Here is a 55184-nt window from a genome sequence, read left to right as displayed (position 1 = left end):
CCGATGTCCGCTGGACGCGCCGTGACGAGGTCCCAGAGCTTCCGGTCACGGATGGACTGGTCGACATCGTCGCCGCGGCCTTCCGCCTCGCCGGCGACTGACGTCAACCACCCCGGAAGCTTTCCATTGCAGCCGCCGGCGCGCTCGCTCATATCTCGGCGATGATCAGGCCTGTCCTCGGCATTGCGCTGCTGGCGACGCTCGTGTCCGCCTCCCCCCTGGCGGCGCAGACGGCGCGCGCCCCTGCCCCCCCGGTCGCCGCGCCGCCCTCCCTGCAGGCCCCCTATGAGCCGCAACTGCTCCGGCTCTCGGAAATCATGGGCGCCCTGCACTATCTGAGGACTCTGTGCCAGGGCCCGGAGAACGGTGCATGGCGGCGCGAGATGCAGGCGCTTCTCGACGCCGAGGCGACCGGCGGCGAGCGCCGGGAGAGGCTGGTGCAGAGCTTCAACCGCGGCTATGGCGGCTTCGAGCAGGCCCACCGCGGCTGCACGCCTGCGGCGCGCCTCGCCACGCAGCGTTATGTGGCGGAGGCCCGCAAGCTCGTCGCCGACATTGCCAGCCGCTACGGCAATTGAGCGGCGTGTCTTTCCGGGAACGCAGCAGATTTATTCACCGGCGTTAACCGTCCGGTCAGAATCGGGTGCCCTCGGGAAACGGGCATGCTAGGCTTCACCAATGGGAAAGGGTCGACCAACCGGCCCGCAGTGGACGCGAAGATGCATTTTTCACCAGCGACGGCTGCCCGCGCGGCCGAGGCCGACGACCAGCGCCACGCCGCCATGAGCTATGTCTCGGAGGCGTTCGCGGAAGCGCGCCTCGACGGGCTCGACGTGGACTGCATCGCGCAGGCCGCCATCTTTGCGTCCTTCGTGGAGATGGTCGCCACCTATGGTGAAGAGGCGACGGCCGTTTTCGCCGAGCGGCTGGCCGAACGCGTCCGCGGCGGCGAATTCACGGTGGACCGTTCGTCCCACTGACCGACCCGCGCTTTCGAGGGCGAAGATTGGACCCCCGCAGGATCGCCATCATCGCCGGCATCGTCTCCACCGTGGTGCTCGGCGTCGCGGTGGCCCAGATCATGCCCGGCGAGCCGCGTCGCAGAACCGAAGCGCCAACGGCCGCGACACCGCTGCGCACCGCCATCCGCGACGTGACACCGCTCGCCGTCGAGACGCCTGCGCCGTCCACCACCCGGACCATCCAGACCTCGCAGGCGCAGCCGCCGCCCGCGCCTCCCCCGGCAACGGAGCGACCGGTTCCCGCGCGCCGGGCGACGCCGCCGGTCTCCGTCGAACTCCTGCCCGACAACGAGGAACTGCGCGAGCGCGTCGGCTCCATGCGCGAGAGGCTGATTCTCGCCGCACGGTCCGGCGACATCGCCCGGCTCGGGATCGCCTTCCAGGTGAACGAGACCATGCCGGTCTTCACCCGCGGCGGCGAGCGTGATCCGGTCGCCTTCTGGAAGAAGGCTTCGGGCGACGGCGAGGGACGCGAGATCCTCGCCATCCTCCTCAACATCCTCGAGCTGCCGGCCGCCCTCATCAACAAGGGCACGCCGCAGGAGATGTATGTCTGGCCCTATCTCGCCCATGTGCCGCTGAACGACCTCAGCCCGCGACAGAGCGTCGACCTCTACCGACTGATGACGGCGCAGGACGTGCGCGACATGCGCACGCTCGGGTCCTGGGTGTTCTGGCGGCTCGGCATCGGCCCGGACGGAACCGTGCACTTCTTCCTGGCGGGCGAGTGAGGCGCTACTTGCGCGTCAGGCTCTGCAGGATGCCGCGCAATTCCGCCGCGTAGGTCCGCTCGCCCTCCTTCGAGCCCCAGTAGGTGAGCACGATGGCGGCCGTGGGATTGACGATGAAGACGCTCACCGAGATCTCGACATCCTCGTCGTCCTCGTCCTTGCCCGAATAGGCGAGGCTGATGGCGTCCATGCCGTTGATCTGGGCGGCACTGTCGCGCTGGGTCGCGACGTTGATCTTCACGCCCTGCCCGATGAGATAGGCAAGCGCCTGCTTCACCGCGTCTTCGGTCCTCTCGATCGCGGCGAGTTGCACAGCGACATAGATCTCGTCGTCGTCGGTCGTGGCCTCGGCGCCGCGCTCCGTGATCTTCGGCGACCAGGCATCGGGCAGGGTGACCTGCGCAATCGCCGGCGAGCCGAGATCATAGGTGGCGGCCGAGGCCGGCGCCTGGAAGAGGGCCGCAGCCAAGGCGGCGAGGAGGGCGATGGAAACCTTGCGCATGGGGCGAACCTGGGTGAGAGAGCAACACACTACCATCGCAGTGTGGGGCTGTTCTGTCATCTCATCCAGCGCAACGGCACGTTGCAATCCTCCAGGACAAGACGCATACCGGAGGATGCGTGAGACCATTAACACAACCGAAATTTCTTCCAGCTTACCTTTGGGAATGCGGGCGAGAGCCTGATCAGTTCATCCCCCGATGAGGAGCTGTGATGGAAACCGGCAACGTCGCCAACGTCATCGACGAACTGGTCACCCACCATGCGCAGGCGGGCCTGGTCGACAAGGTCACCCGGCTGATCGGTGAGTTCGTGCAGAACGCCGACGTTTATAACGAAGAACAGGCCGGAACGGTCGACCAGATCATTGCGCGCCTCGTCGCGGATGTCGGGCCGAAGGACCGCATCGGCATCGCGGAGACCATCGCCGACGAGCCGAAGGCTCCGCGACGCGTGATCGAAGCCCTCGCCAACGACGACTGGATCGACGTCGCGGCGCCTGTCCTGACGCGTTCGCCCTGCCTCGATCAGGATGCGCTGCTGCACATCGTCGCGAACCGCGGCCCGTCGCACATGCTGGCCATCAGCCGGCGCCGGACGATCGAACCGGCGGTGGCGGACTCACTTGCAGCCAATGGCAACAAGGCCGTGATGCGGGCTCTGGCGCGCAATGAGGGCGCGCAACTCTCGCCGAACGGCCGCGCCGTTCTGGCGCAGCGCGAAAGGATGCGGAACCAGGAACTGCGGAAGGCGCCGCGCAAGCCCATCAGCTATCCGGCCCGTCTGACCAGCGAGGACGGTGGCGCGGAGATGTCCTGCAAACTGGTCGACATTTCGCGGACGGGCGCCCAGTTGACGCTGGACGCGCCCGCGCGCCTGTCCGGCCGCCTGCACCTGAACATCGCCGGGACGGCAGTGAGCCGCGCCTGCGAGCCGGTCTGGCAGGACGGCCGCACCGTGGGCGTGCGCTTCCTGACCGGCGGCGGTCAGCCGGGCGCCTGAAGCGCCAGTCCGGTCCAGGTCACGCCCGGCCGGGCAAACATGTCGGTGCGGATGGACTGCTGCAGCAGGGACAGGCCGTGGCGCGCTGCGAGCGCAACGGTCTCGTCGCCGGACACGTCGAACATGCGTCGCCCCTCCGGCACCGGCCCGTGGCGAAGGGTCATGAAGACCCGCCCACCCGGCGCGGTGACAGCCGCTAGCGTCGCCATGGCCCGCGACTGTTCACCGGCATCGAGATGCATCCAGGCGGCGGTCAGAAACACAGCGTCGAATGTCTCGCCGCGTGCCCGGATGCGGAGGAGGTCCGGCAACCCGTCGTCCACCCAGACGATGGCCCGTTCCACATGCAGCCTCTCGCCATGGGCGCGCAGCTCGGCTGTCGGCTCCACCGCTACCACCGAGAAGCCGCGGCGGCTGAGCGCGGCCGCGTCGCGGCCTGAGCCGGCGCCGATGTCGAGCGCGCGGCCGCCATGCGGCAGCAGGTGCAGGATCGCGTCATGCACCGCCTCGAACGTCACGCTCTCGTACTAGATCGCGAGCCTGTCCGCCTCGCCGGCGTAGCCGCGGTTCGTATCGCTCACGCCTTCTGGTCCTGGAACCTGACCGGACACCCGCCGGCCGGACCAACGAGATCCCCCTCCCACATCACCCGCCGCCCGCGGATGACGGTGCCGACCGGCCAGCCGGTCACCTCCTTGCCATCATAGGGCGTCCACTGGCTCTTCGAGGCGATCCAGCCGTTGGTGATGGTCACTGTCCGCTTCAGGTCGACGACGGTGAAGTCGGCGTCGTATCCGGCGGCGATGCGACCCTTGCCGGCGATGGCGAAGATACGCGCCGGTCCGGCGCTGGTGAGGTCGACGAAACGCTCGAGCGTCAGCTTGCCGGCGTTCACATGGTCGAGCATGGTCGGCACCAGCGTCTGCACGCCGGTCATGCCCGACGGCGAGGCCGGATAGACCTTGGCCTTCTCCTCCAGCGTGTGGGGGGCGTGGTCGGAGCCGAGCACGTCGACGATGCCCTGTTCGATGCCCTTCCAGATGCCGGCCTGCGCGCGGGCATCCCGCACCGGCGGGTTCATCTGGGCGAGCGTGCCGAGCCGCTCGTAACAGTCGGGTGCGACGAGGGTCAGGTGATGCGGCGTCGCCTCGCAGGTGGCGAGGTCCTTGTGGTGCTGGAGATAGTCGATCTCTTCGGCGGTCGAGATGTGCAGCACGTGGATCTTGGCGTTGAAGCGCCTGGCGATCCCGACGAGCCGCTCGGTGCAGGTGAGCGCGGCGATTTCGTCGCGCCAGACGGGGTGGGAGCGGGGATCGCCCTCGATCCGCTCGCCCTTGCGCTCGCGCAGGCGGAACTCGTCCTCGGAATGGAAGGCGGACCGACGGCGGGTGTTCTGCAGGATCGCGGCAACGCCCTCGTCGTCCTCGACCAGCAGCGAGCCGGTGGACGAGCCCATGAAGACCTTGATGCCGGCGGCGCCCGGCAGGCGCTCCAACTCGGCCACGTCTCGCGCGTTCTCATGCGTGCCACCGACCCAGAAGGCGAAGTCGCAATGCATGCGGTCCGTGCCGCGCTTCACCTTGTCGGCCAGCGCCGCCTCGGATGTCGTCAGCGGATCGGTGTTCGGCATCTCGAAGACGGCGGTGACGCCGCCCATCACCGCCGCGCGGGATCCGGTTTCGAGATCTTCCTTCTGCGTTGGACCCGGCTCGCGGAAATGAACCTGGCTGTCGATCACGCCGGGGAGGATGTGGAGGCCGGTGCAGTCGACCAGCTCGCCGGCGGAGGCCTGGCCGAGGTCGCCGATGAAAGCGACGCGGCCTGAGGTGACGCCGATGTCGCGGACGGCGCGGCCGTCCTGATTGACCACCGTGCCGTTCCTGTAGATGACGTCATAGTTCGGCATGGCGTGGCTCCCGGCGCGATGCCGGGCCTTGTCCCCGGCGCGGCCCCGCTTATGTCGGAGAACGACAACCGTGCCAAGCGAGCGAGAGACCGTTTCATGCAGAGCGCATTCCTGCCCGACCGGGGCGTCGTCCGGGTGACCGGCGAGGAAGCCCCGAAGTTCCTGCAGGGGCTCTTCACCTGCGATGTGCTCGCCATGCCCGAGGGCGAGGCGCGTTTCGGTGCGCTGTTGACGCCGCAGGGCAAGATCGTCGTCGACTTCCTCGTGCTCGCCGCGCCGGACACCGTCGGCGGCGGCTTCCTCATCGACGCGCCGCGGGCGCTGGCCGCGGACCTCGCGAAAAAGCTCGCCTTCTACCGGCTGCGGGCAAAGGTCGCGGTCGAGGACCAGTCGGATCAGCTCGGCGTCACGGCCTTCTGGGGCGAGGGTGACCTGCCCGCCCTCGGCGGTGTCGTCGCACGCGATCCGCGCCACCCCGCACTCGGCTGGCGCATGGTCGCGCCGCTGCCGCTGGAAATCGTCTCGGACGCCAGCGCCTACGACGCCCACCGTATCCGCCTCGGAATTCCCGAGGGCGGTCGCGACTTCATCTATGGCGACACCTTTCCGCACGAGGCGAACATGGACCAGCTCGCCGGGGTCGACTTCCACAAGGGCTGCTATGTCGGGCAGGAGGTGGTCAGCCGGATGCAGCATCGCGGCACGGCCCGCACCCGCGTCATCCCCGTTGCTTTTCCAGACTTCCCGCCGATGGAAGGGCTGGACGTGACGGCCGGCGACAGGACGATCGGCGTCATGGGTTCGGCGGCCGAGGGCGATGGGCTCGCCAAGCTTCGCCTCGACCGGATCGCCGAGGCCCTGGCGGCCGGCGAGCCGATCATCGCGGGGGGGATTGCCATCAGCCCCCGCAAGCCCGACTGGGCGCGGTTCGACTGGCCGGGGGACGCTCCCGCCGCCTAGAGAAAGCTCTGCGGATCGACGTCGATCTCCAGCCGTACATTGCCGCGCGGCGCCTCGACAGATGACAGCCAACGCCGCATCCAGCCCGACAGGTCGAAGGCGCGGGCTGAGCGGGCGAGGAGGCGCACGCGGTGGCGACCGCGCACCAGCGCCAGCGGCGCCTCGGCCGGGCCCAGCACCTTCACCTCCGGCGTCGGCGGCACGGCGCGCACCAGCGTGCGCGCATAGGCTTGAGCATCGCCCAATGCCTCGGCCGAGACGACCAGCGCGGCGAGCCGGCCGAAGGGCGGCAGCATCGCGGCTTCCCGCATGGCGATCTCGGCCTCGTAGAACCCCTCCCGGTCCCCCTTCACGATGGCCTGGATGATCGGATGTTCCGGCTGGTGGGTCTGGATCAGGGCGCGCGACCCGTCCTTCGCCCGCCCGGCCCGTCCGACCACCTGCTGCAGCAGCTGGAAGGTGCGCTCGCCGGCCCTGGGGTCGGCATTGGACAGACCGAGGTCCGCATCGATCACCCCGACCAGCGCCAGATTGGGGAAGTTGTGGCCTTTGGCGACCAGCTGCGTGCCGATGACGATGTCGGCCTCGCCGCGCGCCACCGCCTCGATCTCCTGGCGGATGCGCTCGATGCCGCCTGCCATGTCGGAGGACAGCACCAGCAGGCGCGCCTCGGGGAACAGCGTGGCGCATTCCTCGGCGAGGCGCTCGACCCCGGGTCCGCAGGCGACGAAACTGTCGACCGCCTCGCATTTCGGACAGTGTTCCAGCGGCGGCATGTTGAAGCCGCAGTGGTGGCAGACCAGCCGGCGGCGGAAGCGGTGGTCGACCAGCCAGGCCGAGCAGTTGGGGCACTGGAGACGCTCGCCGCAGGTGCGGCAGAGAGTGAGCGGGGCATAGCCGCGCCGGTTGAGGAAGAGCAGCGCCTGTTCGCCCGCCTCGACGGTGCGCCGCACCTCCGCCTCCAGGGCCGGGGCGATCCAGCGGGTGCGCGGCGGGCCGGCGCTGCGCAGGTCGACGGTGGCGATCTTCGGCATGTCGCGGCCACCGAAACGCTCGGGCAGGACGAGGCGGCGGTAGCGGCCGCGGTCGGCATTGACCCGGCTCTCGACCGAGGGCGTGGCCGAGGCGAGGACGACGGGAATGTCCTGCAGGCGGGCGCGCACCACCGCCATGTCGCGGGCATGGTAGTGGACGCCGTCGTCCTGCTTGTAGGCGCCCTCATGCTCCTCATCGACAACGATGAGGCCGAGGTCGGCGAAAGGCAGGAACAGCGCGGAGCGGGCGCCGATCACCACCTGCACCTCGCCCGCCGCGACGCCGGTCCAGACGCGCCCGCGCTTCGTCGCGCCGACGCCGGAATGCCAGGCGGCGGGTCGGTGGCCGAAGCGCGCCGCGAAGCGGTCGAGGAACTGCGTCGTCAGCGCGATCTCGGGGACGAGGATAAGCACCTGCCGGCCCTGCCGGAGCGCCTCGGCGACACCCTCGAGATAGACCTCGGTCTTGCCGGAACCTGTGACGCCGTCGAGCAGTTGCACCGCGAAGGCGCGTGCGGCCACAGCGTCGCAGACGGCGAGGGCCGCGGCGTGCTGGGCATCGTTGAGCGCAGCCATCCCGTGCTCCGGATCGAGCCGCGCCAGGGCCTCGGCGGGCATCAGAACGGCCTCCAGCGCCCCCTCGTCGACGAGACCGTCCACCACCGAGGCGGAGACGCCGGCCTCGCGCGCCGTCTCACCCTTGGCGCGGGCGAGACCGTCGGCGAGCAGCTTCAGCACCCTGACGCGCGCCGGCGTCATACGGCCGGGTTGGTCGCCCGTGACCCGCACGCCGACACGCGGCTTCGCGGGTGCGAGATCGTCGGGGTCGCGCAGCGCCATGCGCAGCACCATGCCGCGGGGCGCAAGCGTGTAGTCGGCGAGCCAGTCGCAGAGCTGCCGCACCGCATGCGGCACGGCCGGCACCTCGTAGCGGGCGGCGACATCCTTCAGCCGGTTGTGCGAGACGCCGCCGGGCTCGTCGCGAAGGGTCCAGACCGCGCCGAGCGTCGTGCGGTTGCCGAGCGGCACGGCGACGACATCGCCGGGGCTCAGCGCCATCCCTTCCGGGATGCGGTAGCTGTAGGGCCGGTCGACGGCGACCGGAATCAGCACGTCGGCGTAGCGGGGCGGGCTCATGGCGCTGGCCTAGCGCGACGGCGGCGCGAAGGGAATGGGTGCGCCTCGTCCGGCTGTCATGGGATGCCGGCGTCGCAGCCCCGAGGCGGACTCCTTTACGGAAGGACCGTCCGGTCGCGAACGCCGCCACGCCCGTTCACGGGGCGTGAACCGGCGCCGTGGCAGGCTGTCGCCATGGCGCCTCCCGCAACCGCGACGAACCTCCTCATCCCCGGCGCCGCCGACGACACGATGGCGGCGATCGGGCAATGGCTGCAGCATCTCTCGGCCGAACGCGGGCTGTCGCCGAAGACATTGGAGGCCTATGGGCGCGACGCCAGGGTCTTCCTCACCTTCCTCGCCGGGCATCTGGGCGGGCCCGCATCGCTCGGCGCGCTCGACGAACTGCAGCCCCGCGACGTGCGCGGCTTCATGGCGCGACGGCGCGGCGACGGCCTTGACGGCCGCTCCATCGCCCGCGCGCTGGCGGCGGTGCGATCCTTCGCGCGCTTCCTCGAACGCGAGGGCCGCGGCCGGATGGCCGCCTTTGCCGCCGTGCGCACGCCGAAGGCCGGCCGCCGCCTGCCACGCCCGCTCGCCGTTGCGGCGGCGCGCAGCGTCTCTTCCGTCGAGGCCCGCGCCCATGACGATGCGGCCGAGTGGGTCATCGCCCGCGATGCGGCAGTGCTGGCGCTGCTCTACGGCTCCGGACTGCGCATTTCCGAAGCGCTCGGCCTGACACAGAAGGACGCGCCGCCTGCCGGAGGCGACGGACAGATCACGGTGCTCGGCAAGGGCGGCAAGGTGCGGCAGGTGCCGGTCATCGCGCGTGTCGCGGAGGCCATCGACCATTACCGGCGGCTGTGTCCCTGGGCGCCCGGGCCTGACGGTCCCCTCTTCATCGGCGTCAGGGGCGGCCCCCTGTCGCCGCGCATCATCCAGCTCGCCATGGAGCGCCGCCGCGGCGCTCTCGGCCTGCCGGAGACGGCGACGCCGCATGCGCTGCGCCATTCCTTCGCCACCCATCTGCTGGGGCGCGGCGGCGATCTCAGGTCGATCCAGGAACTGCTCGGCCACGCCTCGCTATCGACGACGCAGATCTATACCGAGGTCGACACCGCGGCGCTGCTCCGGGTCTATGAGAGCACCCACCCGCGGGCGTGAGCAGGTCCACGCGCCTCGCGAAGCGGGCATGGCTCAGGCCGTTGCCGCACCTGCGCGCTGGGCCGTGCGCTCGCGCCTCAGCCGGCGAAACCGCATGAGCAGACGGAAGGCCCGGCCCGACCGGCCGCCGCGCAGGAGCCGCGTGTAGCCGCGGATGCGCGCCTTCACGGGGTCGATGTAGCGGTGCGCCCAGACGACCCAGCCATTCCACAGCGTGTAGAGCGTGACGAAGAGCGGGATCTGCATCAGCTTCGGCTTGCAGGCTTCGAACAGGAAGGCGGCGACACCGACGCCGACCACCTTGGCAAGACCGAAGATGAGAAAGCCCAGGACGAGGTGGCCGCCGGCGATCAGAGCCAGCGCCGCCAGCTTGAACGGAAACAGCACCGCCACCGGCACCGCGAAGACGGCGAGCGTGGCATAGGGAGGCAGGCGCTGGATGCCGTCGAGAATCGCCTGCTTCAGCGCCTTGAACGGCAGGATCTCGACGAAGCGGCGGATCCAGGGGCCGACATGCTCCCATATCCAGGTCTCGACGAGGACGAAGATCGCCGCGAGAACGATGATCGGGCGGAGCAGGTAGCGGCGCATCGGCAGTCCATGGCCAGACAACGAGGCCCATCAGGCCCGATCAATATGTCTGGACGACGGCGCAGAATGCGGCGGCTGCGTTTCAGCGGGGCTGCGTCGGGCTCGCCACCCGCTCGCGGGACCCACCCGGAGAGGTTGCCTCAGCCGAGGGACCAGACCGCCTGCTGCGACAGGAGGTGATCCACCCGCCCCTCCTTCAGCGCCCGCAGGGCCTCCTCCGGCCTGTTGATGATCGGCTCCTCGTGGACGTTGAACGAGGTGTTGATCAGGGCGGGAATGCCGGTCTTCTGCTCGTAGGCGGCGAGGACGTCGTAATAGACCGGGTTCTGCGCGCGATGGATGAGCTGCGGCCGGGCCGTGCCGTCGACATGGACGCAGGCCGGGATGCGGTCGCGCCATTCGGGCTTCACGTCGCAGGTCACCGTCATGAAATTGGCGGTGTAGTGCAATTCCGGCGGCAGCTTGAACAGGTCGTTCGCCCGCTCGGCCCTGACCACCGGCGCGAAGGGCATGAAGTCGGTGCGGTCGAGCCGCTTGTTGAGCCAGTCGTTGATCGACCGGTCGGTGGCCGCCGCCATGATGGAGCGGGCGCCGAGCGCGCGCGGGCCATATTCCATGCGGCCGAGATAGGTGCCGACGATGCCGCCGCCGGCGATGAGGGATGCCGCCTCCTCCACCGCATCGGCCGCCGGGCGCTTCACAGCGCCGCCGGAGGCGAAGACCCGCTCGACCTCACCCGAGTAGTCGCGGCCGCGATAGACGGTGGACAGGCGGTGCCGGTGCGTCAGCCATGTCTCGAGGCCGTCGCGCTTGAGCAGGTATTCGAGTACGCCGCCGTCCGCCTCGCCCTGGTCGGACATGGCGGGATAGACGAAAATCTCGTCGAGGTCGAAACGCTCGGCGATGCGCTGGGTCAGCTTCACATTGGCAAAGACGCCGCCGGACAGGCCGAGATGGCGCACCGGCGCGCGGCGCAGCATCCTGTCGAGCGCCGCCAGCGTGACGGTTTCGAGCGTCTGCTGGACGCTCGCGGCCATGTCCTCGCGCGCGCAGCTCTTCGCCAGGCTGTTGACCAGCATGCGCACCCGCCAGCGCGGCAGGGAACAGTGGATCTGTCCGTCGTCGGAAACCGCGTAGAGCGCCGTCAGCCGCTCCGCATGGACCGGCTTGCCGAAGGCGGCGAGGCCGAGGACCTTGCCCTCGTGGCGCAGCGAGCGGAAGCCGAGCGCTTCGGTCACGTAGGCGTAGAGCTTGCCGAGGCTGTCGCCCGGCCGCTGCGGCACGGGGCGGGCGAGCGTGTCGGCCTCGCCGCCGAACAGGTCGGTCAGCCGGCCGTCCCTGAGCAGGCGGGCAGAATAGAAGACGTCGTCACCACCACCGTCGGAGGTGTAAAGCAGCACGTCGTCGGCAGGCATGTGGGCGAGCACGCTCAGCGCATGGGCCTTATGGTGGTTGTAGAAGAAGGTCTCGACCCCGGCCGGCCAGCCATGGCGGGCGGCGAGGCCTTGTGTATCGACGACCTCGGCGAGATCGCGGACCCGGCCGGAGCGCAGCGGCGCGATGGGATCGATCCTGCCGGTGGCGAACAGGCCGCCGAACGGCTTCGCGCTCTTGCGCACATCTTGCGCGGGATAGCGCATGCGCGGGAAACAGACGGCTCCAATATCGGAGGGCTTCAGTCCAGCCTCGGCCAGGCATTCGGCCACTGCCTCGGCCGGAAAGCGATAGCCGTCGGTCTTGATGCGCGTCACGCGCTCCAGCGCGACGGAGGCGATGCAGCGGTAGTCGTCATAGAGCGCCGCGCAGGCATCGTGGGACTGGTAGAAACCGAGGATGATCACGGGGCGGCGCTTTTCCAGTTGGCAAGGCCGTCAGTGATTACCCGCTCGCCCTTCGCGCCGCAACGAACCGTTACAGAACGGGGGGCAGAAACACTGATCGCGGCCGCTGTTTGCCTTCCAGTCCGGCAGGGCGCGGATCAGCGCGATGGAGGGCGGAAGCGGTCCGACGGCTGCCGCCAGTCGGACGGCAGGCGCGACCAGCCCCTGCGGAAGCCCTCGGGATCACGGCGCCATCGACGCCACCAGACCAGCGCGACCCCGACAAGCAAAAGGAGGGCGGTGATGAGCCAGCCCTCCAGTGCATTCCAGTCGATCAAAGCGATGCCCGCCTCAGTACACACGCGCCTTGGGCTCGATGTACTGGATCTCGTTGGTCATCGTGTAGGTGTGGACCGGACGGTCGTCGAGCGTCACCGTCTTCGCCGCCGTATCGGCGAAGGCAAGCGTGTGCTTCATCCAGTCCTTGTCGTTGCGGTCGGGGAAGTCCTCGCGCGCGTGAGCGCCGCGGCTTTCCTGCCGGCTCGCCGCCGACTCCATCGTCACAACGGCCTGGGCGATGAGATTGTCGAACTCCAGCGTCTCGATGAGATCGGAATTCCACACCAGCGAGCGGTCGGTGGTCTTGACGTCGGACGCGCTGCGCCAGACGTCGGAGATGAGCTTGCGGCCCTCCTCCAGCACCTCGCCGGTGCGGAACACCGCGCAGTTCGACTGCATGACGCGCTGCATGCCGTTGCGCAGTTCGGCGGTGGCGGTCGAGCCGGAGGCATGGCGGAAGGCGTCGAGACGGGACAGGGCGAGGTCGGAGGCGTTCGTCGGCAGATCCTCGTGCTTCTCGCCCGGAGTGACCGTCTCGGCGGCGCGCAGGCCGGCGGCGCGGCCGAAGACCACGAGGTCGATGAGCGAGTTGGAGCCGAGGCGATTGGCGCCATGGACGGAGACGCAGGCCGCCTCGCCGATGGCCATGAGGCCCGGGACCACCGAATCGGCGTTGCCGCTCTTCTTGGTCAGCACCTCTCCGTGATAGTTCGTCGGGATGCCGCCCATGTTGTAGTGGACCGTCGGAATGACCGGGATCGGCTCCTTGGTCACGTCGACGCCGGCGAAGATCTTGGCGCTCTCGGAGATGCCCGGCAGGCGCTCGGCGAGGATCTTCGGGTCGAGATGGTCGAGGTGCAGGAAGATGTGGTCCTTGTTCTTGCCGACGCCCCTGCCCTCGCGGATCTCGATGGTCATCGAGCGCGAGACGACGTCGCGGGAGGCGAGGTCCTTGGCGGAGGGGGCATAGCGCTCCATGAAGCGCTCGCCCTCGGAATTGGTGAGGTAGCCGCCCTCGCCGCGCGACCCTTCCGTGATCAGGCAGCCCGAGCCGTAGATGCCGGTCGGGTGGAACTGCACGAACTCCATGTCCTGCAGCGGCAGGCCGGCGCGCAGCACCATGGCGTTGCCGTCGCCGGTGCAAGTGTGGGCCGAGGTCGCCGAGAAATAGGCGCGGCCGTATCCGCCGGTGGCGAGGATCGTCTGGCGGCCGCGGAAGCGGTGGATCGTGCCGTCGTCCATCTTCAGGGCGACGACGCCAAGGCAGCGGCCGTCCTCCGACATCATCAGGTCGATGGCGAAATACTCGATGAAGAACTCGGCATTGTTCTTCAGCGCCTGGCCATAGAGCGTGTGCAGCATGGCGTGGCCGGTGCGGTCGGCGGCGGCGCAGGTGCGCTGGGCCGTGCCCTTGCCGAAATGGGTGGTCATGCCGCCGAACGGGCGCTGGTAGATCTTGCCGCTCTCGGTGCGCGAGAAGGGCACGCCCCAGTGCTCGAGCTCATAGACGGCGGCAGGCGCGTTGCGCACCAGATATTCGATCGCATCCTGGTCGCCGAGCCAGTCGGAGCCCTTGACGGTGTCGTACATGTGCCACTGCCACTGGTCCTCGCCCATATTGCCGAGGGAGGCGGCGACGCCGCCCTGGGCGGCGACCGTGTGGGAGCGCGTGGGGAAGACCTTGGAGATGCAGGCGGTCTTGAGGCCCGCCTGGGCGCAGCCGACGACGGCGCGCAGGCCGGCGCCGCCGGCCCCCACGATCACGACGTCATAGGTGTGGTCGGTCACGTCATAGGCACGGCCGTTGGCGGCAGGTGCGGCGGCTTCAGCCATGGGGCGAGCTCCCGGAATGTCAGGTTGCGACGCTTATACGCCGAAGGAGAGTTTCAGGATCGCAAAGACCGAGCCGAGCCCGACCGCGACGGAGAAGAAGGTGTTGGCGAGCAGCAGGACGACCTTGGCGCCCTCGGCCGGCACGTAGTCCTCGATGATGATCTGCATGCCGAGCCGCATGTGGTAGGTCGCCGAGATCACGAAGAGGATCAGGGGGATGGCGACGAGCGGCGAGCCGAGGGTCGCCTTGACGGCGGCATAGTTCGCGCCAGCCGTGGTAATGATCAGCCCGATGACGAAGAGCGACAGCGGCACGTTGGCGACGGCGGTCAGGCGCTGCATCCAGAAGTGCTCGGTGCCGGACTTGGCCGAACCGAGACCGCGGACGCGGCCGAGCGGGGTGCGCATGGACGAATTGGAATGCGACATGATTCCGGCCCTTCCTCAGAACCCGCCGCGGACGGCGTAGGCGACGATCCAGGTCAGGATGGTCAGGACGATGGAGCCGATGAGCCCGGCGCGCACCAGCCATTCGCGCTCGGCCGGGCCGAAGCCGCGTCCGGTGTCCCAGATGAAGTGGCGGATGCCGCCGAGCATGTGGTGGTAGAGAGCCCAGGTGTATCCGAACAGGATCAGGCGGCCGATAATCGAGCCGGCGAACCACTGGAAATTGGCGTAGGCGGTCGGGCCGGATGCCGCGGCGATCAGCCACCACAGCATCAGCAGCGTGCCGAAGAACAGCGCCCCGCCGGTGATGCGATGGACGATGGACATCATCATCGTCAGCATCGGCCGGTAGATCTGCAGGTGCGGCGAGAGCGGTCGTTCGATGACGGGCTTTGAATCGGCCATCCGGGGCATTCCTCAAGACCGGCGAGGCGCATGCTGTCAGGCCCGCCGGAAATCACCGGTCTGTTTAAGGGACGGGGCGCGCCGACGCAACGAGTCTGGAATGAGACAAAGGAGGGACGCGCGCCGCGAATTCGCATGGCGGCCGGTTTCGCGCCCGCGCTTGCCCCTGCGAGGCCCGCCCGCTAATGGCTGGTCTTCATGCCCAACACCCTCTCCCGCTATCAGGCGCTGGTCGATTCCGGCGAGATTTCCTTCGACGCCGCCCAGGCGGCCGTGGCCCGTCGCCTGTCGGCGTTGAACGACCGTCTCGCCGACTACCGCCTGGCGCGACGCAAGTCCTCGGCGCTCGCGTGGCTGTTCTCGCGCGGGCAGAAGCAGGAGCCGGTGCGCGGCCTCTACATCTGGGGAGATGTGGGTCGCGGCAAGACCATGCTGATGGACCTGTTCATGGAGGCGAGCCCGGTGCGCCGCAAGCGCCGGGCGCATTTCCACGAGTTCATGGCCGACGTCCACGAGCGCATCCACGCCTGGCGACAGAAGCTGAAGGCCGGCGAAGTGAAGGGCGACGACCCGATCGGCCCCGTCGCGGCCGATCTTGCCGAGGAGGCCTGGCTTCTCTGTTTCGACGAGTTCTCGGTGACCGACATCGCCGACGCCATGATCCTCGGCCGGCTTTTCGGCAAGCTGTTCGAGGAGGGCGTCGTCGTGGTCGCGACCTCCAACGTCGTTCCGGATCAGCTCTACCGGGACGGGCTCAACCGCGCGCTGTTCCTGCCGTTCGTCAAGCTGCTGCAGGAACGGATGGACGTTCTGAAGCTGGAATCGCGCACCGATTTCCGGCTGGAGAAGCTGGCGGGACAGCCGGTCTGGCTGACCCCGCCCGGTGCGGATTCCGACCACGCCATGGACGCCTTCTGGTGGCGCCTGACTGGCGGCGTCGAGGGCGAGGCCACGACGCTCCAAGTCAGGGGCAGACAGGTTCCCGTGCCGCGCCAGGCCCATGGCGTCGCGCGCTTCGCCTTCGCCGATCTGTGCGAGAAGCCGCTGGGAGCCTCCGACTATCTCGCCATCGCCCATGCCTTCCACACTGTGATGCTCGACCGCATCCCGGTGATGAAAGGGCTGGAGAAGCGCAACGAGGCCAAGCGCTTCATCGCGCTGATCGACGCCCTCTACGACAATCAGGTCAAGCTGGTGGCCAGCGCCGGCGCCGAGCCGACGCGGCTCTACCTGTCCGACAGCGGCACCGAGGAATTCGAGTTTCACCGCACCGCCTCGCGCCTGATAGAGATGCGGTCGAACGAATACCTTGCGCTGCCCCACGAGAGGCGCAACGAGCGCGCCGGCGATACGGGCGGCATCGTCGAGACGTGACGCTGCGGCGCCCCTCCGGCGCCGTGGACGGGAGGACGAGATGCGGACACCGCGTGACAGGGATGATGCCCGGGGGCCCCTCTGCGCCATCAGCGGCAGGCCCATTGCCGCCGGCAATGACATCCGCCTGTCGGCGATCAGACCGGGGGTGGCGGATCTCATCCGTCAGGACTTTCCCGCGCTCCAGCCGACGGACGTCATCGACCGCAGTATCATTGCCGACTATCGCGGCCGCTATGTCGAAGACCTCCTCAGGGCGGAGCGCGGCGAGATCACCGCTCTCGAGCGCGATGTCGTGGAGAGCCTGCGCAGCCAGGAGATCCTCGCGACCAACGTCGAGGATGTGATCGACAGCGGGCGCACCATCGGCGAAAGGCTCGCGGACAAGGTGGCCGAGTTCGGCGGCTCCTGGACCTTCATCATGGCGTTCTTCCTTCTTCTCGCCATCTGGATGGCGACGAACGTCGTGACGGCGATGCGCGCCTTCGACCCCTATCCGTTCATCCTCCTGAACCTCATCCTGTCCTGCATCGCAGCAATCCAGGCTCCCATCATCATGATGAGCCAGAGGCGACAGGAGGCGAAGGATCGCCGGCGCTCCGAGAACGACTTCCGGGTCAACCTCAAGGCCGAGCTCGAGATCCGCCACCTGCACGAGAAGATCGACCACCTCCTGAACCGGCAGTGGGAGCGACTGGCGGAGATTCAGACCCTGCAGATCGAACTTCTCCAGGACCTGAGGGCGTCCCGTGGCTCGACGGCCTGACCGTGCTTCCAGCGTTGCGGCGGCCAGCGACGACAGGGTCGAGGCCCGCCTCGTGGCGATCGCCGCGGACCACATCCGCCGGTTCGGGCCGGAACGGGTGACCGTCGTGTCGATCGCACGCGAAGCCGGCATGAGTCACGCCAACGTCTATCGCTTCTTCCCTTCCAAGGCTGGCCTGATCGAGGCTGTCGTGGTGGCCTGGGCGCGGTCGGTGGAACTCGCCCTCGGGGACATCGCCAACGCCCCCGACCCGGCAGACGACAAGCTCGAGCGGTTCCTCACGGCCTGGGCGAAGGCGCAGCGCGAGGGACTGGACCGCGACCCCCCGATCTACGCGACTTTCGCCAGCCTGTGGGAAGCCCGTCGCGACACGATCATGGCGCATCGCGCCCGCATCCGCACCTTTCTCGCCTCGATCGTCGACGAGGGGCTGGAGCCTGGACCCTTCCGCATCAGGGACGAGGAGCGGGCCGTCGCCTTCGTCGCCGACGCGATGCAGCGATTCGTCCATCCCGTGCTGGTGGCCGAGATGAAGGATCTGTCGCGCCAGCAGGTGGAGCAGCGCCTTGGCCTGCTGACCCGCGTGATTATCCGGACCCTTGTTTCCGGAATTGTTTAACCCGGGAGCAAGGCCCCGCCGAGTTTCCTTCAGGCTCCGACATTGGCGTTCATGAGGACCAGGGTCGGCAACCCTGAGGTGAAGACCATGTGCAAGGATTGTGGAGGAGGCCTTGATCGCCGGGCGCTGCTGGGCGCGGCCGGGCTGGCAATGAGCCTCGGACTTGCGGGCACGCGGCCGGCCATGGCGGCCAGCGGACCGGCCGCAACGCTGACGCCCGACCAGGCGCTGGAGCGACTGAAGGCCGGCAACCAGCGGTTTGTGACCAATCCGCAGTCCTGCGTCGCGGACATGGCCCGGCGCCGCGCCGACACCGTCTCGGGTCAGGCGCCCTGGGCCACGGTGGTGAGCTGCGCCGACAGCCGCGTGCCACCTGAGTTGATTTTCGGCGGCCTGACGCTCGGCGAACTGTTCGTGGTGCGAAACGCCGGCAATACGGTCGACACCGTGGCGATGGGCACGCTCGAATTCGGTGCGGCCGTGCTCAAGGCGCCGATCATCATGGTGCTCGGCCATTCCCGCTGCGGCGCCGTGGTGGCCGCCTGCGACGTGGTCACCAAGAACACCACCTATCCCGGCGCCATCGGACCGATGATCGAGCCGATCGTGCCGGCCGCACTCTCTGCGCGGGGGCGCCCGGGCGATTACGTCGACAATGCCATCAGGGAGAACGTCAGCCGGACCGTCGCGCGGCTGAAATTGGCGGGACCGATCATCGCCGAGGCGGCGAAGGCGGGCACGATCAGGATCGTCGGAGCGCACTATGACCTCGCCACGGGGGTCGTCGACGTTTTCGCGTGAGACACACGGGCAGCCGGACGGCGTTTGGGCTACCTCACCAGCGGCGCCGGTATCCGCCCCTCGCCGGTAAGGGGCGAAAGCTGCCGCGCGGCAGGCTGCGGGGCCACCGCCGAGAACGCATCAGTCGAAGTTCTTTACATATTACATATTTTGTAATTCGTAACGACCGGTCTGCTGCGATTCCGTTAAGCGTCCGTCAAGGACGAGGCGGACGGACCCAAGGTCCACCTCCGGCCCCATCCCGCCCCGCGTCAGCCATATCCGCACAACCTCCTGCGACAACACCCTTTTCAGTTCTTGTCGGCCGGTCCGCGCGCGGGGATGCGCGACTCACGCAAATCCGCTAGATCAGATCAAAGCACAGCTTGAAAGACCGCGGATTTTCTGGATTAGAAGGGGCCGCAGGCGGTCACGCCGCTCCCGCAACACTTTCAGCGAAAGACTCTCCATGGCGCGCAAGAAACTCGCGATGATCGGCTCCGGCCAGATCGGCGGCACCCTCGCTCTCCTGGCCGGACTCAAGGAGCTCGGCGACATCGTGATGTTCGACATCGCGGAAGGCACCGCCAAGGGCAAGGCGCTCGACATCGCGCAGGCCTCGGCCGTCGAGGGATTCGACGCCGTCATGAGCGGCGCCGGCAGCTACGAGGCCATCGAGGGCGCTGACGTCTGCATCGTCACCGCCGGTGTGCCGCGCAAGCCCGGCATGAGCCGCGACGACCTCCTCGGCATCAACCTGAAGGTGATGGAGCAGGTCGGTGCGGGCATCCGGAAGTATGCGCCGAACGCCTTCGTCGTCTGCATCACCAACCCGCTCGACGCCATGGTCTGGGCGCTGCAGAAATTCTCCGGCCTGCCGGCCAACAAGGTCGTCGGCATGGCCGGCGTGCTCGACTCGTCGCGCTTCGAGCTGTTCCTGGCCGAGGCGACCGGCGTGTCCATCGAGGACATCCATGCCTGGACGCTGGGCGGCCACGGCGACGACATGGTGCCGATGGTGCGCCACTCGACGGTTGGCGGCGTGCCGCTGAACCAGCTCGTCAAGTCGGGCTGGCTCACCCAGGACAAGCTGGACGCCATCGTCGAGCGCACCCGCAAGGGCGGCGGCGAGATCGTCGGCCTGCTCGGCAACGGCTCGGCCTTCTATGCGCCGGCCGCCTCCGCCATCGCCATGGCGGAGAGCTACCTCAAGGACAAGAAGCGCGTTCTCCCGTCGGCCGCCTACCTGACTGGCCAGTACGGCGTGAAGGACATGTATGTGGGCGTTCCGGTGCTCATCGGTGCCGGCGGTGTCGAGAAGATCATCGAGTTCGAGCTCGACAAGGGCGAACAGGAGATGTTCGCGAAGTCCGTCGCTTCGGTGAAGGGCCTCGTCGACGCGTGCAAGACCATCGCTCCCGAGCTCGCGAAGTAAGTCGCGTCCAGTGGAATGAGGAGACCGGCGGGCGCTTCGGCGTCTGTCGGCGCAGCAGCCCAACAACCTGAGAAAGCGGCCACGACCGCAAAACAGAGGGTCTCAGATGAACATCCACGAATATCAGGCGAAAGCCTTGCTGAAGGAATTCGGCGCCCCCGTATCGAGCGGTGTCCCCATCTTCAACGCGTCGGAGGCCAAGGCCGCCGCGAAGAAGCTGGGCGGCCCGCTCTGGGTCGTGAAGTCGCAGATCCATGCCGGCGGACGCGGCAAGGGCAAGTTCAAGGAGAAGGCGGCGGGCGAGAAGGGCGGCGTGCGCCTCGCCAAGTCGATCGAGGAGGTCGAGGCCTTCGCCAAGCAGATGCTCGGCTCGACGCTGGTGACCATCCAGACCGGCCCGGCCGGCAAGCAGGTCAACCGCCTCTACATCGAGGACGGATCCGACATCGAGAAGGAGTTCTATCTCTCCATGCTGGTCGATCGCGAGACCGGCCGCACGGCCTTCGTGGTCTCCACCGAAGGCGGCATGGATATCGAGGAAGTCGCCCACAAGACGCCCGAGAAGATCATCACCTTCTCGGTCGATCCGGCCACCGGCTACATGCCGCACCATGGCCGCACCATCGCCAAGGCGCTGAAGCTCTCGGGCGATCTCGCCAAGCAGGCCGAGAAGGTTGCGGGCATCCTCTACAAGGCCTTCGTCGAGAAGGACATGGAGATGCTCGAGGTCAACCCGCTGATCGTCACCAAGGACGCGCAGATCAAGGTGCTCGACGCCAAGGTGTCGTTCGATTCCAACTCGCTCTACCGGCATCCGGAAGTGGTCGAACTGCGCGACACGACGGAAGAGGACGAGAAGGAGATCGAGGCCTCGAAGTTCGACCTCGCCTACATCGCGCTCGACGGCACGATCGGCTGCATGGTCAACGGCGCCGGCCTCGCCATGGCGACACTCGACATCATCCAGCTCTACGGCGAGAGTCCGGCGAACTTCCTCGACGTCGGTGGCGGCGCCTCCGAGGAGAAGGTCACGGCGGCGTTCAAGATCATCACCGCCGACCCCAAGGTGAAGGGCATCCTCGTCAACATCTTCGGCGGCATCATGAAGTGCGACGTCATCGCCCGCGGCGTGCTCGCCGCGGTGAAAGCGGTCGGCCTGCAGGTGCCCCTCGTCGTGCGCCTCGAGGGCACGAACGTCGAAGAAGGCAAGAAGATCATCCGCGAGTCCGGCCTCAACGTGATCCCCGCCGACGACCTGGACGACGCCGCCCAGAAGATCGTCAACGCGGTGAAGGGCGGCGGCAAGGCTCCGCCGAAGGCTCCGAAGGCTCCGGCCAAGAAGCCCGACACCAAGAAGTCTGACGCCAAGAAGGCAGAGAAGAAGCCGGCGAGCAAGGCGGCTGCCAAGTCGACCGGTTCGAAGACCTCGTCGAAGGCGCCTGCCGCAAAGGCGCCTGCCGCAAAGGCTCCGGCAACGAAGGCTCCGGCCAAGGCCGCTGCCGCCAAGTCGGCAACCAAGGCCGCCGCCCCGGCCAAGGGTGCTGCAAAGGCTGCTGCTCCGAAGGCCGCCGCTGCGAAGGCTCCGGCCAAGGCCGCTGCTCCGAAAGCTGCCGCTGCCAAGGCCCCGGCCAAGGCCGCTGCTCCGAAAGCTGCCGCTGCGAAGGCTCCGGCCAAGGCTGCTGCTCCGAAAGCTGCCGCTGCGAAGGCTCCGGCCAAGGCTGCTGCTCCGAAAGCTGCCGCTGCGAAGGCTCCGGCCAAGGCTGCTGCTCCGAAAGCTGCCGCTGCCAAGGCCCCGGCCAAGGCTGCTGCCCCGAAGGCCGCTGCTGCTCCGAAGGCCGCCGCTGCCAAGGCTCCCGCCAAGGCCGCTGCGAAGGGCAAGGGCAAGAAGTGACATACGCCTGACGCGCCATCCCATCAGGCTGGCGCGTCAGTCGATCCACGCGGTTCCGGGAGTCTCCTCCGCCTGTCGGGGGAGCCACTTGCAAGACCGGCGACCGGCCCCGCGAGGGGGCCGTCCCCGGATCGTCATTCGCGGGCCCTCGGTTGCACATCTCATCGCGGCGGCTGAGCCAGCTCGCACAGGAGTCTTGAATGTCCATTCTCATCACCAAGAAGACCAAGGTCATCACCCAGGGCTTCACCGGCAAGAACGGCACCTTCCATTCGGAGCAGGCGCTGGCCTACGGCACCAAGATGGTCGGCGGCGTCGCCCCCGGTAAGGGCGGCCAGTCCCATCTCGGCCTGCCGGTCTTCGACACCGTCGCCGAGGCGCGTGACGCGACCGGGGCCGACGCCTCCGTCATCTACGTGCCGCCGCCGGGCGCCGCCGACGCCATCTGCGAGGCGATCGACGCGCAGATCCCGCTCATCGTCTGCATCACCGAAGGCATCCCGGTTCAGGACATGATCCGCGTGAAGCGCGCGCTCGAGGGCTCCAAGTCGCGCCTCATCGGTCCGAACTGCCCGGGCGTCGTCACCGCCGGCGAGTGCAAGATCGGCATCATGCCCGCCAACATCTTCCGCAAGGGCTCGGTCGGCATCGTGTCGCGCTCCGGCACGCTCACCTATGAAGCGGTGTTCCAGACCTCCAGCGAGGGCCTCGGCCAGACGACGGCGGTGGGCATCGGCGGCGACCCGGTCAAGGGCACCGAATTCATCGACATGCTGGAGATGTTCCTCGCCGACCCCAAGACCGAGTCGATCGTCATGATCGGCGAGATCGGTGGCTCGGCCGAGGAAGACGCCGCCCAGTTCATCAGGGACGAGGCGAAGAAGGGCCGCAAGAAGCCGATGGTCGGCTTCATCGCCGGCCGCACGGCGCCTCCCGGCCGCCGCATGGGCCATGCCGGCGCCATCATCTCCGGCGGCAAGGGCGGCGCGGAGGACAAGATCGCCGCCATGGAGGCAGCGGGCATCCGCGTGTCGCCCTCGCCGGCCCGCCTCGGCAAGACCCTGGTGGACGTGCTGAAGAAGCGCTGACGCCTGCCAATCAGGAAATCGGCCCGATCCGGGCCGATTTCCGCCATCGAGAAGGCGTCTGAAGACGCCCCGTATGACAGCACGGACACCGGGTCGCCCGATGCGATCCCATTGCTGCAGGAACCGATCATGGCACGCCAAGACGAGACCATTGCGCTCACGTCCTTTCTCTATGGCGGCAATGCCGCCTATATCGAGGATCTCTACGCCCGCTACGAGGCCGATCCCGCCTCGGTGGACGCGCAATGGCAGGCCTTCTTCGCCTCGCTCGGCGACGACCGCAAGGACGTGGTCAAGAACGCGGCGGGTCCCTCCTGGACGCAGCCCAACTGGCCCGTCACCCCCGGCGGCGAGCTCATCTCGGCGCTCGACGGCAACTGGGCCGCGGTGGAGAAGGCGATCGGCGACAAGCTCAAAGCCAAAGCGGCGGACAAGGGCAAGGGCGCCGAGATCACCGCCGAGCAGGTGCAGCAGGCGACGCGCGATTCCGTGCGCGCCCTGATGCTGATCCGCGCCTACCGGATGCGCGGCCATCTGCACGCCAATCTCGATCCGATCGGCCTCGATCCGCCGAAGACCCACGAGGAGCTCGACCCGACCTCCTACGGCTTCACCGAGGCCGACTACGATCGCAAGATCTTCATCGACAAGGTGCTCGGCCTCGAGTTCGCGACCATCCGCGAGATGGTGGCGATCCTCGAGCGGACCTATTGCCAGACGCTCGGCGTCGAGTTCATGCACATCACCGACCCGGCCCAGAAGGGCTGGCTGCAGGAGCGCATCGAGGGGCCCGACAAGGAGATCGCCTTCACCAAGGAAGGCAAGCGCGCCATCCTGCAGAAGCTGGTCGAGGCCGAGGGCTTCGAGAAGTTCCTCGACGTCCGCTACACCGGCACCAAGCGCTTCGGCCTCGACGGCGGCGAGAGCATGATCCCGGCGCTGGAGCAGATCATCAAGCGCGGCGGCAATCTCGGCGTGAAGGAGATCGTGATGGGCATGGCCCACCGCGGCCGCCTGAACACTCTGACGCAGGTGATGGGCAAGCCGCACCGCGCCCTGTTCCACGAGTTCAAGGGCGGCTCCTTCGCGCCCGACGACGTGGAAGGCTCGGGTGACGTGAAGTACCACCTCGGCGCCTCGTCGGACCGCGAGTTCGACGGCAACAGGGTGCATCTGTCGCTCACCCCGAACCCGTCGCACCTCGAGATCGTCAATCCCGTGGTGCTCGGCAAGGTGCGCGCCAAGCAGGACCAGCACGGCTGCTCGCCGGAGGACCGCACGGCCGTCCTGCCGCTGCTGATCCATGGCGACGCGGCCTTCGCCGGCCAGGGCGTCGTGGCCGAGTGCTTCGGCCTGTCAGGCCTGAAGGGCCACCGCACCGGCGGCTCGATCCACTTCATCATCAACAACCAGATCGGCTTCACCACCTATCCGCGCTATTCGCGCTCCTCGCCCTATCCGTCGGACGTGGCGAAGATGGTGGAGGCGCCGATCTTCCACGTGAACGGCGACGACCCGGAGGCGGTGGTCTTCGCCGCCAAGGTGGCGACCGAGTTCCGGCAGAAGTTCCAGAAGCCGGTGGTCATCGACATGTGGTGCTACCGCCGCTTCGGCCATAACGAGGGCGACGAGCCGGCCTTCACTCAGCCGCTGATGTACAAGAAGATCCGCGGCTTGCCGACGACGCTCGACACCTATTCGAAGAAGCTCATCGCCGAGGGCGTCGTCACCGAGGGCGAAGTCGACAAGATGAAGGCCGACTGGCGATCCCGTCTCGATGCCGAGATGGAAGCCGGCCAGTCCTACAAGCCGAACAAGGCCGACTGGCTCGACGGCAAGTGGGCCGGCCTGTCGGGCGGCGCCTCCTCCGACGACGATCCGCGCCGCGGCGCGTCTGGCGTCGAGCGCGACCAGCTCGTCCGCGTCGGCACGGCCATCACCAAGGTGCCGGAGGGCTTCACCGCCCATCGCACCATCCAGCGCTTCATGGACAACCGCCGGAAGATGATCGAGACGGGCGAGGGCATCGACTGGGCGACCGGCGAGGCGCTGGCTTTCGGTACGCTCTGCGACGAAGGCTATCGCGTCCGTCTGTCCGGCCAGGACTGCGAGCGCGGCACGTTCTCCCAGCGCCATTCGGTGCTGATCGACCAGGAGACCGAGGCGCGCTACACGCCGCTGAACAACATCCGCGAGGAACAGGGTCGCTACGAGGTCATCAACTCGATGCTCTCCGAGGAAGCGGTGCTCGGCTACGAGTACGGCTACTCGCTGGCCGAGCCGAACGCGCTGACCATGTGGGAGGGCCAGTTCGGCGACTTCGCCAACGGCGCGCAGGTGGTGTTCGACCAGTTCATCTCCTCGGCCGAACGCAAGTGGCTGCGCCTGTCGGGCCTCGTCTGCCTGCTGCCGCACGGCTATGAGGGCCAGGGTCCGGAGCACTCCTCCGCCCGCCTCGAGCGCTTCCTGCAGATGTGCGCCGAGGACAACATGCAGGTCGCCAACTGCACGACGCCGGCCAATTACTTCCACATCCTGCGCCGGCAGCTGAAGCGCGAGATCCGCAAGCCCCTGATCCTGATGACGCCGAAGTCGCTGCTCCGCCACAAGCGCGCGGTCTCCAGGCTCGACGAGTTCGCCGCCGGCACCTCGTTCCACCGCGTCCTGTGGGACGATGCCCAGATTCTGCCCGGGCAGGAGACCAAGCTGGTCGACGACAAGAAGATCCGGCGTGTCGTGCTGTGCTCGGGCAAGATCTATTACGACCTCTACGAGGACCGCATCAAAAGGGGCATCGACGACGTCTATCTGATGCGCGTCGAGCAGCTCTATCCCTTCCCGCTCAAGGCGCTGGCGGGCGAGATCGGCCGGTTCAAGAACGCTGAGGTGATCTGGTGCCAGGAAGAGCCCAAGAACATGGGCTCCTGGACCTTCGTCGAGCCCTATCTGGAATGGGTGCTCGGCACCGCAGGCTCCAAGTCGAAGCGCGCCCGCTATGTCGGCCGCCCGGCCTCGGCCGCGACTGCCACGGGCCTCCTGTCCCGCCACAACGCCCAGCTCCAGGCCTTCCTGGACGAAGCCTTCGCATGACGACGACCGGCCTGCTCCGGCAGGCCGGCCGCACCGCACCCCACACGACCGAAGAGAGGCCCGCAAGGGACTGAACACATGGCCACCGAAATCCGCGTTCCGACGCTCGGCGAATCCGTCACCGAGGCCACCGTCGCCAAGTGGTTCAAGAAGCCCGGCGAAGCGGTGAAGCAGGACGAGCCGCTGGTCGAGCTCGAAACCGACAAGGTCACGCTCGAGGTCAACGCCCCGGCGTCAGGCACGCTGTCGGAGATCGTCGCCGAGTCCGGCACGACGGTGGGTGTTGCAGCCCTGCTCGGTCAGATCGCCGAGGGCGCGGCCGCGGCAGCGGCGGCACCGGCGAAGGCCGCCGAGGCGCCGAAGGCCGAGGCCCCGAAGGCGGCCGCCGCCCCGGCCAAGGCCGCGTCCGCCGACAACGGCCCGGCCGTGGCGCGCATCGCCGCCGAGACCGGCGTTTCCCCGGCCGGCGTCACCGGCACCGGCAAGGACGGCCGCGTCACCAAGGGCGACATGCTCGCCGCCATCGCGACCGGCGGCGCTGCCGCTCCCGCTCCGGCCGCAGCTCCGGTCTCCGCGCCCCGCCCGGCCTCGCAGCCGGAGGACGCGGCCCGCGAGGAGCGCGTGAAGATGACGCGCCTCCGGCAGACAATCGCCCGCCGCCTGAAGGAGGCGCAGACCACGGCCGCCATGCTGACGACCTTCAACGAGGTCGACATGACGGCGGTGATGACCCTGCGCAACCAGTACAAGGACCTGTTCGAGAAGAAGCACGGCGTGAAGCTCGGCTTCATGGGCTTCTTCGTGCGCGCCTGCGTGCAGGCACTGAAGGACATCCCGGCGGTCAATGCCGAGATCGACGGCACCGACATCGTCTACAAGAATTTCTGCCACGTCGGCGTGGCGGTGGGCACCGACAAGGGCCTCGTCGTGCCGGTGGTGCGCGATGCCGACCGGATGGGCATCGCAGAGGTCGAGAAGACCATCGCCGATTTCGGCCGCCGCGCCCGCGACGGCAAGCTCTCCATCGAGGAGATGCAGGGCGGCACCTTCACCATCTCGAACGGCGGCGTCTATGGTTCGCTGATGTCGACGCCGATCCTCAACGCGCCGCAGTCGGGCATCCTCGGCATGCACAAGATCCAGGAGCGGCCGATGGTTGTCGGCGGCAAGATCGAGATCCGCCCGATGATGTATCTGGCGCTTTCCTACGATCACCGCATCGTCGACGGCAAGGAGGCCGTGACCTTCCTGGTGCGCGTCAAGGAGAGCCTCGAGGACCCTGCCCGTCTCGTCATGGACCTCTGAGGCCCGGGCGAGCGTCCACTGCAAGCCTCCCCGCGAGGCGCGAGGAGACCAGCATGACCAAAGGCGTCGTCGTCGTCACCGGATCGAGCCGCGGCATCGGGCGCGCCTGCGCCTTGCTGGCGGCCGCGCGCGGCTACCAGGTCGTGGTCAACTACGCCTCCAACGTGGAGGCGGCGACCGAGGTGGTCTCGACCATCATCGCGAGGGGTGGCCGGGCGGTCGCCTGCCGGGGCGACGTGTCGGTCGAAGCCGACATCGAGCACATCTTCGCCGCCGCCGACCGGATGGGCACGCTCACGGGCCTCATCGCCAATGCCGGCGTCGTGTCGCGCTCCGGCCGCGTCGAGGACTACACGATCGAGCGGCTGCAGACGATCGTCGCCATCAACGTCGTCGGCACCATCCTGTGCTGCCGCGAGGCGGTGAAGCGCATGTCGACGAAGCGCGGGGGCAAGGGCGGCGCCATCGTCGCCATCTCCTCGGTGGCATCGGTGCTCGGCAGCCCGAACGAATATGTCGACTATGCCGCCACCAAGGGTGCCGTCGACAGCTTCACCATCGGCCTCGCCAAGGAGGTCGCGATGGAAGGCGTCCGGGTGAATGCCGTCCGCCCCGGCATGGTCACCACCGACATCCACGAGGCGAGCGGCGACCCCGGCCGGGTCGAGCGCATCCGCCCCTCCATCCCGATGCAGCGGATCGGCGATCCGGAAGAGATCGCCCGCGCCGCGCTGTGGCTTCTCTCGGAGGAGGCCTCCTACTGCACCGGAACTTTCATCACCGCATCCGGCGGGCGCTGAGCGCCTGCTCCGTCCGCTCTCCCGGAGACATCCATGTCCTACGATCTCATCATCATCGGCACCGGCCCCGGCGGCTATGTCTGCGCCATCCGCGCGGCCCAGCTCGGGATGAAGGTGGCCGTGGTCGAGAAGCGCAAGACCCATGGCGGCACCTGCCTCAACATCGGCTGCATCCCGTCCAAGGCGCTGCTGCACGCCTCCGAGCTGTTCGACGAGGCCGGCCACGGCTTCAAGGCCTTCGGCATCGAGGTGCCGGCGCCCAAGCTCAACCTGAAGCAGATGATGGTGCACAAGCAGGAAACGGTGGACGCCAACGTCAACGGCGTCGCCTTCCTGATGAAGAAGCACAAGATCGACCAGCACTTCGGCCGCGGCACCATCACCGCGCCGGGCAAGGTCTCGGTCACCGCCGACGACGGCAAGGTCACCGAGATCGAGGGCAAGGCCATCGTCATCGCCACCGGCTCCGAGGTGACGCCGCTGCCGGGCGTCGCCATCGACGAGAAGCAGATCGTCTCCTCCGAGGGCGCGCTGGAACTGACGAAGGTTCCGGGGAAGCTCGTCGTCATCGGCGCCGGCGTCATCGGCCTCGAGCTCGGCTCGGTCTGGCGGCGCCTCGGTGCGGAAGTTCATGTCATCGAGTATCTCGATCGCATCCTGCCCGGGATGGACGGCGAGGTCGCCAAGCAGTTCCAGCGCATCCTCGGCAAACAGGGCATGACCTTCCAGCTCGGCGCCAAGGTGACCGGCGCCAAGGCCTCGAAGAAGGGCGTCAGCCTGACGGTCGAACCGGCCGCCGGCGGCGAGGCGCAGACCGTCGACGCGGACGTGGTGCTCGTCGCCATCGGCCGGCGTGCCTATACCGAGGGCCTCGGGCTGGAGGCGGTCGGCGTCGCCCTGGAGCGCGGCCGTGTCGTCATCGACGACCATTTCAAGACCAATGTTCCCGGCATCTACGCCATCGGCGACGTGGTGCGCGGTCCGATGCTCGCCCACAAGGCCGAGGACGAGGGCATCGCGGCCGCCGAGATCATCGCCGGCAAGGCGGGCCATGTGAACTACGACTGCATCCCCGGCGTCGTCTACACCTACCCGGAGGTCGCGACCGTGGGTAAGACCGAGGAAGACCTCAAGGCCGTCGGCATCGCCTACAATGTCGGCAAATTCCCCTTCACCGCCAATGGCCGCGCCCGCGCCAACCGCGCGACCGACGGCTTCGTCAAGGTTCTGGCGGATGCCACCACCGACAAGGTGCTCGGCGTCCATATCGTCGGAGCCGGCGCCGGCGAGATGATCCACGAGGCGGTGGTGCTGATGGAGTTCGGCGGCTCGGCCGAAGATCTCGGCCGCACCACCCATGCCCATCCGACGATGTCGGAGGCTGTCAAGGAGGCGGCGCTCGCCGTCGACAAGCGCGCCATCCACATGTGATCGGCACGACACTCCAGCTTTTCCCAAGACTCCGGCCGCATCGGCCGGGGTTTTTCTTTCTTACAATTATCAATTTATATCAACCGCTTAAGACAGACCCTCTCGTTTTCCGGAGCATCGATCGCGCGCTGACTGAACCTTCTTCTCTCCCGGACCGACCCATGGACATCGCAGGCGACCGCACCGACGCGGCGCCCCAAGGATCGAAGGAGATCACCATGTCGAAGTCCATCAACAAGCTGGCTCTTGCCGGCGCTCTCACCCTCGCCCTCTCCGGCGCCTTCGCCGGTTTCGCCGAAGCCCGTGGCGGCGGTGGTGGTGGTGGCGGCGGCGGTGGCGGCCCGGAGGCCTCGCTCACCAATGCGATCGTGCTGCCGGACACCCCGCGCCGCCCGCGCGGCGTCGTCACCAACAGCGGCCATGACGGCTGCAGCTACTCCACCTACTGGGGCGGCATCGTCTGCGAGCAGCGCGGCGGCCGTCGCTGATCGCACCAGCATCCGAACTGACGAACCGGCGGGGCGCAAGCTCCGCCGGTTTCGTTTTGTTCATGAACGCCGGGACGCCCGCCCCCTCGCCGACACCTTGACGCGACCGCTGGCGCGGAATGCCAGGTGATGGACTGGCGAGCTTGGCGGACAAGCGCACATGCAGAAAGCCCCGGTGCATGGCCGGGGCTTTGCTTGGCGGTCTGGAGGTCTGGCAGGCAGGCGTTGCGATCACTCGCAGACGCGAATGGTGCGGCGCTCCGGGCCGTAGGGGCCGTCGACCCAGCGGCGGGTCAGGTAGCACTCGGAGGCGTAGGCGCGGGACTGGCTGGCGGCGATGGCGCCGCCGACGATGAGGCCGGTGGCGAGGGCGCCGACGCCGAAACCGATGTGGCGGCGGTGCCAGGGGCCGGCCTCGGCCTGCGAGGAGACGCCCACCGACAGGGTGGCGACGGCGAGGGCGGCGATGGCGAGGGTCTTGAAGCGGTTCATGGCGGGGTCCCCTTGGGTTCTCGTGGGGCTCCAGCGCCCCTGATACCCATGGGTCGCACCGATCCTGAAAAAGGTTCGGACCCGCCGCAGAGTTTCTGCGACGGCGCCGATGAGACAGGAGGTCCCGCTCGCAGTGTCAGTCCTTGGCCTCGGCCTTGCCCGGATCGACGGTCGCCTGACGGGGCGCGGCGGGCGGAGGCGCAACCTGTGCGGTGTCCGTTCCCGGCGCGACAGGCGCCGGCGCCTGCGCCGTCTCCGGAGCCGGAGCAGCAGGCGGCGCGGTGACCATGGGCACGCCTGGCTCTGCCGGCCGGACGGCGGCGTTCAGCGCGGGAACAGGGTCGGCAAGGCCCGCCCCGAGATGGGGATCGGTCGTCGCGCCACGCCGCGCCGTCTCCTGCAGGATCTGGCGCAGCTGGGCCGGATCGAGATCGGGCTGGCGCTCAAGCAGCAGCGCAGCGATGCCGCTGACATGGGCCGCCGCTACCGAGGTGCCGGACGAGATCTGGTAGCCGCCCCGGGGGGCGGGAAGGATGATCTCGACACCGGGCGCGGCGACCGCAACGTGGCCGCCCAGCGAAGCGGCCGAAAACAATCGGCCGCCCTGGTCGGTCGCCGTCACGGCGATGACGTTCGGATCGGCGGCAGGATAGGAAACCGGTGCGCCGGGTCCCTCGTTGCCCATGGCCGCAATCATTGCGATGCGACGGGAGGCGGCGACCTGGATGGCGCGGGTCATCATGGGATCGCGCGGCCCGGCGAAGCTCATGTTGATGACACGGGCGCCCTCGCGGATCGACCAGTCCATCGCCTTGAGGATGTGGAAGCTGGTGCCTGTCGCTCCGGCCGTCTGGCCGGGCGCGAAGGCGCGCGCGGCGAGAATGGTGGCGCGCGGCGAGATGCCGGTCAGTTGCGCGTGCGCGACGATGGCCCCCGCCATGCCGGTGCCGTGCTCATGGGCTTGGAACGGCCCGCCGACGGCGTCGAACGACTTGGCGACGCGCCCGGCCATTTCCGGATGGGTCGTCTCGACGCCCGAATCGATGACCGCGATCGGCACCTGCTCGCCGCGCGCGAGAAGATGGGCCTCCGGCAGGCGGAGTTGATCCACCACGTATTGCACGGACGCGCCGCCGCCCCGGGTAACCGTCGCGCTCTGCAGGCGGAAGACGTAATTCGGCCGGTCGAACAGGTAGTTCGGCTGGACGTAACCGACGCCGCGGGTGCGGGTCATCGCCCGGATCGTGGCCGGAACGGTGGTGCGGCTCGGAATGCGGTAGCGGTGGACGACGGTGCCGACGAGCTGCGATTCCTCGGCGGCAATGAGCGTCAGGTTGAAGCGGCGCACGACGTTGCGCACAGCGCTCTGCGGCGCATTGGCGCTCATGATGAACAGCACCTCGTCGGGCACGTAGCGGCGTTCATCCGGCGAAGGCAGGCCGGGCATGTCCTGCGCCCTGTCGTTGCCGGCGCGCGCCGCCGAGATGAGGGCCGGCGCGCCGAAGGCGGCGGCGGCCGCGCCCGCCGCGGCGGGTCCGAAGCCAGGCCCACGCGGCGGAATGCCACCACCACCGGGCGGGAAACCGCCGGGAGGGCCGCCGGGCGGCAGGCGGCCGCCGGGCGGGACCATCACGATGGGACCATCGCCGGGGATGAAGATCGGAGGACGGCCGCCGGGGGGCCTGCCGCCGGGCGGACGACCGGGTGGGCGACCGGGCGGGCGCGTACCAGGCGGACGCGTCGCGACGTCGCCGTCACCGGGCCGCCCACCGGGCGGGCGGGTCCATGGCGGACGACCGCCGGGGCGGCCGCCACCCGGGCGGACGTCATCTCCATACTGACCTGGGCGAACGATCCGTCCGGGGCGTCCACTGCCCATGCCGGCATCGTCACCGAAGCGGCCGCCGCGACCCGGGCGCGATCCGAAGCGATCTCCGCCGAAGCGATCTCCGCCGAAGCGATCCCCGCGCATGGGGCCATCGACCATGCCGCGGCCCGCGCGGCCGCCGCCCTCGATCACCCTGCCGCGTCCGCTGGACATCATCCCGTCCACGCCGCCGCGCCGTCCGGACGGCACCATGCCGCCCATGCCGCGACCGGACGGCATGCGTTGCAGGCCGGGGGACCGGCCGGGCGCGCCCATGCGCGGTCCGCGACCGCGGAAGCCGCCGCCGCCGATCCCGAGACCGCCGATCGAAATGCCGAACTGCGCCTTGGCCGGCCGGGTATCGGCCGCAACGAGAAAGGTGGAGCCGGCGAGAAGCGCAAGGAGGCCGGCGATCACGCCAGCCTTCGACCGCGATGGGGTTGGACGGGCGTCGATCGGACCGGACATGTCTGTACCTCGTCGAACGGATTGCGGGCCCCGCGCATGACGCTAGGCCGGCATTGTTTCTGTTTGACTGCACATGCGACCTTCACGGCGGGGGCGCGGGAGCGCTCCCCGACAGTCAGGAGGCCGGTCCGACGAAGCGAACGAGACCCGTCTGGCCGCGCACCGTGGTGATCACCCGGTCGATCTCGGCCTGGCTCATGTCCGCACCACCGATGCGGACCCGGTAGAAGCCGCCCGGACGGGGGCCTTCCACGATGGTGCCCTTCACCTGCTCGAGCAGCCGGGTCATGTCGCCGGCAGTGGCGGCGGCATTGAAGCCGACCAGCAGGAAGGTGCCCTCGCCCCGGGCGACTGCGCCCGGACCATGGGAGGCGGTCTGGAACTGGGGCGGGGAGGAGATGAAGGACGAACCGATCACGCCGGCCTGAATGACCAGGGCCAGCGCCGCCGCACCGGCGGCATAGGCCAGGGTGCGCGGCGACAGCATGGAGAGCTTCTCGCCGAACCAGTCGGCGAAACCGGCGCGAGCCCGGGCCGCGACATGGGCGAACTTCGCCGGCTCGGCCTCGACCCGCTTCATCAGGTCGTCGAGGATGCGGGCGGAGGGCCGGGGCGAGGCCTCGGCAAGCGCGAAGCTGGCGTCCTGGTCCTCGCGGACAATCTCGAGTTCGTCCCGAAGGGTTTCGTCGGCGGCCATGGCCGCCTCGACCCGCGCCGTATCGGCGGCGGACAGCGTACCGGCAGCGTACCAGGGGAGCAGTTCGGAAACCGCCCGGCGCTCGGCATTGTCGATGGGGCTGCGCGTGGTCATGGCCAACCTCGGTCGACTCCGGCGCTCTGCATGAGCTCCTGGAGTCTTTTGCGCGCATAGAACATGCGCGTTTTGACGGTGTTTTCCGGTATTCCGACAATCTCGGCCACTTCGGAGATCGATTTCTCCTGATAGTAGACCAGATCGACGATCTCCCGGTGCTCGGGTGAAAGCTGGTCAATGCAGCGGCGGATGGCCTTTGCCTTGTCCAGTTTCTGAGACACCGTCTCGGGTGTGTCCGCCTCGTCCGCGATGGCGGCGGCCTGTTCCTCGTCGAGTTCCGCTTCGGTCGTCTTCCTCAAAGAGGACAACGCCTTGAACCGGGCCATTCCGAGGATCCAGGTCGAGACGCTTGATCGCCCCTCGAACCTGTCGGCCTGCCGCCACACGTCCAGGAAGACTTCGCCGATCAGGTCTTCGGCCTGCCCCTCGTCCTTGATGAACCGGAGAATGAACCGGAACACGCGGACATTGTGGCGGGCGTAGAGGGTCCTGAAGGCGAGACGATCGCCCTTGGCAACCCGGAGGATAAGGTCCTGGTCGCTGTCAGACTGCATCGTCACTCCCGAGCCGGTGGGCTCGCAACATCAGTCGCGGCGGCCGGCGATAAGGTTCAAGGACCATGAAAGAATCTGTCGGGGCGGCAGGATCGACGCCCCGCGTAACATGACGAAACGCGAGACGAGGTCAACCTTGCGGGCATGACGACAGGCCTGCGGCGCCCCGCCTGACCCGCGCCAGCCGCAGCTCCGCGCGCCTCAGCGGGGAATGAGCGCCCAGTAGTCAAGGTCGAGGATGACCGCGGGATCGTAGTCGTCGCCGGCCTTGAGCGGAAAGTCGGCGCAGGGCCGGTCCTTGGTGGCGACGGTGCGGATGCGCAGGGCGCCGACATCGTCGCGGCCGGGCAGTTCCTCAACGGCGAGGATCTGCGACCAGGCGAAGACGGTATTGCCGGCGAACAGCGGCGCGACATGGCGGCCACCATTGATGGCGGCGACCTGGAAGGCGTTGGCGAGGCCGTTGAACGACAGCGAGCGGGCGAGCGAGATGACGTGGCCGCCATAGATGAGGCGGCGGCCGAACCGGCCCTGGCCCTCAGTGAACTGGTTGAAGTGGACCTTGGCCGTGTTCTGGTAGAGGCGCGTCGCGATCATGTGCTCGGCCTCCTCCACGGTCATGCCGTCGACATGGTCGATGCACTCGCCGACGACATAGTCCGAGAGACGGTGGCGCTGGCCCGAAAGCCCGGTGTCCCACGCCTCGGGGTCGATGAACGGGCAGGCGTCGCCGAGTTGGTCCGCCTCCAGCGCCTTCGGCAGGGCCGGCACGTGCTCGGCAGGCGCGGGGGCGGCCTCGTCGCGCTTCCTCACCATCACCCAGCGGACATAGTCGAGCACCTCGTCGCCGTGCTGGTTCGCGCCGATGGAGCGCACATAGACGACGCCGGTCTTGCCGTTGGAATTTTCCTTCAGGCCGACGACCTCGGACACCGTGGAGAGCGTGTCGCCCGGATAGACCGGCGACAGGAAGCGGCAGCCGGCATAGCCGAGATTGGCGACGGCGTTCAGGGAGACGTCCGGCACCGTTTTGCCGAAGACGATATGGAAGACGAACAGGTCGTCGATCGGGCTTTTCGGATAACCGATGGCCTTGGCGAAGGCGTCCGACGACTGGACGACGAAGCGGGTGCCATAGAGCGCGGTGTAGAGCGCGGCATCGCCGGTGGTCACCGTGCGCGGCGTGGCGTGGATCAGCCGATCGCCGAGGCGGAAGTCCTCGAAATAGCGGCCCGGATTGGTCTTCGGCATGGCGCGGCTCCCTGTGGTGCCATCTATGCCGTTCTACGCTGCGAAATCCAACAGGACGAAGGAAGGGTGGGCCGCGCCAAAGCCCGCCATTGGCGACGGATCGCGGGGACACCTTCCCCGGCGGTTCACATTCCCCGCGGCATCGGCTATCGAACCGGCTCCCTCCCCTCGCGATCCGACGCAGGCGCCATGGCCTCCACTTCCGCAACCGGCCGACCGAAGCTGATCCTCGCATCGGCATCGCCGCGCCGGCTCGCGCTGCTGCAGCAGGCCGGCATCGAGCCCGACACCCTGGTGCCGGCGGAGATCGACGAGACGCCGCTGCCGCGTGAGAGTCCGCGCAAGCTCGCGCTCAGGCTCGCGCGCGGGAAGGCTTCCGAAGCCGCCCGCCGGATCCGCGACGACGATCAGTGGCAGGGCTCCGTGATCCTCGCCGCCGACACGGTCGTCTGCGTCGGCCGGCGCATCCTGCCGAAGGCCGAGACCGTCGAGGAGGCCGACGCCTGCATCCGCCTGCTGTCGGGACGCGCGCACCGGGTCTATACCGGCCTCTGCCGCGTCGACCAGTCTGGCCGCGTCACCACGAAGCTGGTGGAGACGCGGGTGCGCTTCAAGCGCCTGTCGAAGGAGGAGATCGAGGCCTATCTCGCCTCCGGCGAATGGCGCGGCAAGGCCGGAGGCTATGCCATCCAGGGCATTGCCGGAGCCTTCGCCATCTCGCTGGTCGGCTCCTACACGAACGTGGTCGGTCTGCCGCTGGCCGAGGCCGTCGGCCTGATCGGCGCCACCGGCTACCCCGTCACGCCCGGCTGGATCGCAAGAGGCTGACGCCCCGCCGACAGTGCTCCTACCGGCCCCCATCCTCTTCGACCGCGCCAGGCCCCGACAGATGAACGCCGTCAACGACAACGACAAGCTGGTCGACCCGCCCAAGGCCTGCGCGATCTGCGGCAAGCCGGCGCTGGTGCGCTTCAAGCCGTTCTGCTCCAAGCGCTGCGCCGACGTGGACCTGAACCGCTGGCTGAAGGGCGCCTATGCGATTCCCGCGGCGGAGGACCCCGACGAGGACGGGACAGAGCCGCCGCGGGACTGAAACGCCGGCCTCGGCGCGCGCAGCAACCCTGCAACCGTCGGCGGCGACAAGGAGGCTGACCTTCCTTTGCCGGACCCGCATCATGTTTCGCCTTGTGCTTGCCGCCCTCGCCCTCCTGGCCATCGCTGCCGTACCGGTCTCGGCCCAGACCTATGGCGATATCCGGCTGCCACCCGAGCAGGACGCCGCGGCCATGCGGCTGGCGCGGCGGCTTGTCGACGGCGACATCAGCCGCCAGGTCTTCACTGCCGACTATACCGCGAGGTTGTGCTACCGGGCCGCGGTCAGCAACACGTCCAACGCGGCCGGCAGCCGCGACCGCAACGGACTGGCGCCGCCCCAGCAGGCGCAGTTCACCGATTGCGTTGGTCAGTCCGGCTACCGGATGCGCGGCGACTGACCCTTACCAGCCGATCGCCTTCGGCAGGCCGAGCGCCAGGACCGGGAAGATGAAGACGATGGCGGTGGCGAGGAACTGCATTCCGACGAAGGGAATGACGCCGCGGTACATGTCGGCCGTCCGGATCTCGGGGGGCGCCACCGAGCGCAGGTAGAACAGCGACCAGCCGAAGGGTGGGGTCAGGAACGAGGTCTGCAGCATGACGCAGATCAGCGTCGCCACCCAGACGAGGTTCGCTCCGCCGTCCTGCAGGATCGGCATGAACAGCGGGACGGCGATGTAGCAGATCTCGATCCACTCGATGAAGAACCCGAGCACGAAGATGATCAGCAGCATGAACCAGATGTCGGCGTTGATGCCGCCGGGCACGAAGGCAAACATCTCCTTCACCAGGTCCTCGCCGCCCAAGCCCCGGAAGGCGATGGCGAAAACCTGGGCGCAGATGAGGATGAACATCATCTGCGCGGTGATGACGAGGGTCGAGCGGGCGGTGGCGCCGAGCATCCCGATGCTGAAGCGGCCTCCGATGGCGGTGACGAGAATGGCGCCGAGCGCGCCCATGGAGGCGGCCTCGGTCGGGGCTGCAATACCGGCGATGATCGAGCCGAGCACCGCCACGACGAGCCCCAGCGGCGGCAGGGCGACACGCAGCAGCTTGCCCCAGAGCTGGCGGCGCGACACGGCGTCCCGCTCGGCCTGCGGCACCGGCGGCACCATGTCGGGCCTGAGCTTTCCGAGGATCAGGATATAGGCGACATAGATTCCCGACAGCAGGAGGCCCGGCAGCAGGGCGGCTGCGAACAGCGTGCCGACGCTCTCGTTGAGGATGTCGGCGAGGAGGATGAGGATCAGGCTCGGCGGGATGATCTGGCCGAGCGTGCCGGAGGCACAGATGACGCCGGTGGCGAGCCCCTTGTCGTAACCGCGGTTCAGGAGGGTCGGCAGCGTCAGGAGGCCGAGGGTCACCACGGTCGCGCCGACGATGCCTGTCGTGGCGCCCATGACGATGCCGACGAGAATGATGCCGATGCCGAGACCGCCGGACAGCGAGCCGGCGATGAGGCCGACGACCTCCATCAGGTCCTCGGCGAGGCGCGATTTCTCCAGCATCACGCCCATGAAGACGAAGAGCGGAATGGCGAGCAGCGTGTAGCTGGTCACCACGCCGAAGATGCGGTTCGGCAGAAGGTTGAACAGGATCTCGCCGAAGCCGAGGAAACCGAAGACGAAGCCGGTGAGCGCCAGCGTCAACGCCACCGGCAACCCGGCCAGCAGCAGCACGAAGAACGACACGAGCATGCCGATGGCGAGAATTTCGTTGAGAGGCATCATCTGTCCCGGATGGTCAGGCGCGCAGCCGCGCGGCGGCCCGGAGGGCGTCGCCGAGGCTCTGCAGGGTGAAGATCGCAAAGCCCAGCGGAATGAACGCCTTGAGAGCCCAGCGCCAGGGAATGCCTCCGGGATTGGCCGAACCTTCGTCGATCCGCCAGGACTGGCCGACATAGCGCAAGGCCAGGATGATGACGACGAGCCCGAACAGGACGCCGAGGATGGCCGCGAAAAGGTCGATGGCCACCTTCAGCCGCTCCGGGTAGGAGGCGAAGAAGATGTCGACCCTGACATGCTCGCCGTGGCGGATCGCAAAGGCCATGCCGAGCAGGCAGATGGGCACCAGAAGATGCCACTCCAGTTCCTGGGCCCAGACTGAGCCGGTGGAGAAGAGGTAGCGCAGCAGTACGTTGGTCGCCATGACGACGACCAACGCGCAGCAGCAGGCCGCCGCCAGGAGGCCGAAGGCGTCGACAACCCTGTCGATGCCCGCGGCGATCCGCGCCGCGAGGCTCACGAGGGCCGGACCTTGGCGTGATAGACGCCCTCCGACAGCGCAGTCCACTTCGCGTACTTGGCGTAGTAGGCGAAGTAGCTGTCGTGGACCTTCTTCACCAGAGGGTCGGAGAGACCGGCTTCCAGGACCTTGTCGTTGGCCTTGCGAAGCTCCTCGACCACCGCGTCCGGAAGCGGCTTTGCGATCACCTGGTGGTTGGTGACGAGATCGTCGAGCGCCTCGGCGTTGTTCTTCTGCGCCCAGGCCTCGGAGACGACGTTGCAGGCGGCGCTGGCGTTCTCGACGATGGCCTTGAGTTCGTTCGGCAGACGGTTCCAGGCCGTCTTGTTGATGGCGATCTCGGAGACCGTCGCCGTCTCGTGCCAGCCAGTCGTGTAGTAGTGCTTGGCGACGCGATGCAGGCCGAGCTGGCGGTCGAGGAACGGACCCACGAACTCGGCGGCGTCGATCACGCCGCGCTCGAGGGCCGGGAAGATCTCGCCACCGGGCAGCAGGCGGACGTCGACGCCGAACTGCTGGTAGACGCGGCCGGCCAGGCCGGGAATGCGCATCTTCAGGCCACGGAAATCGGCGATGGTCTCGATCGGCTTGCGAAACCAGCCGGTCATCTGCACGCCGGTGTTGCCGCAGGCGATCGGCACCAGGTTGAAGCGGTCGTAGGTCTCGCGCCAGAGATCCATGCCGCCGCCGTCATAGAGCCAACCATTCATGCCCTGGAAATTGAGGCCGAAGGGCACGGCGGTGAAGTACTGCGCGGCGAAGCTCTTGCCGGTCCAGAAATAGGAGTTGCCGTAATTCATCTCCACCGTGCCGGCAGAGGCGGCGTCGAAGCCCTCGAAGGCGGGCACAAGTTCGCCGGCGCCGAAGAACTGGATGCGCAGACGGTTGTTCGACATCGTCTGGATGCGCTGGATGAGGTCGGTGGCCGAGCCCGGCCCGACCGAATAGAAGGCGGCACGCGGGCCATAGGCGGATGTCATGCGCCAGGTGAAGGTCGCCTGGGCCGTGACGACATTGGGCGCCGCGATGGTGGCGGCGCCCGCCAGCGTGGCTGTCTTGAAGAAGTCTCTGCGTCGCATGAAAGGCTCCTGACGGGCGGAACGATATCCGACCACAGGATCGCAAGCCGCGTGCCAGCCGGGCCGGCAGCGATTTTGTTACAAAGATCAGACATTTGCGCCGAAGTGTCTGTCAGCGCCTGTTCGGCCGTCGCTGATCACTGTTTGTGCAGCTTGATCAAATGCACAACAACCGGGCTGAATCGACCGAGCCACGATCTTGGCTGGTCCTGCGACCTGTCTCGCGACCGCCAGACGCCGTCAGAGCATTTCCAGCGACCGCCTGCGCGTCGGCGGCGGAAAGGCGCGGTCGATCTCGGCCATATCCTCGGGCGTCAACTTGAGATCGGCCGCCGGACGGTTCTCGACCACATGGGCCGGCGTCGCCATCTGCGGAATGGCGACGACGCCGCCCCCGCGCAGCGTGAAGGCGAGCGCCACCTGCGCCGCCGTGGCGCCGGAATGGCGGGCGGCGATGGCGGCAAGAACCGGATGGCGCGGCAGGCGTCCCTGCTCGATCGGCGAATAGGCCATGACCGGGATGCCGCGGGCGGCCTGCCAGGGCATCAGGTCGAATTCGATGCCGCGCCGGCCGCAATTGTAGAGCACCTGGTTGACGGCGACCGCGCCGCCGCCCTCCGCGATCAGTTCCTCCATGTCGTCCCGGTCGAAGTTGGAGACACCCCAGTGGCGGATCTTGCCCTCCGCCTTCAGGCGCTCGAAGGCGCCGATGGTCTCGGCGAGCGGAATGCTGCCGCGCCAGTGGAGCAGGTAGAGGTCGATGCGATCGGTCTTCAGGCGCCTCAGCGACCGCTCGCAGGCCTCGATGGCGCTGCGGCGGCCGGCATTGTGCGGATAGACCTTGCTGACGAGAAAGGCCTCGTCGCGGCGACCGGCCATCGCCTCCCCGACCAGTTCCTCCGCCGCGCCATCGCCATACATCTCGGCCGTGTCGATCAGCGACATGCCGGCATCGAGGCCTTGCCGGAGCGCCGTCACCGCCTCGCGCCGCCGGGCGGGCCGGTCGGCAATGGTCCATGTGCCCTGGCCGAGCACGGGGATGGCTTCGCCGGTCGGCAGGCTCGTGGTGGGGATGGGCTGGGTCATGGCCGGCTCCTCGCCCGGAGCCGGTCCGGACCTTACTGCTGCCGCGGGATGTTAGCCGCGGCGATGACCTTTGCCCATTTCTCGGTTTCATTCTTGAGAAACGCGCCGAATTCAGCGGCGGTCTGGGGAGCGGCCTGGGCGCCGAAACGCTCGAACTTCTCGACCGTCTCCCTGTCCCTCAAGGCCTTGACCATTGCCTCGTTGAGCCTGGCGACGACATCCGGCGGCGTCCCCTTGGGGGCGACGATACCGGACCATGAATAGGCCTCGTAGCCGGGCAGACCCGCCTCCGGCATGGTCGGAATGGTGGGCAGAAGCGACAGCCGCGACGGGCTGATGCCGAGGGCCTTGACCGTCTTCGCCTGGACCTGCGGCACGGCCGTCGGCCCGTCGGAGAACATCAGCTGCACATGGTTGCCGAGGAGGCTGCTCATCGCCGGCGCGCTGCCGCGATGGGCGACGTGCAGCATGTCGGTGCCGGTCATGCTCTTGAACAGTTCGCCCGCCAGATGCGTGCCGCCCCCGACCCCGGCCGAGCCGTAGGACAGTTTGCCCGGATTGGCCCTGGCATGGGCGATCAGCCCCTTCATGTCGTCGAAGGGTAGCGAGGGGTGGGCGCAGACGATGATCGGGAAGATGCCTGCGCCGCTGACCGGAACGAAGTCCTCGAGGAACTTGTAGGGCAGGCTCGCCTTCAGGCTCGGATGCACCGAATGGTGGATGGCGCAGACGAGCAGCGTATGGCCGTCGGGATCGGAGCGCTGCACGGCCTGCGCACCGATCACAGCGTCCGCGCCCGGCCTGTTCTCCACCAGGACCGTCTGGCCCCAGGCCTCCTGGAGTTTCTGGGCCATCTGGCGGGCGACGAGATCGACCGGTCCGCCGGGCGGAAACGGTACGACCAGCGTCACCCGCTTGGAGGGGAAGGACTGCGCCCGGGCGGGCAGGATCGAGGCGGCCGCGACACCCCCGAGGGTGGCGAGAACTGTGCGGCGGCTGGCAGTCGTCATGGGTCGTTTCCTCCGGAAGCCATTTTCCTGCATGAAATGGCATTTCACGGAGCGATGCAACTTGGCCGGATGGGAGGGGCCGAAACGGACATGGCCGGGACGAGCCCGGCCATGTCGCAACAGGTCGGCCGCGGACGGACAGGCCGCCCGCGATCCCGGGATCGGGGATTTACTCGACCTTGGCGCCGGCGGCGCGGACGACCTCGGCCCAGCGCGGGATTTCCGTCGCCATGCGCGCCTGGAGCACATCCGGCCCCTTCATGGTCGCGAGGGCGCCGAGATCCTGAAAGCGCTTCACGAAGGCCGGGTCCTGGCCGATCTTGATGTGGGCGTCGATGAGCTTCTTCGTGATGGCCTCGGGCAGGCCCTTCGGCGCGATCATGCCGGACCACGAGGTCACGTCGAAATCGGGTACGCCGCCCTCGATCATGGTCGGCAGGTCCGGCAGGCCCGGCCAGCGCTTCGCCGTCGAAACGGCGATCGGCTTGATCGTCTTGCCCTGGATCTGGCCGATGATGGTCGGCAGGTTGTCGAACATGAAGTCGATGCGGCCGGCGATGAGGTCCTGCACGGCGACGGCGCCGGTCCGGTAGGGCACGTGGAGCGGCTGCATGCCGACCTTGCGCGACAGGAACTCGGTCGACAGATGCGCCGTGGTGCCAAGGCCCGGCGTGCCGTAGGACGCCTTGCCCTCGCCCTTCGCCTTCACCCAGGCGATGAACTCCTGAACGGTCGACACCGGGGTCTGCGGATTGACCACGAGGATGTTCGGGATCTCGTAGATGTCGGCGATGTAGGTGAAGTCCGTCAGCGGATTGAACGGCAGCGTCCGGTAGAGCTCGATATGCGCCGACAGCGGGCCGATGGTCGAGACGCCGATCGTGTAGCCGTCCGGCTCGGCCTTGGCGATGGCGTTGACGCCGACATTGCCGGCGGAACCCGGACGGTTCTCGATCACCACCGTCTGGCCGAGTTCCTTGGACAGCTGCTCGGCAATGACGCGCGCGAGGACGTCGGTGGAGCCGCCGGGCGGGAAGGGCACGATCATGCGCACCGGCCGGGTCGGCCAGGCGGCCTGGGCCGAGGCGGTGCGGATGGCCGGCAGGGCCACCGTTCCGGCAAGGCCGGCAAGGACTGTGCGGCGGTCGATCGTCATGGGCATTTCCTCATGTCTGTTGGACGGAATCGCTGAATTCGGATGGGCAAGCATCTGGCGCGCGGAACCCTTCCGGAAAGGTCTGGCGGCGCAGGGCCTCCATGTCGTCGGCGCGGAGCCTAGCCAATGACGACCGCGCGCGACAAGCCGGCCCGCGCGCGCGATGCTGCGTCACGGCAAAAAGGATGGCGCTGACACCCGACAGGTTTTATGTCAGGCGCTTCCCGACGGGGGTCCGGTCCGCAGTGCGGGACGCGACGCCGCCGTCCATCCCGACCGTTGCCGTGCCATGACCCCCACCGCTCCGCCGGCCGCCGGACCCTATCCTGGGCTCGGCTTCCGACAGTTCGTCGCCATGATCGCCGCCCTGATGGCGACCAATGCGCTCGCCATCGATTCCATGCTGCCCGCCCTGCCCGAGATCGGCGAGGCGCTGGGCATCGTCTCGGCCAACGACCGGCAATGGGTGGTGACCTCCTACCTGCTCGGCTTCGGCGTGGCGCAGATCATCTACGGCACGCTCGCCGACCGTTTCGGCCGCCGCCCCGTGCTGCTGACGGGCCTCGCGATCTATGGCGTGGCGAGCCTGGCAGCCACCTTCGCCACCAGCTTCGAGACCATGATGGTGGCGCGCGTCGTGCAGGGCATCGGCGCCGCCGGCTCGCGCGTGCTGGCGGTGTCCATCGTGCGCGACACCTTCTCCGGCCGGCAGATGGCGCGCGTCATGTCGCTCGCCTTCATCGTCTTCCTCGCCGTGCCGATCCTCGCGCCCTCCATCGGCCAGGTGATCATCCTGTTCGCGCCGTGGCGCTGGATCTTCGCCCTGCTCGGCCTGTTCGGCATGGTGGTGGCGCTGTGGGTGGCGCGCAAGCTGCCCGAGACCCTGCACCCGGAGGACCGCACGCCGATCGCGATCGGGCCGATCCTGAAGGCCTTCCGCACCTGCCTGACGACGCGCCAGTCGGTCGGCTACATGCTGGCCATGACCTTCGTGGTCGGCAGCCTGTTCGGCTTCATCAACGCGGCGCAGCAACTGTTCCAGGACGTGTTCCGGGCGAGCGAACTCTTCACCGTCATCTTCGCGGTCATCGCCGGCTTCATGGCGCTCGCCTCCTTCCTCAACTCGCGCATCGTCGAGCGCTACGGCATGCGCCGCGTTTCGCACACCGCCCTCCTCTTCTACCTCGCGGTGACGCTGGCCCATGGCGCGGTGGCGCTGGCGGGCCACGAGACCATGGTGGTCTTCGCCCTGTTCCAGTGCGCCGCCATGTTCGGCTTCGGCCTGATGGCCTCGAACTTCGGCGCCATGGCCATGGACCCGCTCGGCCATGTCGCCGGCACGGCCTCCTCGGTGCAGGGCTTCGTCTCGACGGTGGGCGGCGCGCTCATCGGCTTCGCCATCGGCCAGCAGTTCGACGGCACGGCCGTGCCGGTGGTGCTGGGCTTTGCCGGCTGCGGGGTGGCGGCGCTCGCCATGGTGCTGATCGCCGAGAAGGGCCGGCTGTTCCGGCCGCAGGCGGGGCGCTGACCTCCCGGCGGACTCTGCTGCCGATATGCTGCCATCCTGCTGACAGAATCTGGCAAGAGGCCGTGTAGGGTGTCAGCATCAGGAGGACACCCCATGGCCCATTCGACCTTCGCAGACACCGACTTTCCCGACGACGACATGTTCGAGGACCCGGAAGTGGAGGCCGTGCTCGCCGAATTCGACGGCGACCCGCGCCGCGCCATCCGCGCCCTGCTCGACGACATCGCGGCGCTCGCCGCCGACGAGCCGGCCGAAACCTTCCTCAAGGTGGTGACCCCGGTGCCGCTGGCCGGCTGGCGGGCGGAGTGAGGCGCCGCGCCGATGCCACGGCGGCCCCGGCGTTCCGCTTTTTGTCCTAGTATAGGATTTTTTGCTTGACGCGGCGTTCCGCCTCTGTCATGGTCGGGCTCCTGTCGGAAGGGAGGATCGCATGAGGCCCATCGTCGTCGCGCTGCTGGCCCTGATCGCCTGGGCCACCATCCCCCTCGCCGCCCCGGCGCTCGCCGACGAGGCCGTGTCGCTGTCGGGCGGCTACGGCCTGCTCAACGCGCCGCGCGCCCCGCGCGCGTCCATCGTGCTCATCCCCGGCGGCAACGGCCATCTCGGCATCCGCGCCGACGGCAGCTTCTCCTCGCTCCAGGGCAACCAGCTGGTGCGGACGCGCAAGGCCTATGCGGCGGCGGGCGTCGCCTCGCTCACCATCGACAGCGGCGTGTCGGTCGCCGCCGCCGTCGCCTATCTCCGGCAGCGGTTCGGCCGCCCGGTGACGGTGGCCGGCACCTCCCGCGGCTCGCTCCGGATCGCCGAGGCGCTGGGCGCGCGCCCGAACGGCGTCGTCATCACCGCGGGCTTCCTCGATCAGCTTCGCGGCCAGATCGGTTCCCCCGCGGCCCTGCCGCCGACGCTGGTGGTGCATCACCGCCGCGACGGCTGCCGTTTCACCTCGCCCTCGGGCGTCGAGCCCTTCAGGGCCTGGGGCGGGGCGCGGGTCCGGGTGGCGTGGTTCGACGGTGGACCGGATGCCGGGGACCCCTGCCAGGCGCGCGGCTATCACGGCTTCGCCGGCCAGGACGGGCGGGTGGTGGGCGTGGTCGCCGGCTTCGCGCGAGGCCTGCGATGAGGGGCCGGCGGGGTCCGCCTTGCCAAAGTGCTGGTCATGCCATATGTTTGGTCATGATTTCCTGCCATTTGGACTGGATCGGATCATGACCACCAAGGCAGCCCGGGTGCCCTCGCGGCGGGCCGCGACAGTCGCCCCGGTCACGGGCGGCGTCCGCACCTCCGGCTATTTCGACGCCGAGGGCCTGATCGCCATCGACCGCGTGGCCGACCGCTTCGGCGTGTCGAAGGCGCAGCTCGCCGACACCATGGGCGTGAGGCCGGAGACCTTCCACCGCGCCGCGCGGGCGAAGGCGCCGAAGACGCAGGAACGCGTCACCGAGATGATCGAGATCGTCGCGCGCGTCGCCGACTGGGCCGGCGGCGAGAGGCAGGCGCTCGCCTGGTACCGCGCCGCGCCGCTGCCGGCCTTCGGCGGCCGCACGGCGGAGAGCCTCGTGAAGGACGGCAAGGCGGCGGCGCTGCGCGACTGGCTCGACCATGTCGCCACCGGCGGCTTCGCCTGAGGGGTGGCGCCAGGACGGGCAAGCGCAGGAGCCGGAAGAGGCACTCGAACCTCCACCCGTCATGCCCGGGCTCGGCCCGGGCATCCACGAATTGTCTTCCCGCTGCGGTGTTCAAGTCGTGGATGCCCGGCACACGGCCGGGCATGACGCGATGAGGGCAGCGCCAAACAACCGGGACCCCGTGCCGGCAGCATCATGAGATCCCCGCCCCTCCCCCTCACCCGCTATCGCGGCCTCGCCTACCGGGCGCACGACCCGCGCTGGGCCTTCGCGCCGACCTCCGGCGCGGGCGCGGCGATCCATGGCGGGCGGTTCAATCCCAAGGGCATGGCGGCGCTCTATCTCGCCCTCTCCATCGAGGGCATGTTCGCCGAGGTCTCCCACGGCTTCGCCCACCGCTTCCCGCCGCTGACGGTGGTGACCTACGACGTGGACTGCGCCGGCATCCTCGACCTCACGACGGAGGCGGGCCGACAAGCCGCCGGCACGGACCTTCAAACCCTCGGCTGCGCCTGGATGCTGGACCGCGCCGAGGGGCGCGTGCCTCCCACGTGGACGCTGGCGAAGCGGCTCATCGCGGCGGGGGCCGCCGGCGCGCTGGTGCCGAGCTTCGCCACCGGCGCGACGGAGGGGATGCGGAATCTGGTGCTGTGGAGGTGGGGAGGGGAAGCGCAGAAGGTGGTGGCGTGGGATGAGGAGGGGCGGCTGGGGTGAGGGTGCCAGACTTGGGTGCAAAGCCCCTTTTGCGACTTGCGCTTCCAATCGCGAGGCGACAAGAATACGCAACCAGTGAGTGCGAACTACCACCCGATACAATTTTGCCAGTCCGCCTAGAGAACGCGGCCGGAGGAAGTTGAAGGTTTGTTCATGGCTTGGTCTGACGGCATCGTACCGGGCTCGCCCGCATTTCAAATTGCGTCTTCAGAAGATCGACGACTTCGTGTCGTCGCAGGACCCGGCACTGGAAAATCGTTCGCGATGAAGCGGAGGGTTGCAAGACTGCTTGAAGTTGGCGTGCCGCCAAACGCAATCTTGCCCGTTACATTCACACGGGTAGCAGCAGAGGATTTGCACCGCGAACTGGTGGGGATGGGCGTCCCAGGGTGTGACCAACTGGAAGGCAGAACTCTTCATAGCCTTGCGTTCAAGATTTTGATGACAACTCATGCGCTTGAAGCGACCGGACGTGTTGCTCGCCCTTTAAATGATTTCGAGATCGAGCCCCTTCTTGCTGACCTTGCCGGTGCCCATCAGGGCAAGCGGAGTGTCAAAAAGCGCATCCGCGCCTTTGAATCGGCCTGGGCCAGACTTCAGGCCGATGAACCTGGATATGTGCAGTCACCAGAGGATGCATCACTTGAGCTCGATTTGAATAACTGGCATCGATTTCATAATAGTATGCTCATTGGCGAAGCAATTCCTTTGGCATACAGGTATTTGCTGCACAATCCTGCCGCCCCCGCTCGAACTGCATTTTCCCATATACTTATAGATGAGTTTCAGGATCTAAACAAAGCTGAACAAGGTGTCTTACATTTGCTGTCGGACAATGCCAACGTTTGTATTGTTGGAGATGACGATCAATCCATATACAGCTTCAAGCACGCTCACCCCGAGGGCATTCGGCAGTGGCTAGCCGCAAACGGAGGCGGAGTGGATGTGGAACTTGGCGAATGTCATCGCTGCCCATCCCAAGTTGTGGCGATGGCAAACGCGCTCATCGCCCGAAACCTCGATCGCCCGGTGCGAAGGGCGCTGACACCGCGCCCACAAAACGGCCCGGGTGAGATACAAATCATACAGTACACGACGCTTACCGAAGAAATTCAGGGCGTAGCTAATGTAATTCAGGCCCTAGTGACCGCTGGAACTCATCCCGGAGACATTCTCGTTCTTGCTCAGCGCGGCGTCATTGGCACCCCCATCTATCACACCCTTTCCGCTATGGGGATACCGGCGCGCTCATACTACGCAGAATCGGAACTCGACTCTGAAGATGCCCAAGAGAGGTTCGCAAAGCTAAAGCTTTACGTAGATCGTGAAGATCGCGTTGCTCTAAGGTGGCTTCTTGGTCTTGGTCACAACGAATGGCGCGCCAGAGCCTACCAGCGATTGCGGTTGCACTGCGAGGAACAGGGAATCACACCCTGGGAAGCATTGGAGCGCTTGTCTAGAGGGATATTCTCGATTCCACATACCGCAGCAATTGTTGAGCGTTTTCAGCGCGTTGCGGCAGAGCTCGAGCAGCTTGAAATGCTAACCTCTGTCACAGAGGTAATAGATAGCCTTTTCCCAGCTGAGAACGCCGGGCTGCAAGGCCTGCGCGCTGTAGCGCTCGAGGCATCTTTGTTGGCAAACGGCGATCGTAGAACATTTCTTGCTGAACTTAGCTCGCTTATTGCCAAGCCTGAGGTACCCACCGAGGTTACCGACGTTCGAATAATGAGTCTCCACAAGAGCAAGGGACTTAGTGCCCCGGTAACAATTATTGCCGGATGCATTCAGGGCCTATTGCCTCGGCTACCTGAAGCGGATTTGCCGGCTACAGAAATGCAATCGCAAATGGAAGAGCAGCGTAGATTGCTCTACGTGGGGATCACGAGGGTTAAGGCGGCTCCACAACTTGGGAAGCCCGGCAGACTTGTATTGACCTGTTCGCAGCAGATGCCTCTGGCGAGCGCAATGCAAGCAGGCATTCAACCCGCATATTCGAGCTTCGGGACCGCCCACCTTGTCGCGAGCCAGTTCCTGAATGAGTTTGGTCAGACGGCCCCACGTCCCATTCGAGGTTGATCGAGCGAGACCATTGAAGGCGCGAGGAAGTCCCCCCTCCTTGACACCCTCCTTCCCCCTCCCCTATGGTCCCACCCTAACTAATCGGAGCCGCACGCCGTGCGTTTCATCCTTATTGTATCCGGGGCGCCATCGACGGACGTGTGATCACTCACACGGCGGCCGAACGGTGGCGCTCAACACAAGGTCCCTCGCGGGGCCTTTTTTGTTGCCCTGAACGACCTCACCGCCTAACGCCTCGCTGCAAGACCCGACCAAAGACGACCTTGAAGGAAACCGACCCATGTCCCGCGAGATGACCGGTGCCGAAATGGTGGTGCAGGCCCTGATCGACCAGGGCGTCAACACCCTCTTCGGCTATCCCGGCGGCGCCGTGCTGCCGATCTATGACGCGCTCTTCCAGCAGGACAGCGTCAAGCACATCCTCGTCCGCCACGAGCAGGGCGCTGTGCACGCCGCCGAGGGCTATGCCCGCTCCTCCGGCAAGGTGGGCGTGGTGCTGGTCACCTCCGGCCCCGGCGCGACCAATGCGGTGACCGGCCTCACCGACGCGCTGATGGATTCGATCCCGATCGTCTGCTTCACCGGCCAGGTGCCGACCCATCTCATCGGCTCGGACGCCTTCCAGGAGGCCGATACCGTCGGCATCACGCGCCACTGCACCAAGCACAACTACCTGGTGAAATCGATCGAGGACCTGCCGCGCATCCTGCACGAGGCCTTCTACGTGGCGCAGAACGGCCGTCCGGGCCCGGTCGTCATCGACATACCCAAGGACATCCAGTTCAAGAGCGGCAAGTACGAGAAGCCGCGCGACAACCAGCACAAGACCTACCGGCCGCAGATCAAGGGCGACCTCGGCAAGATCAAGGCGGCGGTGGAGCTGATCGCCAAGGCCAAGCGCCCGGTGTTCTACACCGGCGGCGGCGTCATCAATGCCGGGCCGCAGGCCGCGCAGCTGCTGCGCGAGCTGGTGCGCGCCACGGGCTATCCGATCACCTCCACCCTGATGGGCCTCGGCGCCTATCCGGCCCATGACCCGCAGTGGCTGGGCATGCTCGGCATGCACGGCACCTACGAGGCGAACCTCGCGATGCACGGCTGCGACGTGCTGGTGAACATCGGCGCGCGCTTCGACGACCGCATCACCGGCCGGCTCGACGCCTTCTCGCCGGGCTCGAAGAAGATCCACATCGACATCGACCCCTCGTCCATCAACAAGAACGTCAAGGTGGACATCGGCATCGTCGGCGACTGCGCCCACGTGCTGGAGGACATGGTGCGGCTGTGGAAGGACGTGGCGCCCCAGGTCGACAGGCCGGCGATCAAGGCCTGGTGGCTGCAGATCGAGGGCTGGCGGGCGCGCAAGTCGCTCGCCTACAAGAACTCCTCCGAGATCATCAAGCCGCAATATGCGCTGGAGCGGCTGGAGGAACTCACCAAGGGCCGCAAGCGCTTCATCACCACGGAGGTCGGCCAGCACCAGATGTGGGCGGCGCAGTATCTCCACTTCGACGAGCCGAACCGCTGGATGACCTCGGGCGGCCTCGGCACCATGGGTTACGGCCTGCCGGCGGCGGTGGGCGTGCAGCTCGCCCATCCGAAGGACCTCGTCGTCTGCGTCGCGGGCGAGGCCTCGGTGCTGATGAACATGCAGGAGATGTCGACGGCGGCGCAGTATCGCTTACCCGTCAAGATCTTCATCCTCAACAACGAGTACATGGGCATGGTGCGCCAGTGGCAGGAGCTGCTGCATGGCGGGCGCTATTCGGAGAGCTATTCGGCGGCGCTGCCGGACTTCGTCAAGCTCGCCGAGGCCTATCACGCCAAGGGCATCCGCTGCGACGATCCGGCGAAGCTGGACGACACCATCCGCGAGATGATCGACTATCCGGGCCCGGTGATCTTCGACTGCCTGGTGGCGAAGGAAGAGAACTGCTTCCCTATGATCCCCTCGGGCAAGGCGCACAACGAGATGATCCTGCCCGATTTCGAGGGCGTCACCGGCGAGATCATCGACGCCAAGGGCAAGCAGTTGGTGTGAGGCGTGGCGAAGACGGCGGCGGGATGCTATCTTACCGCCGTCTTACCTGCCGCCGGAGGAAGCCATGGCCACCACCCGACTATCGACCAAGGGGCAGCTGGTGGTTCCCAAAGCCACGCGGGAGCGCATGGGGCTGACGCCCGGCACTTCGTTCACGATCATCGAGGAAGGCAACCGGGTGATCTTCGAGAAGTCCGAACCCTTCGCATCGACGACGCTTGGTGAAGTGGTCGGTATCCTGAAATATGACGGTGCGCCCAAATCGATCGAGGAGATGCAAAGGGGCATCGATCTGGCGTTGGCCGAGCGCTGGTCGCGCAAGTCTCGTCACGATGATTCGCCATGATCGCGATCGACACCAACGTCGTTGTGCGCATCCTGGTGGATGACGAGCCCGCGGCCGTCGCACGAGCAAAGCGCCTGCTCGAAGGGAACCGGGTCTTCGTCCCCCATTCCGTACTCATGGAAACGGAGTGGGTGCTGCGCTCGACCTACGGCTACTCCAAGGACCGCATCGTCCATGGCCTGACGGCGTTTCTCGGCCTGCATCAGGTCGAGGTCACCGACAAGGTTCGCCTCGCCGAAGCCATGGAATGGTGGGCTGAAGGAATGGATCTTGCGGACGCGCTCCACCTGATCGCCGCGGCGGACTGCGACTCCCTCGCGACATTCGATCGCCAGTTCATACGTGCCGCGGCACACCTCAACGCGCGACCCACCGTCGCGGCACCCTAACCGGAACTCTGCAACGCAACCATGACCCAGTCCCAGTCCGCCTATTTCCTCTCCGACGCCATCCACGCCGAGCGCCGCCACACGCTGGCGGTGCTGGTCGACAACGAGCCGGGGGTTCTTGCCCGCATCGCCGGCATGTTCTCCGGCCGCGGCTACAACATCGAGAGCCTGACGGTCTCGGAGACCGAGCACGAGAAGCACGTCTCGCGCATCACCATCGTCACAACCGGCACCGAGAAGGTGATCGAGCAGATCAAGACCCAGCTCGACCGCCTCGTGCCGGTGCACCGGGTGGTGGACCTGACCGTGCAGGGCGAGGCGCTGGAGCGCGAGCTCTGCCTCGTCAAGGTGCGCGGCAAGGGCGACGCCCGCGTCGAGGCGCTCCGGCTCGCCGGCGCCTTCGGGGCGCGCACGCTGGACGCGACGCTGAACTCCTTCGTCTTCGAGCTGACGGGGACGACGGAGGAGGTCGAGCGCTTCATCCGCCTGATGGGCGTGGTCGGCCTGGTGGAAGCGTCGCGCACCGGCATCGCCGCCATGAGCCGCGGCGCGGAAGGCATGCTTGAAGCGGCCTTGCCGGATGGCGCGCAGGGACGCTGAATGCGCCCCTCCTGAGGCCGAAGTCTTTCGAAGGCGCCCCATGCCGACGCATCTGTCCGTCAACGTCAACGCCATCGCGCAGCTGCGCAACCGGCGGAACCTCCCCTGGCCGAGCGTGACGGGCCTCGCCCGCATCGCGCTTGCCGCGGGGGCGGCGGGCATCACCGTGCATCCGAGGCCCGACGAGCGGCATATCCGCCGGCACGACGTGTTCGATCTTTCGGCCATGCTGCGCGCCGGGTTTCCCGCCGCAGAGTTCAACATCGAGGGCTATCCGGACGAGCGCTTCCTCAGCCTTTGCGAGGAGGTGAAGCCTGACCAGGTGACGCTGGTGCCGGACGATCCGGCGCAGGCGACCTCCGACCACGGCTGGGACGTCGTGAAAGACGCCGACCTGTTGAAGCGGGTCATCGCCCGGCTGAAGGGGGGCGGCATGCGCGTGTCGATCTTCCTCGACGCCGATCCGGCGCTGGTGCCCGCCGCCAAGGCCACCGGCACCGACCGGATCGAGCTCTATACCGGGCCCTATGGCCATGCGGCCGATGGCGCGGCGCAGGCCGCCGAGCTCGACAAGCTGGCGGCGACGACAGAGGCCGCGGTCGCCGCCGGCCTTGCCGTCAATGCCGGCCACGACCTCACCCTCGACAACCTTCCGCCGCTGATCGCCCGCGCACCGGCCATCGCCGAGGTGTCGATCGGCCATGCCCTCACCGCAGATGCCCTCATCCACGGCATGGCGGAAACGGTCCGCCGCTACCGCAAGGCCTGCGGCGGCTGAGCAACGGACGGTTCGCCCCGGCGGCCACCGGCCGGCAGGTCGGGTCCCGACGCACATCGGAAAGCCCGTCGGCGACCGTCCCGAAGCCGCACGCCGCATGACACTCAACACTTTCCGGAAGGACGGCTTGCACCCGCGATGCTGCTGCGCTAGACAACCGAACCGTAACGTACGGTACGGACTGTTTCCACCTCTCGACACCCATGACGTCAGCCGCCAAGACCCTCGCTCCCGAGACACCGGGCACCGACCCGGCGGAGCCGACCGCCCGACAGGCGGCGGTTCTCGACGCGGTGCTGACACTGATGCAGGAGCAGGGCGGCCAGCTCACCATGACGGCCGTCGCCCGGCGGGCGAGCTGCTCGAAGGAAACCCTCTACAAGTGGTTCGGCGACCGCGACGGGCTCCTGACCGCAACGGTGCAATGGCAGGCGTCGCGCGTGCGGGCCGGCCGCTACGACCGGCAGAAACTCGATGCCTCAAGCCTGAGGGACAGCCTGAAGGATTTCGCCGCAAACTGGCTGTCGGTCATCTCCAGCGCCACGTCGATCGCGCTCAACCGGGTGGCAATCACGCACGCGGCCTCGAAGCAGAGCAACCTCGGGCAGATCGTGCTCGAGAACGGCCGCTTCGCCATTGGCGACCGGTTGAAGCCGGTGCTGGAAGAAGGCCGCGCCGCCGGCCTGCTCCAGTTCGACGACACCGAGGCGGCGTTCCGGACCTTTTTCGGCCTCGCCGGCCGCGACGTGCAGATCCGCCTGCTGCTCGGCGACAAGATGAAGCTCGACAAGGCCGAGATCGCCCGCGATGCGGCGGTCGCGACCGACCAGTTCCTCACCCTCTACGGCCGGAAGACCCCGACGCCGGCCACTGCCTGACCACGCCTACCCGACAACGCAAAGCCAAGGAAGGAACCGTCCCATGCGTGTCTATTACGATCGCGACGCCGATCTCAACCTCATCAAGTCGAAGAAGGTCTGCATCGTCGGCTATGGCAGCCAGGGCCACGCCCATGCCCAGAACCTGCGCGACTCCGGCGTCAAGGACGTGGTCATCGCGCTGAAGGCGGGTTCCGCGACGCGCGCCAAGGCCGAGGCCGCCGGCTTCACCGTCATGACCCCGGCGGAAGCCGCCAAGGTCTGCGACATCATGATGATGCTGACCCCGGACGAGCTGCAGGCCGACATCTACCGCGACGACCTGCATGGCAACATGAAGCAGGGTGCGGCGATCATGTTCGCCCACGGCCTCAACATCCACTTCAACCTGATCGAGGCCCGCAAGGACCTCGACGTGCTGATGGTCGCCCCCAAGGGCCCCGGCCACACCGTGCGCTCCGAGTACCAGCGCGGTGGCGGCGTGCCGACGCTGATCGCCATCCATCAGGACGCCTCGGGCAATGCGCACGACCTCGGCCTGTCCTACGCCTCGGCCAATGGCGGCGGACGCGCGGGCATCATCGAGACGACCTTCAAGGAAGAGTGCGAGACCGATCTCTTCGGCGAGCAGGTCGTGCTCTGCGGCGGCCTCGTGGAGCTGATCCGCGCCGGCTACGAGACGCTGACGGAAGCCGGCTACGCCCCCGAGATGGCCTATTTCGAGTGCCTGCACGAGGTGAAGCTGATCGTCGACCTCATCTATGAGGGCGGCATCGCCAACATGAACTACTCGATCTCCAACACCGCGGAGTATGGCGAGTATGTCACGGGTCCCCGCATCATCACCGCCGAGACGAAGGCCGAGATGAAGCGCGTGCTGACCGACATCCAGTCGGGCAAGTTCACCCGCGACTGGATGCTGGAGAACAAGGTCAACCAGACCTCGTTCAAGGCGACGCGCGCCCGCGTCAACGACCACCCGATCGAGGCGGTCGGCGCCAAGCTGCGCGACATGATGCCGTGGATCAAGGCGAAGGCCCTGGTCGACAAGACGAAGAACTGAGCCGGACACTGTTCCGACGGGCGGGTGACGTCGCACCCGCCCTTTGGGATCAAGGCGAAGGCGCTGGTCGACAAGACGAAGAACTG

General features: G+C 67.7%; 54 protein-coding genes and 1 pseudogene (1 of these 55 running past the window's edge). 35 read left to right on the top strand and 20 right to left on the bottom strand.

Annotated features, from left to right (window positions below):
* The 4 genes from ACJ4V0_RS18760 to ACJ4V0_RS18745 form a co-directional block, all read left to right on the top strand.
* On the top strand, window positions 1-101 hold the end of the coding sequence (locus ACJ4V0_RS18760) for an NUDIX hydrolase (protein WP_448301132.1). 334 nt of this gene lie to the left of the window's left edge; 101 of the gene's 435 nt are visible here — the last part of the coding sequence; the start codon falls outside the window, past its left edge; it ends in the stop codon at window positions 99-101.
* 60 nt (window positions 102-161) lie between these two features.
* Window positions 162-578: a TIGR02301 family protein gene (locus ACJ4V0_RS18755; RefSeq protein ID WP_448301131.1), complete on the top strand. Its 417-nt coding sequence runs from the start codon at window positions 162-164 to the stop codon at window positions 576-578.
* An 84-nt stretch (window positions 579-662) separates the two neighbouring features.
* Window positions 663-980 (top strand): hypothetical protein, encoded by a 318-nt coding sequence (locus ACJ4V0_RS18750; RefSeq protein ID WP_448301130.1) that lies wholly within the window; start codon window positions 663-665, stop codon window positions 978-980.
* A 26-nt stretch (window positions 981-1006) separates the two neighbouring features.
* On the top strand, window positions 1007-1753 hold the full coding sequence (locus ACJ4V0_RS18745) for a hypothetical protein (protein WP_448301129.1): 747 nt from the start codon (window positions 1007-1009) through the stop codon (window positions 1751-1753).
* Window positions 1754-1757: 4 nt separating this feature from the next.
* On the opposite strand, the gene ACJ4V0_RS18740 is transcribed toward ACJ4V0_RS18745, so the two are convergent.
* A complete protein-coding gene (locus tag ACJ4V0_RS18740) occupies window positions 1758-2255 on the bottom strand; it encodes a histidine kinase (protein ID WP_448301128.1) in 498 nt (165 codons plus the stop codon).
* A 212-nt stretch (window positions 2256-2467) separates the two neighbouring features.
* On the opposite strand from ACJ4V0_RS18740, the gene ACJ4V0_RS18735 reads away from it, so the two are divergent.
* Window positions 2468-3256, top strand: a complete 789-nt coding sequence (locus ACJ4V0_RS18735; protein WP_448301127.1) for a DUF2336 domain-containing protein — start codon at window positions 2468-2470, stop codon at window positions 3254-3256.
* Here ACJ4V0_RS18735 and ACJ4V0_RS18730 read toward each other — a convergent pair.
* Together ACJ4V0_RS18730 and ACJ4V0_RS18725 are read right to left on the bottom strand one after the other, a co-directional pair.
* Entirely contained in the window at window positions 3241-3774 is a 534-nt protein-coding gene (locus ACJ4V0_RS18730; RefSeq protein WP_448301126.1) for a class I SAM-dependent methyltransferase, read from the bottom strand. The two genes, ACJ4V0_RS18735 and ACJ4V0_RS18730, sit on opposite strands and share 16 nt — an antisense overlap.
* A gap of 59 nt (window positions 3775-3833) precedes the next feature.
* The gene (locus ACJ4V0_RS18725) at window positions 3834-5162 is read right to left on the bottom strand and encodes a dihydroorotase (protein ID WP_448301125.1); all 1329 of its coding nucleotides are present in this window, start codon (window positions 5160-5162) and stop codon (window positions 3834-3836) included.
* A gap of 96 nt (window positions 5163-5258) precedes the next feature.
* On the opposite strand from ACJ4V0_RS18725, the gene ygfZ reads away from it, so the two are divergent.
* Window positions 5259-6122, top strand: coding sequence for a CAF17-like 4Fe-4S cluster assembly/insertion protein YgfZ (gene ygfZ, locus ACJ4V0_RS18720; protein ID WP_448301124.1), 864 nt, complete (start codon window positions 5259-5261; stop codon window positions 6120-6122).
* On the opposite strand, the gene ACJ4V0_RS18715 is transcribed toward ygfZ, so the two are convergent.
* Window positions 6119-8293 (bottom strand): primosomal protein N', encoded by a 2175-nt coding sequence (locus tag ACJ4V0_RS18715; protein WP_448301123.1) that lies wholly within the window; start codon window positions 8291-8293, stop codon window positions 6119-6121. The genes ygfZ and ACJ4V0_RS18715 overlap by 4 nt on opposite strands.
* A gap of 174 nt (window positions 8294-8467) precedes the next feature.
* On the opposite strand from ACJ4V0_RS18715, the gene ACJ4V0_RS18710 reads away from it, so the two are divergent.
* Entirely contained in the window at window positions 8468-9436 is a 969-nt protein-coding gene (locus ACJ4V0_RS18710; protein WP_448301122.1) for a tyrosine recombinase XerC, read from the top strand.
* Window positions 9437-9469: 33 nt separating this feature from the next.
* Here ACJ4V0_RS18710 and ACJ4V0_RS18705 read toward each other — a convergent pair whose 3' ends face one another.
* The 5 genes from ACJ4V0_RS18705 to sdhC form a co-directional block, all read right to left on the bottom strand.
* On the bottom strand, window positions 9470-10027 hold the full coding sequence (locus tag ACJ4V0_RS18705) for a hypothetical protein (RefSeq protein WP_448301121.1): 558 nt from the start codon (window positions 10025-10027) through the stop codon (window positions 9470-9472).
* Window positions 10028-10167: 140 nt separating this feature from the next.
* Window positions 10168-11868, bottom strand: a complete 1701-nt coding sequence (locus ACJ4V0_RS18700; protein WP_448301120.1) for a carbamoyltransferase C-terminal domain-containing protein — start codon at window positions 11866-11868, stop codon at window positions 10168-10170.
* A gap of 330 nt (window positions 11869-12198) precedes the next feature.
* Window positions 12199-14019, bottom strand: coding sequence for a succinate dehydrogenase flavoprotein subunit (gene sdhA / locus ACJ4V0_RS18695; protein ID WP_448301119.1), 1821 nt, complete (start codon window positions 14017-14019; stop codon window positions 12199-12201).
* Window positions 14020-14052: 33 nt separating this feature from the next.
* On the bottom strand, window positions 14053-14448 hold the full coding sequence (sdhD, locus tag ACJ4V0_RS18690) for a succinate dehydrogenase, hydrophobic membrane anchor protein (RefSeq protein WP_448301118.1): 396 nt from the start codon (window positions 14446-14448) through the stop codon (window positions 14053-14055).
* A gap of 15 nt (window positions 14449-14463) precedes the next feature.
* A complete protein-coding gene (sdhC, locus tag ACJ4V0_RS18685; protein WP_448301117.1) occupies window positions 14464-14871 on the bottom strand; it encodes a succinate dehydrogenase, cytochrome b556 subunit in 408 nt (135 codons plus the stop codon).
* Between the two features lie 198 nt (window positions 14872-15069).
* On the opposite strand from sdhC, the gene zapE reads away from it, so the two are divergent.
* The 12 genes and pseudogenes from zapE (at window position 15070) to ACJ4V0_RS18625 (ending at window position 29938) form a co-directional block, all read left to right on the top strand.
* Window positions 15070-16245, top strand: coding sequence for a cell division protein ZapE (gene zapE, locus ACJ4V0_RS18680; protein WP_448301116.1), 1176 nt, complete (start codon window positions 15070-15072; stop codon window positions 16243-16245).
* 40 nt (window positions 16246-16285) lie between these two features.
* Window positions 16286-17011, top strand: a complete 726-nt coding sequence (locus tag ACJ4V0_RS18675; RefSeq protein ID WP_448301115.1) for a DUF1003 domain-containing protein — start codon at window positions 16286-16288, stop codon at window positions 17009-17011.
* Window positions 16995-17630 carry a TetR/AcrR family transcriptional regulator gene (locus ACJ4V0_RS18670; protein WP_448301114.1) on the top strand — a complete coding sequence of 212 codons (636 nt, stop codon included), beginning with the start codon at window positions 16995-16997 and terminating at the stop codon, window positions 17628-17630. Before ACJ4V0_RS18675 ends, ACJ4V0_RS18670 begins: the two co-directional genes overlap by 17 nt.
* Before the next feature lie 51 nt (window positions 17631-17681).
* Window positions 17682-18431 (top strand): carbonic anhydrase, encoded by a 750-nt coding sequence (locus ACJ4V0_RS18665; protein WP_448301113.1) that lies wholly within the window; start codon window positions 17682-17684, stop codon window positions 18429-18431.
* Window positions 18432-18879: 448 nt separating this feature from the next.
* Complete coding sequence (gene mdh, locus ACJ4V0_RS18660; RefSeq protein ID WP_448301112.1) at window positions 18880-19845, top strand: malate dehydrogenase; 966 nt, start codon at window positions 18880-18882, stop codon at window positions 19843-19845.
* Between the two features lie 106 nt (window positions 19846-19951).
* Window positions 19952-21142, top strand: a pseudogene (gene sucC / locus ACJ4V0_RS18655) (ADP-forming succinate--CoA ligase subunit beta); the annotation flags it as partial.
* Between the two features lie 794 nt (window positions 21143-21936).
* Window positions 21937-22824, top strand: a complete 888-nt coding sequence (gene sucD, locus ACJ4V0_RS18650; RefSeq protein WP_448301111.1) for a succinate--CoA ligase subunit alpha — start codon at window positions 21937-21939, stop codon at window positions 22822-22824.
* 129 nt (window positions 22825-22953) lie between these two features.
* Window positions 22954-25914 carry a 2-oxoglutarate dehydrogenase E1 component gene (locus ACJ4V0_RS18645; RefSeq protein ID WP_448301110.1) on the top strand — a complete coding sequence of 987 codons (2961 nt, stop codon included), beginning with the start codon at window positions 22954-22956 and terminating at the stop codon, window positions 25912-25914.
* A 78-nt stretch (window positions 25915-25992) separates the two neighbouring features.
* Window positions 25993-27219: a 2-oxoglutarate dehydrogenase complex dihydrolipoyllysine-residue succinyltransferase gene (odhB, locus tag ACJ4V0_RS18640; RefSeq protein ID WP_448301109.1), complete on the top strand. Its 1227-nt coding sequence runs from the start codon at window positions 25993-25995 to the stop codon at window positions 27217-27219.
* 53 nt (window positions 27220-27272) lie between these two features.
* The gene (locus ACJ4V0_RS18635) at window positions 27273-28019 is read left to right on the top strand and encodes an SDR family oxidoreductase (RefSeq protein ID WP_448301108.1); all 747 of its coding nucleotides are present in this window, start codon (window positions 27273-27275) and stop codon (window positions 28017-28019) included.
* 33 nt (window positions 28020-28052) lie between these two features.
* Window positions 28053-29450: a dihydrolipoyl dehydrogenase gene (gene lpdA, locus ACJ4V0_RS18630; RefSeq protein ID WP_448301107.1), complete on the top strand. Its 1398-nt coding sequence runs from the start codon at window positions 28053-28055 to the stop codon at window positions 29448-29450.
* A gap of 161 nt (window positions 29451-29611) precedes the next feature.
* Window positions 29612-29938: a hypothetical protein gene (locus ACJ4V0_RS18625; protein WP_448301106.1), complete on the top strand. Its 327-nt coding sequence runs from the start codon at window positions 29612-29614 to the stop codon at window positions 29936-29938.
* Between the two features lie 231 nt (window positions 29939-30169).
* Here the strand turns inward: ACJ4V0_RS18625 and ACJ4V0_RS18620 are convergent, their stop codons facing one another.
* The 5 genes from ACJ4V0_RS18620 to ACJ4V0_RS18600 form a co-directional block, all read right to left on the bottom strand.
* On the bottom strand, window positions 30170-30430 hold the full coding sequence (locus ACJ4V0_RS18620) for a hypothetical protein (protein WP_448300120.1): 261 nt from the start codon (window positions 30428-30430) through the stop codon (window positions 30170-30172).
* Between the two features lie 136 nt (window positions 30431-30566).
* Complete coding sequence (locus ACJ4V0_RS18615; protein ID WP_448301105.1) at window positions 30567-32765, bottom strand: S8 family peptidase; 2199 nt, start codon at window positions 32763-32765, stop codon at window positions 30567-30569.
* A 115-nt stretch (window positions 32766-32880) separates the two neighbouring features.
* Window positions 32881-33576, bottom strand: coding sequence for a hypothetical protein (locus ACJ4V0_RS18610; RefSeq protein ID WP_448301104.1), 696 nt, complete (start codon window positions 33574-33576; stop codon window positions 32881-32883).
* Window positions 33573-34133, bottom strand: coding sequence for a sigma-70 family RNA polymerase sigma factor (locus ACJ4V0_RS18605; protein ID WP_448301103.1), 561 nt, complete (start codon window positions 34131-34133; stop codon window positions 33573-33575). The genes ACJ4V0_RS18610 and ACJ4V0_RS18605 overlap by 4 nt, the downstream gene beginning before the upstream one ends.
* Before the next feature lie 201 nt (window positions 34134-34334).
* The gene (locus ACJ4V0_RS18600) at window positions 34335-35384 is read right to left on the bottom strand and encodes a MaoC family dehydratase (RefSeq protein WP_448301102.1); all 1050 of its coding nucleotides are present in this window, start codon (window positions 35382-35384) and stop codon (window positions 34335-34337) included.
* Window positions 35385-35573: 189 nt separating this feature from the next.
* Here ACJ4V0_RS18600 and ACJ4V0_RS18595 point away from each other — a divergent pair, with 189 nt between their 5' ends.
* The 3 genes from ACJ4V0_RS18595 (at window position 35574) to ACJ4V0_RS18585 (ending at window position 36877) form a co-directional block, all read left to right on the top strand.
* Window positions 35574-36212: a Maf-like protein gene (locus ACJ4V0_RS18595; RefSeq protein WP_448301101.1), complete on the top strand. Its 639-nt coding sequence runs from the start codon at window positions 35574-35576 to the stop codon at window positions 36210-36212.
* Between the two features lie 61 nt (window positions 36213-36273).
* The gene (yacG, locus tag ACJ4V0_RS18590; RefSeq protein WP_448301100.1) at window positions 36274-36477 is read left to right on the top strand and encodes a DNA gyrase inhibitor YacG; all 204 of its coding nucleotides are present in this window, start codon (window positions 36274-36276) and stop codon (window positions 36475-36477) included.
* A gap of 82 nt (window positions 36478-36559) precedes the next feature.
* Window positions 36560-36877: a hypothetical protein gene (locus ACJ4V0_RS18585; RefSeq protein WP_448301099.1), complete on the top strand. Its 318-nt coding sequence runs from the start codon at window positions 36560-36562 to the stop codon at window positions 36875-36877.
* 3 nt (window positions 36878-36880) lie between these two features.
* Here the strand turns inward: ACJ4V0_RS18585 and ACJ4V0_RS18580 are convergent, their stop codons facing one another.
* The 6 genes from ACJ4V0_RS18580 to ACJ4V0_RS18555 all read right to left on the bottom strand — a co-directional run bounded on the left by ACJ4V0_RS18580 (window position 36881) and on the right by ACJ4V0_RS18555 (window position 43054).
* On the bottom strand, window positions 36881-38206 hold the full coding sequence (locus tag ACJ4V0_RS18580) for a TRAP transporter large permease (protein WP_448301098.1): 1326 nt from the start codon (window positions 38204-38206) through the stop codon (window positions 36881-36883).
* 16 nt (window positions 38207-38222) lie between these two features.
* A complete protein-coding gene (locus ACJ4V0_RS18575) occupies window positions 38223-38723 on the bottom strand; it encodes a TRAP transporter small permease subunit (RefSeq protein ID WP_448301097.1) in 501 nt (166 codons plus the stop codon).
* On the bottom strand, window positions 38720-39802 hold the full coding sequence (locus tag ACJ4V0_RS18570; protein WP_448301096.1) for a TRAP transporter substrate-binding protein: 1083 nt from the start codon (window positions 39800-39802) through the stop codon (window positions 38720-38722). The genes ACJ4V0_RS18575 and ACJ4V0_RS18570 overlap by 4 nt, the downstream gene beginning before the upstream one ends.
* Window positions 39803-40042: 240 nt before the next feature.
* Window positions 40043-40888 (bottom strand): aldo/keto reductase, encoded by an 846-nt coding sequence (locus tag ACJ4V0_RS18565; protein WP_448301095.1) that lies wholly within the window; start codon window positions 40886-40888, stop codon window positions 40043-40045.
* A gap of 32 nt (window positions 40889-40920) precedes the next feature.
* Window positions 40921-41898 carry a Bug family tripartite tricarboxylate transporter substrate binding protein gene (locus tag ACJ4V0_RS18560; protein ID WP_448301094.1) on the bottom strand — a complete coding sequence of 326 codons (978 nt, stop codon included), beginning with the start codon at window positions 41896-41898 and terminating at the stop codon, window positions 40921-40923.
* 169 nt (window positions 41899-42067) lie between these two features.
* The gene (locus tag ACJ4V0_RS18555) at window positions 42068-43054 is read right to left on the bottom strand and encodes a Bug family tripartite tricarboxylate transporter substrate binding protein (protein WP_448301093.1); all 987 of its coding nucleotides are present in this window, start codon (window positions 43052-43054) and stop codon (window positions 42068-42070) included.
* Between the two features lie 289 nt (window positions 43055-43343).
* Between ACJ4V0_RS18555 and ACJ4V0_RS18550 the strand changes: the two genes are divergently transcribed.
* From ACJ4V0_RS18550 to ilvC, 13 genes are all read left to right on the top strand, one after another.
* Window positions 43344-44582 (top strand): multidrug effflux MFS transporter, encoded by a 1239-nt coding sequence (locus ACJ4V0_RS18550; RefSeq protein WP_448301092.1) that lies wholly within the window; start codon window positions 43344-43346, stop codon window positions 44580-44582.
* A gap of 93 nt (window positions 44583-44675) precedes the next feature.
* Window positions 44676-44891 (top strand): hypothetical protein, encoded by a 216-nt coding sequence (locus tag ACJ4V0_RS18545; protein WP_448301091.1) that lies wholly within the window; start codon window positions 44676-44678, stop codon window positions 44889-44891.
* Between the two features lie 121 nt (window positions 44892-45012).
* Window positions 45013-45702, top strand: a complete 690-nt coding sequence (locus ACJ4V0_RS18540) for an alpha/beta fold hydrolase (RefSeq protein ID WP_448301090.1) — start codon at window positions 45013-45015, stop codon at window positions 45700-45702.
* A gap of 85 nt (window positions 45703-45787) precedes the next feature.
* Window positions 45788-46207 carry an antitoxin Xre-like helix-turn-helix domain-containing protein gene (locus ACJ4V0_RS18535; protein WP_448301089.1) on the top strand — a complete coding sequence of 140 codons (420 nt, stop codon included), beginning with the start codon at window positions 45788-45790 and terminating at the stop codon, window positions 46205-46207.
* Between the two features lie 195 nt (window positions 46208-46402).
* Window positions 46403-46921: an RES family NAD+ phosphorylase gene (locus ACJ4V0_RS18530; protein WP_448301088.1), complete on the top strand. Its 519-nt coding sequence runs from the start codon at window positions 46403-46405 to the stop codon at window positions 46919-46921.
* A gap of 153 nt (window positions 46922-47074) precedes the next feature.
* Window positions 47075-49000, top strand: a complete 1926-nt coding sequence (locus ACJ4V0_RS18525) for a UvrD-helicase domain-containing protein (RefSeq protein WP_448301087.1) — start codon at window positions 47075-47077, stop codon at window positions 48998-49000.
* A gap of 283 nt (window positions 49001-49283) precedes the next feature.
* Window positions 49284-51044 carry an acetolactate synthase 3 large subunit gene (locus ACJ4V0_RS18520; protein WP_448301086.1) on the top strand — a complete coding sequence of 587 codons (1761 nt, stop codon included), beginning with the start codon at window positions 49284-49286 and terminating at the stop codon, window positions 51042-51044.
* A 64-nt stretch (window positions 51045-51108) separates the two neighbouring features.
* Entirely contained in the window at window positions 51109-51390 is a 282-nt protein-coding gene (locus tag ACJ4V0_RS18515; protein ID WP_448301085.1) for an AbrB/MazE/SpoVT family DNA-binding domain-containing protein, read from the top strand.
* A complete protein-coding gene (locus ACJ4V0_RS18510; RefSeq protein ID WP_448301084.1) occupies window positions 51387-51779 on the top strand; it encodes a type II toxin-antitoxin system VapC family toxin in 393 nt (130 codons plus the stop codon). Before ACJ4V0_RS18515 ends, ACJ4V0_RS18510 begins: the two co-directional genes overlap by 4 nt.
* A 21-nt stretch (window positions 51780-51800) precedes the next feature.
* A complete protein-coding gene (gene ilvN / locus ACJ4V0_RS18505) occupies window positions 51801-52379 on the top strand; it encodes an acetolactate synthase small subunit (protein ID WP_448301083.1) in 579 nt (192 codons plus the stop codon).
* 40 nt (window positions 52380-52419) lie between these two features.
* Window positions 52420-53157 (top strand): pyridoxine 5'-phosphate synthase, encoded by a 738-nt coding sequence (locus ACJ4V0_RS18500; protein WP_448301082.1) that lies wholly within the window; start codon window positions 52420-52422, stop codon window positions 53155-53157.
* Window positions 53158-53360: 203 nt separating this feature from the next.
* Window positions 53361-54035, top strand: a complete 675-nt coding sequence (locus tag ACJ4V0_RS18495; RefSeq protein WP_448301081.1) for a TetR/AcrR family transcriptional regulator C-terminal domain-containing protein — start codon at window positions 53361-53363, stop codon at window positions 54033-54035.
* A gap of 43 nt (window positions 54036-54078) precedes the next feature.
* Window positions 54079-55098, top strand: a complete 1020-nt coding sequence (ilvC, locus tag ACJ4V0_RS18490; protein WP_448301080.1) for a ketol-acid reductoisomerase — start codon at window positions 54079-54081, stop codon at window positions 55096-55098.
* Window positions 55099-55184: the final 86 nt, after the last annotated feature.

Source organism: Phreatobacter aquiterrae, assembly GCF_053471285.1.
Note: the sequence above shows the minus strand (reverse complement) of the source record. Positions and strands in the feature narration are given on the sequence as shown.

What these genes read in the sequence shown, in the direction of transcription:
- mdh (WP_448301112.1), top strand. Translation starts at nt 18,880, where the DNA reads ATGGCGCGCAAGAAACTCGCGATGATCGGCTCCGGCCAGATCGGCGGC.
- ACJ4V0_RS18705 (WP_448301121.1), bottom strand. Translation starts at nt 10,027, where the DNA reads ATGCGCCGCTACCTGCTCCGCCCGATCATCGTTCTCGCGGCGATCTTC.
- ACJ4V0_RS18545 (WP_448301091.1), top strand. Translation starts at nt 44,676, where the DNA reads ATGGCCCATTCGACCTTCGCAGACACCGACTTTCCCGACGACGACATG.
- ACJ4V0_RS18735 (WP_448301127.1), top strand. Translation starts at nt 2,468, where the DNA reads ATGGAAACCGGCAACGTCGCCAACGTCATCGACGAACTGGTCACCCAC.
- sdhD (WP_448301118.1), bottom strand. Translation starts at nt 14,448, where the DNA reads ATGTCGCATTCCAATTCGTCCATGCGCACCCCGCTCGGCCGCGTCCGC.
- ACJ4V0_RS18645 (WP_448301110.1), top strand. Translation starts at nt 22,954, where the DNA reads ATGGCACGCCAAGACGAGACCATTGCGCTCACGTCCTTTCTCTATGGC.
- ACJ4V0_RS18715 (WP_448301123.1), bottom strand. Translation starts at nt 8,293, where the DNA reads ATGAGCCCGCCCCGCTACGCCGACGTGCTGATTCCGGTCGCCGTCGAC.
- ACJ4V0_RS18710 (WP_448301122.1), top strand. Translation starts at nt 8,468, where the DNA reads ATGGCGCCTCCCGCAACCGCGACGAACCTCCTCATCCCCGGCGCCGCC.
- ACJ4V0_RS18635 (WP_448301108.1), top strand. Translation starts at nt 27,273, where the DNA reads ATGACCAAAGGCGTCGTCGTCGTCACCGGATCGAGCCGCGGCATCGGG.
- lpdA (WP_448301107.1), top strand. Translation starts at nt 28,053, where the DNA reads ATGTCCTACGATCTCATCATCATCGGCACCGGCCCCGGCGGCTATGTC.
- ACJ4V0_RS18500 (WP_448301082.1), top strand. Translation starts at nt 52,420, where the DNA reads ATGCCGACGCATCTGTCCGTCAACGTCAACGCCATCGCGCAGCTGCGC.
- ACJ4V0_RS18530 (WP_448301088.1), top strand. Translation starts at nt 46,403, where the DNA reads ATGAGATCCCCGCCCCTCCCCCTCACCCGCTATCGCGGCCTCGCCTAC.
- ygfZ (WP_448301124.1), top strand. Translation starts at nt 5,259, where the DNA reads ATGCAGAGCGCATTCCTGCCCGACCGGGGCGTCGTCCGGGTGACCGGC.
- ACJ4V0_RS18725 (WP_448301125.1), bottom strand. Translation starts at nt 5,162, where the DNA reads ATGCCGAACTATGACGTCATCTACAGGAACGGCACGGTGGTCAATCAG.
- ACJ4V0_RS18535 (WP_448301089.1), top strand. Translation starts at nt 45,788, where the DNA reads ATGACCACCAAGGCAGCCCGGGTGCCCTCGCGGCGGGCCGCGACAGTC.
- ACJ4V0_RS18620 (WP_448300120.1), bottom strand. Translation starts at nt 30,430, where the DNA reads ATGAACCGCTTCAAGACCCTCGCCATCGCCGCCCTCGCCGTCGCCACC.
- ACJ4V0_RS18515 (WP_448301085.1), top strand. Translation starts at nt 51,109, where the DNA reads ATGGCCACCACCCGACTATCGACCAAGGGGCAGCTGGTGGTTCCCAAA.
- ACJ4V0_RS18755 (WP_448301131.1), top strand. Translation starts at nt 162, where the DNA reads ATGATCAGGCCTGTCCTCGGCATTGCGCTGCTGGCGACGCTCGTGTCC.
- zapE (WP_448301116.1), top strand. Translation starts at nt 15,070, where the DNA reads ATGCCCAACACCCTCTCCCGCTATCAGGCGCTGGTCGATTCCGGCGAG.
- ACJ4V0_RS18615 (WP_448301105.1), bottom strand. Translation starts at nt 32,765, where the DNA reads ATGTCCGGTCCGATCGACGCCCGTCCAACCCCATCGCGGTCGAAGGCT.
- ACJ4V0_RS18565 (WP_448301095.1), bottom strand. Translation starts at nt 40,888, where the DNA reads ATGACCCAGCCCATCCCCACCACGAGCCTGCCGACCGGCGAAGCCATC.
- ACJ4V0_RS18665 (WP_448301113.1), top strand. Translation starts at nt 17,682, where the DNA reads ATGAGGACCAGGGTCGGCAACCCTGAGGTGAAGACCATGTGCAAGGAT.
- ACJ4V0_RS18595 (WP_448301101.1), top strand. Translation starts at nt 35,574, where the DNA reads ATGGCCTCCACTTCCGCAACCGGCCGACCGAAGCTGATCCTCGCATCG.
- ACJ4V0_RS18510 (WP_448301084.1), top strand. Translation starts at nt 51,387, where the DNA reads ATGATCGCGATCGACACCAACGTCGTTGTGCGCATCCTGGTGGATGAC.
- ACJ4V0_RS18550 (WP_448301092.1), top strand. Translation starts at nt 43,344, where the DNA reads ATGACCCCCACCGCTCCGCCGGCCGCCGGACCCTATCCTGGGCTCGGC.
- ACJ4V0_RS18520 (WP_448301086.1), top strand. Translation starts at nt 49,284, where the DNA reads ATGTCCCGCGAGATGACCGGTGCCGAAATGGTGGTGCAGGCCCTGATC.
- sdhA (WP_448301119.1), bottom strand. Translation starts at nt 14,019, where the DNA reads ATGGCTGAAGCCGCCGCACCTGCCGCCAACGGCCGTGCCTATGACGTG.
- ACJ4V0_RS18610 (WP_448301104.1), bottom strand. Translation starts at nt 33,576, where the DNA reads ATGACCACGCGCAGCCCCATCGACAATGCCGAGCGCCGGGCGGTTTCC.
- ACJ4V0_RS18585 (WP_448301099.1), top strand. Translation starts at nt 36,560, where the DNA reads ATGTTTCGCCTTGTGCTTGCCGCCCTCGCCCTCCTGGCCATCGCTGCC.
- ACJ4V0_RS18555 (WP_448301093.1), bottom strand. Translation starts at nt 43,054, where the DNA reads ATGACGATCGACCGCCGCACAGTCCTTGCCGGCCTTGCCGGAACGGTG.
- ACJ4V0_RS18740 (WP_448301128.1), bottom strand. Translation starts at nt 2,255, where the DNA reads ATGCGCAAGGTTTCCATCGCCCTCCTCGCCGCCTTGGCTGCGGCCCTC.
- ACJ4V0_RS18625 (WP_448301106.1), top strand. Translation starts at nt 29,612, where the DNA reads ATGGACATCGCAGGCGACCGCACCGACGCGGCGCCCCAAGGATCGAAG.
- ACJ4V0_RS18600 (WP_448301102.1), bottom strand. Translation starts at nt 35,384, where the DNA reads ATGCCGAAGACCAATCCGGGCCGCTATTTCGAGGACTTCCGCCTCGGC.
- yacG (WP_448301100.1), top strand. Translation starts at nt 36,274, where the DNA reads ATGAACGCCGTCAACGACAACGACAAGCTGGTCGACCCGCCCAAGGCC.
- ACJ4V0_RS18570 (WP_448301096.1), bottom strand. Translation starts at nt 39,802, where the DNA reads ATGCGACGCAGAGACTTCTTCAAGACAGCCACGCTGGCGGGCGCCGCC.
- ACJ4V0_RS18675 (WP_448301115.1), top strand. Translation starts at nt 16,286, where the DNA reads ATGCGGACACCGCGTGACAGGGATGATGCCCGGGGGCCCCTCTGCGCC.
- ACJ4V0_RS18495 (WP_448301081.1), top strand. Translation starts at nt 53,361, where the DNA reads ATGACGTCAGCCGCCAAGACCCTCGCTCCCGAGACACCGGGCACCGAC.
- sdhC (WP_448301117.1), bottom strand. Translation starts at nt 14,871, where the DNA reads ATGGCCGATTCAAAGCCCGTCATCGAACGACCGCTCTCGCCGCACCTG.
- ACJ4V0_RS18580 (WP_448301098.1), bottom strand. Translation starts at nt 38,206, where the DNA reads ATGCCTCTCAACGAAATTCTCGCCATCGGCATGCTCGTGTCGTTCTTC.
- ACJ4V0_RS18750 (WP_448301130.1), top strand. Translation starts at nt 663, where the DNA reads ATGCTAGGCTTCACCAATGGGAAAGGGTCGACCAACCGGCCCGCAGTG.
- odhB (WP_448301109.1), top strand. Translation starts at nt 25,993, where the DNA reads ATGGCCACCGAAATCCGCGTTCCGACGCTCGGCGAATCCGTCACCGAG.
- ilvC (WP_448301080.1), top strand. Translation starts at nt 54,079, where the DNA reads ATGCGTGTCTATTACGATCGCGACGCCGATCTCAACCTCATCAAGTCG.
- ACJ4V0_RS18540 (WP_448301090.1), top strand. Translation starts at nt 45,013, where the DNA reads ATGAGGCCCATCGTCGTCGCGCTGCTGGCCCTGATCGCCTGGGCCACC.
- ilvN (WP_448301083.1), top strand. Translation starts at nt 51,801, where the DNA reads ATGACCCAGTCCCAGTCCGCCTATTTCCTCTCCGACGCCATCCACGCC.
- ACJ4V0_RS18560 (WP_448301094.1), bottom strand. Translation starts at nt 41,898, where the DNA reads ATGACGACTGCCAGCCGCCGCACAGTTCTCGCCACCCTCGGGGGTGTC.
- ACJ4V0_RS18605 (WP_448301103.1), bottom strand. Translation starts at nt 34,133, where the DNA reads ATGCAGTCTGACAGCGACCAGGACCTTATCCTCCGGGTTGCCAAGGGC.
- sucD (WP_448301111.1), top strand. Translation starts at nt 21,937, where the DNA reads ATGTCCATTCTCATCACCAAGAAGACCAAGGTCATCACCCAGGGCTTC.
- ACJ4V0_RS18525 (WP_448301087.1), top strand. Translation starts at nt 47,075, where the DNA reads ATGGCTTGGTCTGACGGCATCGTACCGGGCTCGCCCGCATTTCAAATT.